The sequence below is a fragment of the bacterium genome (genome assembly GCA_035419245.1).
Classification (GTDB): Bacteria; Zhuqueibacterota; Zhuqueibacteria; order Residuimicrobiales; family Residuimicrobiaceae; genus JAKPUX01.
Genome location: DAOLSP010000017.1, coordinates 1 through 57,671, shown reverse-complemented (window position 1 = coordinate 57,671; position 57,671 = coordinate 1). Strand labels below are relative to the sequence as shown.

The 57,671-nt window shown below is 54.0% G+C and carries 38 protein-coding genes and 1 pseudogene (1 of these 39 running past the window's edge); 12 read left to right on the top strand and 27 right to left on the bottom strand.

What is annotated here, in order from left to right:
• The 8 genes from PLH32_15150 to PLH32_15115 all read right to left on the bottom strand — a co-directional run.
• Positions 1 to 154: the 5' end (the start) of a lactate racemase domain-containing protein gene (locus PLH32_15150; protein HQJ65948.1), read on the bottom strand. It extends 1,121 nt beyond the left edge of the window; 154 of the gene's 1,275 nt are visible here — the first part of the coding sequence; its start codon is at positions 152 to 154; its stop codon lies off the left edge, out of view.
• A gap of 112 nt (positions 155 to 266) precedes the next feature.
• Complete coding sequence (gene kduD / locus PLH32_15145) at positions 267 to 1,022, bottom strand: 2-dehydro-3-deoxy-D-gluconate 5-dehydrogenase KduD (GenBank protein HQJ65947.1); 756 nt, start codon at positions 1,020 to 1,022, stop codon at positions 267 to 269.
• Positions 1,023 to 1,040: 18 nt separating this feature from the next.
• On the bottom strand, positions 1,041 to 1,871 hold the full coding sequence (gene kduI, locus PLH32_15140; GenBank protein ID HQJ65946.1) for a 5-dehydro-4-deoxy-D-glucuronate isomerase: 831 nt from the start codon (positions 1,869 to 1,871) through the stop codon (positions 1,041 to 1,043).
• A 15-nt stretch (positions 1,872 to 1,886) separates the two neighbouring features.
• Positions 1,887 to 3,143 carry a DUF4861 domain-containing protein gene (locus tag PLH32_15135; GenBank protein HQJ65945.1) on the bottom strand — a complete coding sequence of 419 codons (1,257 nt, stop codon included), beginning with the start codon at positions 3,141 to 3,143 and terminating at the stop codon, positions 1,887 to 1,889.
• Between the two features lie 17 nt (positions 3,144 to 3,160).
• Positions 3,161 to 5,662, bottom strand: a complete 2,502-nt coding sequence (locus PLH32_15130) for a glycoside hydrolase family 88 protein (GenBank protein ID HQJ65944.1) — start codon at positions 5,660 to 5,662, stop codon at positions 3,161 to 3,163.
• Positions 5,663 to 5,789: 127 nt separating this feature from the next.
• Complete coding sequence (locus PLH32_15125) at positions 5,790 to 8,072, bottom strand: T9SS type A sorting domain-containing protein (protein HQJ65943.1); 2,283 nt, start codon at positions 8,070 to 8,072, stop codon at positions 5,790 to 5,792.
• A gap of 79 nt (positions 8,073 to 8,151) precedes the next feature.
• The gene (locus PLH32_15120) at positions 8,152 to 11,136 is read right to left on the bottom strand and encodes a carboxypeptidase-like regulatory domain-containing protein (GenBank protein HQJ65942.1); all 2,985 of its coding nucleotides are present in this window, start codon (positions 11,134 to 11,136) and stop codon (positions 8,152 to 8,154) included.
• Positions 11,133 to 11,504 carry a response regulator gene (locus tag PLH32_15115; protein ID HQJ65941.1) on the bottom strand — a complete coding sequence of 124 codons (372 nt, stop codon included), beginning with the start codon at positions 11,502 to 11,504 and terminating at the stop codon, positions 11,133 to 11,135. The genes PLH32_15120 and PLH32_15115 overlap by 4 nt, the downstream gene beginning before the upstream one ends.
• A gap of 261 nt (positions 11,505 to 11,765) precedes the next feature.
• Between PLH32_15115 and PLH32_15110 the strand changes: the two genes are divergently transcribed.
• On the top strand, positions 11,766 to 14,927 hold the full coding sequence (locus PLH32_15110) for a two-component regulator propeller domain-containing protein (protein HQJ65940.1): 3,162 nt from the start codon (positions 11,766 to 11,768) through the stop codon (positions 14,925 to 14,927).
• Positions 14,928 to 14,944: 17 nt separating this feature from the next.
• Here the strand turns inward: PLH32_15110 and PLH32_15105 are convergent, their stop codons facing one another.
• Both PLH32_15105 and PLH32_15100 read right to left on the bottom strand, forming a co-directional pair.
• Entirely contained in the window at positions 14,945 to 15,679 is a 735-nt protein-coding gene (locus PLH32_15105) for a LytTR family DNA-binding domain-containing protein (protein HQJ65939.1), read from the bottom strand.
• Entirely contained in the window at positions 15,676 to 16,365 is a 690-nt protein-coding gene (locus PLH32_15100) for a bifunctional 4-hydroxy-2-oxoglutarate aldolase/2-dehydro-3-deoxy-phosphogluconate aldolase (GenBank protein HQJ65938.1), read from the bottom strand. Before PLH32_15100 ends, PLH32_15105 begins: the two co-directional genes overlap by 4 nt.
• Positions 16,366 to 16,640: 275 nt before the next feature.
• On the opposite strand from PLH32_15100, the gene malQ reads away from it, so the two are divergent.
• Positions 16,641 to 18,221, top strand: a complete 1,581-nt coding sequence (gene malQ, locus PLH32_15095) for a 4-alpha-glucanotransferase (protein HQJ65937.1) — start codon at positions 16,641 to 16,643, stop codon at positions 18,219 to 18,221.
• Between the two features lie 57 nt (positions 18,222 to 18,278).
• Here malQ and PLH32_15090 read toward each other — a convergent pair whose 3' ends face one another.
• A complete protein-coding gene (locus PLH32_15090; protein ID HQJ65936.1) occupies positions 18,279 to 20,696 on the bottom strand; it encodes a M28 family peptidase in 2,418 nt (805 codons plus the stop codon).
• A gap of 251 nt (positions 20,697 to 20,947) precedes the next feature.
• Between PLH32_15090 and PLH32_15085 the strand changes: the two genes are divergently transcribed.
• Positions 20,948 to 22,156, top strand: a complete 1,209-nt coding sequence (locus PLH32_15085) for an alkaline phosphatase (protein HQJ65935.1) — start codon at positions 20,948 to 20,950, stop codon at positions 22,154 to 22,156.
• 113 nt (positions 22,157 to 22,269) lie between these two features.
• Here PLH32_15085 and PLH32_15080 read toward each other — a convergent pair whose 3' ends face one another.
• From PLH32_15080 to PLH32_15045, 8 genes are all read right to left on the bottom strand, one after another.
• Complete coding sequence (locus PLH32_15080) at positions 22,270 to 22,743, bottom strand: acyltransferase (GenBank protein ID HQJ65934.1); 474 nt, start codon at positions 22,741 to 22,743, stop codon at positions 22,270 to 22,272.
• Positions 22,744 to 22,837: 94 nt separating this feature from the next.
• Positions 22,838 to 23,848: a Gfo/Idh/MocA family oxidoreductase gene (locus PLH32_15075; protein ID HQJ65933.1), complete on the bottom strand. Its 1,011-nt coding sequence runs from the start codon at positions 23,846 to 23,848 to the stop codon at positions 22,838 to 22,840.
• 20 nt (positions 23,849 to 23,868) lie between these two features.
• Positions 23,869 to 25,449 (bottom strand): capsule assembly Wzi family protein, encoded by a 1,581-nt coding sequence (locus PLH32_15070; GenBank protein ID HQJ65932.1) that lies wholly within the window; start codon positions 25,447 to 25,449, stop codon positions 23,869 to 23,871.
• Between the two features lie 299 nt (positions 25,450 to 25,748).
• Positions 25,749 to 26,027: a hypothetical protein gene (locus tag PLH32_15065; GenBank protein ID HQJ65931.1), complete on the bottom strand. Its 279-nt coding sequence runs from the start codon at positions 26,025 to 26,027 to the stop codon at positions 25,749 to 25,751.
• A gap of 112 nt (positions 26,028 to 26,139) precedes the next feature.
• Positions 26,140 to 26,682, bottom strand: a complete 543-nt coding sequence (locus PLH32_15060) for a class IV adenylate cyclase (protein ID HQJ65930.1) — start codon at positions 26,680 to 26,682, stop codon at positions 26,140 to 26,142.
• A 17-nt stretch (positions 26,683 to 26,699) separates the two neighbouring features.
• The gene (locus PLH32_15055) at positions 26,700 to 28,076 is read right to left on the bottom strand and encodes a sugar transferase (GenBank protein ID HQJ65929.1); all 1,377 of its coding nucleotides are present in this window, start codon (positions 28,074 to 28,076) and stop codon (positions 26,700 to 26,702) included.
• A 1-nt stretch (position 28,077) separates the two neighbouring features.
• Positions 28,078 to 28,899 (bottom strand): WecB/TagA/CpsF family glycosyltransferase, encoded by an 822-nt coding sequence (locus tag PLH32_15050; protein HQJ65928.1) that lies wholly within the window; start codon positions 28,897 to 28,899, stop codon positions 28,078 to 28,080.
• Between the two features lie 61 nt (positions 28,900 to 28,960).
• Positions 28,961 to 29,578 (bottom strand): pentapeptide repeat-containing protein, encoded by a 618-nt coding sequence (locus tag PLH32_15045; GenBank protein HQJ65927.1) that lies wholly within the window; start codon positions 29,576 to 29,578, stop codon positions 28,961 to 28,963.
• 673 nt (positions 29,579 to 30,251) lie between these two features.
• Here PLH32_15045 and PLH32_15040 point away from each other — a divergent pair.
• From PLH32_15040 to PLH32_15000, 9 genes are all read left to right on the top strand, one after another.
• The gene (locus tag PLH32_15040) at positions 30,252 to 31,334 is read left to right on the top strand and encodes an Sb-PDE family phosphodiesterase (GenBank protein HQJ65926.1); all 1,083 of its coding nucleotides are present in this window, start codon (positions 30,252 to 30,254) and stop codon (positions 31,332 to 31,334) included.
• A 64-nt stretch (positions 31,335 to 31,398) separates the two neighbouring features.
• Complete coding sequence (locus PLH32_15035) at positions 31,399 to 33,567, top strand: hypothetical protein (protein ID HQJ65925.1); 2,169 nt, start codon at positions 31,399 to 31,401, stop codon at positions 33,565 to 33,567.
• 388 nt (positions 33,568 to 33,955) lie between these two features.
• Positions 33,956 to 34,189: a hypothetical protein gene (locus PLH32_15030; protein ID HQJ65924.1), complete on the top strand. Its 234-nt coding sequence runs from the start codon at positions 33,956 to 33,958 to the stop codon at positions 34,187 to 34,189.
• A 35-nt stretch (positions 34,190 to 34,224) separates the two neighbouring features.
• The gene (locus tag PLH32_15025) at positions 34,225 to 34,419 is read left to right on the top strand and encodes a hypothetical protein (GenBank protein HQJ65923.1); all 195 of its coding nucleotides are present in this window, start codon (positions 34,225 to 34,227) and stop codon (positions 34,417 to 34,419) included.
• 793 nt (positions 34,420 to 35,212) lie between these two features.
• The gene (locus PLH32_15020) at positions 35,213 to 36,316 is read left to right on the top strand and encodes a hypothetical protein (GenBank protein HQJ65922.1); all 1,104 of its coding nucleotides are present in this window, start codon (positions 35,213 to 35,215) and stop codon (positions 36,314 to 36,316) included.
• Positions 36,317 to 37,040: 724 nt separating this feature from the next.
• Positions 37,041 to 40,193, top strand: a complete 3,153-nt coding sequence (locus PLH32_15015; protein ID HQJ65921.1) for a T9SS type A sorting domain-containing protein — start codon at positions 37,041 to 37,043, stop codon at positions 40,191 to 40,193.
• Between the two features lie 671 nt (positions 40,194 to 40,864).
• Positions 40,865 to 43,849, top strand: coding sequence for a T9SS type A sorting domain-containing protein (locus tag PLH32_15010; GenBank protein HQJ65920.1), 2,985 nt, complete (start codon positions 40,865 to 40,867; stop codon positions 43,847 to 43,849).
• A gap of 789 nt (positions 43,850 to 44,638) precedes the next feature.
• On the top strand, positions 44,639 to 47,401 hold the full coding sequence (locus tag PLH32_15005) for a DUF3160 domain-containing protein (protein ID HQJ65919.1): 2,763 nt from the start codon (positions 44,639 to 44,641) through the stop codon (positions 47,399 to 47,401).
• A gap of 17 nt (positions 47,402 to 47,418) precedes the next feature.
• Positions 47,419 to 47,553 carry a hypothetical protein gene (locus PLH32_15000; GenBank protein ID HQJ65918.1) on the top strand — a complete coding sequence of 45 codons (135 nt, stop codon included), beginning with the start codon at positions 47,419 to 47,421 and terminating at the stop codon, positions 47,551 to 47,553.
• 62 nt (positions 47,554 to 47,615) lie between these two features.
• Here the strand turns inward: PLH32_15000 and PLH32_14995 are convergent, their stop codons facing one another.
• The 8 genes and pseudogenes from PLH32_14995 to PLH32_14960 form a co-directional block, all read right to left on the bottom strand.
• Positions 47,616 to 48,878 carry a hypothetical protein gene (locus tag PLH32_14995; GenBank protein ID HQJ65917.1) on the bottom strand — a complete coding sequence of 421 codons (1,263 nt, stop codon included), beginning with the start codon at positions 48,876 to 48,878 and terminating at the stop codon, positions 47,616 to 47,618.
• Between the two features lie 130 nt (positions 48,879 to 49,008).
• Positions 49,009 to 50,190 carry a glycosyltransferase family 4 protein gene (locus tag PLH32_14990; protein ID HQJ65916.1) on the bottom strand — a complete coding sequence of 394 codons (1,182 nt, stop codon included), beginning with the start codon at positions 50,188 to 50,190 and terminating at the stop codon, positions 49,009 to 49,011.
• Positions 50,168 to 51,040, bottom strand: coding sequence for an FkbM family methyltransferase (locus PLH32_14985; protein ID HQJ65915.1), 873 nt, complete (start codon positions 51,038 to 51,040; stop codon positions 50,168 to 50,170). Before PLH32_14985 ends, PLH32_14990 begins: the two co-directional genes overlap by 23 nt.
• A 188-nt stretch (positions 51,041 to 51,228) precedes the next feature.
• A pseudogene (locus tag PLH32_14980) lies at positions 51,229 to 52,258 on the bottom strand (IS3 family transposase).
• A gap of 119 nt (positions 52,259 to 52,377) precedes the next feature.
• Positions 52,378 to 53,529 carry a glycosyltransferase family 4 protein gene (locus tag PLH32_14975; GenBank protein HQJ65914.1) on the bottom strand — a complete coding sequence of 384 codons (1,152 nt, stop codon included), beginning with the start codon at positions 53,527 to 53,529 and terminating at the stop codon, positions 52,378 to 52,380.
• 13 nt (positions 53,530 to 53,542) lie between these two features.
• Positions 53,543 to 54,934: an O-antigen ligase family protein gene (locus PLH32_14970; protein ID HQJ65913.1), complete on the bottom strand. Its 1,392-nt coding sequence runs from the start codon at positions 54,932 to 54,934 to the stop codon at positions 53,543 to 53,545.
• A 2-nt stretch (positions 54,935 to 54,936) separates the two neighbouring features.
• A complete protein-coding gene (locus tag PLH32_14965; GenBank protein ID HQJ65912.1) occupies positions 54,937 to 56,496 on the bottom strand; it encodes a hypothetical protein in 1,560 nt (519 codons plus the stop codon).
• Positions 56,474 to 57,671 (bottom strand): oligosaccharide flippase family protein (locus PLH32_14960; GenBank protein ID HQJ65911.1); only part of this gene is annotated, 1,198 nt, incomplete at its 5' end. The genes PLH32_14965 and PLH32_14960, both read right to left, overlap by 23 nt.

The window sequence follows — 57,671 nt, the reverse complement described above, 5'->3', positions numbered from 1 at the left end:
GTTCACCGGCGCGCGAATGAAACCGCGTGAAATCGGGCGGCAGGGCGATCACCCGCCGGCGTGGACCAAGTTTGTCGAGGGCGGTGAAGAGCCCCTCGCGCAGAGCTTCGCCATCGAGCACGTCGGTAACGGATCCCCTGGCAAATAAAAGCATCAGTCGGTTTTCTCCCAAGAAAAAATAATTTCTCACGGAGACACGGAGTGAGACCACTCCTTTGCGCTTTTTTCTCGCCCTTTGTGCCTCCGCGCCTCTGTGAGATAGTCTCTCATCTCGCCAGCCAGCCGCCATCGACAGCGATGGTATAGCCGGTGACATAGGCCGCCGCGGCGGAGGCGAGAAAGACGACCACCCCCTGCACATCCTCCGGCGTGCCCCAGCGGCCGGCCGGGATACGCTCAAGAATCGCCTTGTTGCGCACCGGATCGGCCTGTAGTGCGGCGGTGTTGTCGGTTGCCATATAGCCCGGCGCGATGGCGTTGGCGGTGATGCCGTACGGCGAGAGCTCATTGGCCAGGGCGCGCGTCAGTCCCATCACCCCGCTCTTGGCCGCCGTGTAGGAAGGCACCAGGATCCCTCCCTGGAAGGAGAGCATCGAAGCCACACTGATGATCCGACCACCGCGCCCTTGCTGGACCATGATCCGCGCCGCCGCCTGGCTCAGGAAAAAGAGGCTGCGCAAATTGATATCGAGGACGTCATCCCAGTTTTTTTCGCTGAATTCAAGCAGCGGCTGGCGGCGGATAATGCCGGCGTTGTTGACCAGGATATCGATCGATCCCATCGCGGCTTGTGCCGCCGATATGATCTCCGCTGTGCTCTCCTTGCGGGAAAGGTCGGCGGTGACCGGACAGCAGCGCCGCCCCAAAGCCTCGATTTTGTCGCGGCTTTCCGCCAAGTCCAGAATATCTACGGCGACGATATCCGCCCCCGCTTCGGCCAGCCCAAGAGCCATCCCCTGCCCGAGCCCGCGCGCAGCCCCGGTGACGATGGCCACCCGGCCATCCAATCGGAACTTGTCCAGAATCATGTTTACTCCAGATTAACGTAAATCGCCGATCTCGATGCCGTCCATATCTTCAAAAGTCTGGTTCTCACCGCCCATACTCCAGCAGAAGGTATAACGGCTGGTACCTACGCCGGAATGGATCGACCAACTCGGCGAGATCACCACCTGACGATCGGCCACAACCAGGTGCCGGGTCTCCTGCGCCGTACCCATCAGATGAAAAACGCGCGCCTCGGCGTCCATGTCGAAATAAAGATAGGCCTCCATGCGGCGCTCGTGCGTGTGCGGTGGCATGGTATTCCAGACGTTGCCCGGCTCAAGCACGGTGAAACCCATCACCAGTTGACAGCTTTGGATGCCGCGCGGGTGGATATAGCGATAGATGGTCCGGGCATTGGCACTTTCCGTCGAGCCCAGCCTCTGGGCTTCAGCGTCCGCCCAGCGGGCGTGGCGCACAGGATAGGCGGCATGTGCCGGAAAACTGACGAGATAAAAAAGGGCGGGCTCGTCGGCATGGTCGCTGGTGAAGAGGACCTCGCGGTTGCCTCGGCCGACGTAGAGGCCGTCCCTGGGGTCCATCGCAAAGCGCTGGCCATCGACCGTCACCGCACCCCGGGCGCCGATATTGAGCACGCCGAGTTCACGGCGCTGGCAGAAAAAGTCGGAGGCCAGCTCCCGGGCCGACTGCAGAGCGAGGGGTTCAGCTCCCGGCACCGCCGAGCCCAGGATACAACGGTCCACCTCGATATAGAACAACTGCAGCTGTTGCGGTCGAAACAGCGCCTCCACCAGAAAGGCCTGACGCAGCTCGGCGGTGGTCATCCGCTGAAAACGTACCGCGTCGGCGACATAGCGTACCTGCATTCTCCTTCTTCCTTCCTATTCGATGATGACCGGGTTATTCAGCCGGGCGGCCGTTTCAGCCAGCATGGTGGCAAAGGCCTCCCGGGTCGTGATGCCGCCGGGTTCAAGCGCCCAGGCGCCGAGAAAATAGTATTCGAGGCGGCCACCTTCCGGCTTGAGAACCGCAACGTGATTGAGGCCGTCCTCCGTTTCTTCCATCAGGTCAGAGCGGCGGAACAGCACCGCCATGCCTAGATGGTCGTTGTTGAGGCTCTGAACCCCCCAGGTGGCCAGCCAGGTATACTCTCCTGCCGCCGGTGGCGGGATCCGTTCGGTATCGGGCAGCTTGACCAGACCGGTGCACAGATTGTCGATCCCGCCATGGATCATCACGAGATGGCGGGTCATTCGACTGCCGGCACAGATGGAGAGGTCGCTATGCAGGTTGAGAGTGTTCGGACCGGCCTTCCAGCCAAAATAATCGGTGCGGATGCGCGACAGCAGCGGCCCCACCGTGGCGATGCGGCAGCGGACGCTGTCGGTCACTGCAATCCGGTTGGCTTTCTGACCGTCCCACCACGCGATGGTGCCGATCCCCAGGGCGTCGCCTACCTTGAGGATATCCATACCCCAATCGGCCATATGATGGTAAGATTCAAAACCGTCGAGGCCGACATTCTGCAGGACCAGCGCGGTGGTCTTTTTGCCGTAGAGGTCGGTGGCATTGCGCCAGTCGAGGTAAAAGCGGTAGCCCACCTTGTCCGATTCCCAGCCCGGACCCTCATACCGGAAATAGCCCGAGTGGTCGGTATGTTCCTTGGGGACCGTGATGGCATCGATATTGTGAAAAGTCCCGCCGAGGTATTTGTGATCCTTCCAGTCACCGCCGAATTTGGCGGAGAGCTCCGCCTGGGTGCGCTGGGTATAGATGCGCTCCTTGACCCCGGAGCGGGCATAGCGGATGGTCAATTTGACCTTTTGGCGGCCGCGCAGATCGAGGTTGGCGAGAATCCGGTCCGGCGTGCCGTCGCCGTCAGCATCATCGTGCTGCGCAGGTACCTCCCGGCCCATGGCTATCAGGAGGATGGCGCGGGGATTAAAATCGGCAGCCCTGACCTTAACCTGCTCGAGCGGAATGGCCACGATCTCGTCCATCCTAGCGGTAGGGAGCGGATTGCGCAGGTGGAGTGTCAGGGCAGCCGGGTACTCCTTTTTTATCTTGTCGCTGACCTGGGCCGTGCAGGCCGACAGCAACGCCGCAGACAGCAGGAGAAGCGTAGCGAATTTTTTCATGGTGTACTCCTTGCAGCTCATTTCTTGCGGAGCAGTTCCATCTCGACACTGGCGAGGATGAAGGGTCCCACACCCTTGCCATCGTCATCGCCGTATTCGGTCTGGTGGACATAATAGTCGTAAGAGCCGTCGCGGCCATAGCCGAGTCCGGCGGTCTTGCAGGTGTGTGTCAGCGAGTATGTGCCATCGGGGTTGGCCCGGATAAAAGCTGTGAGAATACCCCGAAAACCCTTTTCGGCGGTTTTCATCCACTCCGCATCGAGGTAGCCGAGGCGTACCCCCTTGGCCAGCGTATAGACGAACATCGCCGAGGCCGAGGATTCCAGATAGTTGCCCTCACGGCCGCCCTGGTCGAGGACCTGCCACCAGAGGCCGGTCCCGGGATCCTGAACGCGGGCCAGCGCCGGTGCGAGGCGGCGGAGTATCTGTAGCAGCGAATCACGGCCGGCATGACCGGAGGGCAGATCGTCGAGGACGTCGACCAGGGCCATGGCGTACCAGCCGACGCCGCGGCCCCATAAACTTGGGCTGCAACCGCTGCGCGGATCGGCCCAGCTCTGCTGTCCGCTCTCGTCCCAACCATGAAAGTAGAGGCCGGTCCGGGGGTCGCGCAGGTGCTGGTCAATCAGGGTAAACTGACGGACGACATCATCCAGATCCGCAGGCTCATGGTAGCGGACGCCATAGCCGGCATAAAAGGGGCTGCCCATATAGAGACCGTCGAGCCACATTTGCCAGGGATAGCGCTGTTTGTGCCAGAAGCCGCCCGAGCGGGTGCGCGGCTGCTCGCGCAGCTGCTGGCGGAGGAGGTCGGCAGCGACTTTGTATCGCAGCTCACCGGTCTCCTTGGCAAGGAAAAGCAGGAGTGTCCCCTCGCGCACCTCATCGATGTTGTACTCGTCGGCTTTATACCCGGCGATGGCACCGAGCGGGCTGACTACGGAATCCACCGTGCTACGGATATAGTCAAAATAGCGCGGATCGCCGGTCGCGCGCCAGAGCGCCTCGATACCGGTGAGTACAGTGCCGGTCACATAATCCCAGTCATCGTAGGCACCGGGACGGCGATGCATCACCGAGCCAGCCATTTTCTCCGCCCAAGAGGCCGGGGTATCGGCGGATTGGCCGTTGATGAGAACGCGTTCCATCTTGAGCCCGGTGACCTGCTCGAGGACGTTGCCTCGCTCCACCCCGTCAAAACGGCAGTCGGTGATGAGAATATTGCGGACGGGGGAGCGTTCGTAGCCAACAAGATGGAGGGCATGCCGGCTTTTCTGGCTGGTAACCCGTTCCAACTGGAGGTCGCGGACTATTGGTGTGAACCGGCCGCCGTCGCCCTCCTGATAGTTAAAATCGACGAGGAGCACCGCCTCCTTGACCTCGCCGATGCGGATGTTGCGCATATAAATGTTTTCTACCACGCCGCCGCGGTATGAATTGGTCTTGATGCGCAGAGCCCGCTCGAGATTGGGGCTGTCCATGGTGCAATCCTCGGCGAAGACGTTGCGGCAGCTCCCCGAGATCTCGCTGCCGATGACCACGCCCCCGTGGCCCTCCTTCATCTGACAACCGCGAATGATGATGTTCTCGCTGGGCACATTAATGCGGCGACCGTCCTCATTGCGCCCTGATTTGATGGCGATGCAGTCATCGCCGGTATCGAAATAACACGCTTCGATCAGCACATCCCGGCAGCTCTCCGGATCGCACCCGTCATTATTGGGACCGTGGCTGTCGATGTGCACCCCGCGGATGATGACGTTGGTGCAGAGCACTGGATGAATCTCCCACATCGGGGAATTCACAATACGGACACCTTCAATCAGGACATTCCGGCAGTTGTAGGGTTGGATGAAATTGGGGCGGAGATGAAAGCCCGGTCCGAAAACGCGTTCGGCCACGGGAGTGCCTTCGCGATTCATCCGCACCAGGCGCTCGCGGTCCGATTCTCCGCCGTACGGGCGATTCGCAACTGTGCTCTCCTCAATGCGCTTCCAGGTCCACCAGCCGCCTGCTTCGCCCTGGCCATCGAGGGTGCCACTGCCGGTGATGGCGATATCCTCCTGACCATAGGCATAGATAAAGGGGGAGTAATTCATCAACTCGGCCCCTTCATAGCGCGTTAAGACCACTGGGAGATAGGCGGCCGGGTCGGTGCTGAAAAGCAACGTCGCCCCGTTGGCGAGATGGAGGTTGACATGGCTACGGAGATGAATGGTGCCGGTGAGAAAGGTGCCTGCGGGGACGACCACCCGTCCTCCTCCTGAGTCGGCGCATGCCGCAATCGCCCGGCGGATGGCCTCGGTGCAGTCGCTGTGGCCGTCGCCTAACGCCCCGAACCGGGTGATGTCCCAATCCCGGTCCGGGAAGGCGGGCGGTGCGATGCGCTCGAGAATCAGCGGCACCTGCTCCCAGCCCGCAACGGGGGCCGGCGCGCCGGCATGCGCCATCAGAGTCAGCGCGGCCAGGAGGCATACCGCAGCCGGGGCATAATTAGAGGGCTTGCGAAGGAGATTCATCAGACACCTGTCCAGCATGTGAGGCTGTAATAAAAACGGGGAGCGGGCGCTCCCCGCCATGGATAAAAAGAAAGGTGCGAGACGGCGGGTGCACTCCCACCTCCTCGCACCTTGAGGGCAATGGAACCTACTTGACGAGCGTCATCTTTTTCACGTCGGAGAAATTCTTGCTCTCGACGCGATAGAAATAGATGCCGCTCGGGACACTGACGCCGTTGAAATTGAACTTGTGGTAACCGGCGGCAAGCTTGCCGTCGTGCAGGGTCGCAACTACCTTGCCCAGCAGGTCATAAACCACGATGCGGACATCGCCATTTTCCGGCATGTCGAAAGCAAAGGTGGTCACCGGGTTGAAGGGGTTGGGGTAGTTCTGAGACAGGGCATAATGGGTCGGCAGACTGCCATCATTCTCGGCGACGCCGGTGATGAGGATAAAGTCCGCCACTCCGCGGGGGCGAATCTCGTAGCCGGTGTTGGCCGGAGTCGCGGTGGTGAACTGCTCGATGTTGCCCACGAGATTGACCCAGCCGGCCGGCGGCGTTGTGCCGGCGATATCGACATCCTTGTCAATGTAGACATCGACGACATCCGTGCCGTTGGTGAACTGGACGGTAGCATTCTTGCCGGCAGCCGGCCACTTGGTGGCATCGACGAGCCGATAGCGGAACAGCATCGCCAGCACCCCTTCTGTGGCCTCGTTCATGTCGGCCTTGGTCATCGGCAGCGGGGAAACCGCAGCGCCGCGGCTCAGGGTGACGATATCGGTGGCCGCCGCAGGGACGATCTCGACCAGGCCATTGTATTGATCGATCTTGCCGGTGATCTTGATGACATCGCCAACCTTGAGATCATAGACCACGGAGCTGGCGAAGATATTGATACCGCCGGTGGCATCCTGCATATAATACTGCAGGCCGCCGGGACGGTAGTTGGGGGAAGTGACCGTGCCGACAAGGGTAACGATCTGGCCTTTGAGGTCAGCGATAAAATCGTTGTTGGCATCGATGCGCGCCTCGGCTATCGGTGTGGCCGCAGCCAGTTCCTGCCACTGGGCCTTCTTGTCAGGGAACCAGTTGAGATCGCCGGCGGGCATGCCATTTTCGCCGCCCATATAGGCCACCGAGGAGGTCGGATAGGAGACATCCATGGTGTCGCGGAAGAATTCGATGAAACGGCGGTCGAAATCGTCGCGCGCGCGGACATAATTGGCCTTGTCCTTGGTCTTGTTGCCGCCGGTGGGCGATTCATACCAGCGCATCAGGTTGGTCATCAGCTTCGGGATTTTGGCGGGTTTGAGATCCAGATAGGTGAACGCGGTAGCCGCACCGGCGCCCAGTTTATTCTGGATATGAGCGGAAAGCGGATTGGCCGGACCGAATTTGAAGGCATTCAAAAAGGCCCAGCCGGAATCGCTGATGGTCCAATAGTTGTTGCTCACCTTCCATTTGGTGGTGTCATTGGGCGACGTAAAGATCCAGGTGATCTTGTTGTTGCCGTTGGCATAGACTTCGCCGGTGTTGGCCCATTCCGCAGCGCGGGTGACATCGGTTGAATCTTCGCCGAGGGCGAAGGCATCGATAAAGAGGTTGTTGGTGATGGTCATATCCTTGCCGACACCGCCGAGCGACAGCAAGCCGTGGAAGCCCATACCGTTGACAAAGGTATTGTGGTCGATCAGGCCGTGGATGATGGGCTTGGTCGAGGTGGCATTCCAGTGACGGATGGGGCGGTCCTGATAATTAACGAACGTACAGTTGCGGACCACGAACGAATCGCAGGCGACGTCGCGAAGGTCGAAGGCCTTGCCGGCGCCAAAATTGGAGGTCACCAGGTTGCCCATATTGGCGAAGATACAATTGGTGGCGATTACCTTTTTGGTGCTGGTATTGGTCCTAATGTGGTTGCCGTTTGTGTTGGAGAAGATGCAGTCATCGACCACGATGCTGCCGCCTTCGGCCGTCTGAGTCTGGATCAGCCCACCCTGCATATTATCGGCCGCCGTGGGCTCGTATTCGTAAATACCTGTCATGCAGATGCCTTTGACCTCTGCATGGGCGCCGTTTAGGCTGATGCTCCATCCTGGTGGACGGGTGGGATTGGAGCCCGTACCAGTCGGCCAAAGATAGATAACAGGTTTCGGGCCCTCGCCTGCACTGGCGCGGAAACGGATGGTCTGCCCGGCTGGAACCGTCAGCGTGGCATTCTGGAGATAGATCTCGCCGCGCTTGAATTCATAGATCCGGTCTGCTCTGAATCCGCGGCCAGCCGTGTCGGCAGCTACCTGCGCGTTGACCATAAGGGCCGCACTGCCGTCCGATGGCATGATCGGCACGATCACGTCCTGGCTAAACAGTGCAAACGCCCCGCAGAACAGCGCGAAAGCCAGCAATGTCATGACTCTAAAGCGCATGTGTTCCTCCTTTTGATGGATGATGGTGCGTGGATTGAGACTGCTCGCAATGGCTTGCCTTCATCACCTCCTGACTGGATTAAAAGTTCATCGTGACGCCAAAGTCAGCGGTAGTGCCGTACTTTTCGCTCTGGTTGAACAGCGTCCAATTGCGGACGCGGTTGCGCACCGAGTTGCCCTCTTCGACATCCGTCAGGTTGTTGACGTTGAGAACAAGGGCAATATTCCTGGTGATCCCCTGTTTGAGGGCGAGATCGATGCGGGTGTAGGCGTTAGTGACCACATCGCTCAGGCCGCTGGCCGAGTAGGAGACGTTATGCTCCCCCTGATGGTAGAGCGAGATCCGGCCCGAGAAGCGGCCGATATCATAACCCAGGGCGATGTTGCCGAAGAATTCGGGCATGTTTTCCAGTTTCCGCTTGTCCTCGTCCAGTGCATTGAACTTTTTCCAGCTGCCCTTGATCGGACCGGGTGGATCATAGAACACCGAATCGAGACGGGCGGTATATATATAGGCTTCGGAACGGACAACCGAGGCATTATAGGAGAGGACGATATTCTTCAGCAAGCCCGGCAGAAAATTAAAGTTGACCTGGTGTTCAAACTCGAAGCCCCACACCTTGGTCGGTTTGGGAGAGTTATAGGGTAGTGTCAGACTGTACGAGGTGCCAAGCATCTGGCTTGCCCAGTTGATGCCGAAGCGCTGGATCAGGGTATCGCCGGTGGTGCCAAAATCGTTGAGCATGTGATACATGTTATTGATTTCTTTATAGTAGGCCGAGAGCGAGATCAGGCCGATGGTTTTGCTGAAAAAGGTCGGATTGACCTCATAGTTCCAGGCGTCGGCGGTTTTCAGGTCGGGGTTGCCGACCATCACCTCAAAATTGCTGCCGACCTCGGCGCCTCGGCCGGCGATATAGCGGTCCAGGCGCATGTTGAAATCGGGGCGGGCGAGGGCCTTGAAGGCGGCCATGCGCAGCTTCATAAAACTGAAGGGCGCAAATGCGACATTGACATTGGGCAGGACAACCTGTTGCGAGGCGTCCGAGGTCGTATCCCGGACTGCATTCGGCGAGATCGGGAATCCGGAAGAGGCTTTTGGCATATAGCCGGCGAGATAATCATTATCTTCCTGTTCAATCCGGACGCCGCCGATTACCGTAGCGATTTGCCCTAAATTCAGGGTGCCCATGATGTAGCCCGCCCCTACGCGCTCGGTGATATTATAGTCGTCATATTCATAGAGGGGATTATTCCAGACCTCATGGACATTTTTCGTTTTGTCGATGCCGTACCGATTGAGTTCGTACCACTGCCGCATCCGATCCTTGTCGATGATCGGCATCAGGTCGTAGCTGCCGTAGATTTTTCGCGAAACCGGATCCTGGAAGAACTGGTCGATGGCAATGCCGCTGCCGCTGATCGCCTTGGAGGCCCAATTCTCAAACGGGGTGCCGGCAAAATTCTTGTTGCGGAAGGTTCCATCCGGTAGCATCTCGTAGGGCTGCCATTTGCCGAGATAGTAGGGCGTGAAATCCTCGAACCGGGAGTTGCTGCGGTCCTTGATCTTGTACTTGCCGCCCACCTTGAGTTCACCGGAGAGGAAGGGTGTCAGCGTGAAGGGTCTTGCGATATCCAGTGAGGCCGTGCGCTCCTTGTCGAGGTTACGCTGACCCCGGTTGTAGGCCCAATTCAAGCCAAAATCGGAATAGTTAGTGTTCGCATAGTCGATAAGCCGCTCGGGATGGTCATGAAACATGGGCGAATACTTCATCGCATCGACACCGACAAAGATGGTCTGATAGTCATAGGGGAAATTGCCCTTGGACTGGCCGAAGGAAACGCCCCACTTGACATTCAAACCGATGAGATGGTTGTCGCCGGTCAGCGCGCTGGTGAAGGTGTTGATCTCCTGCTCCCGGTCGCGATAGTCGAAGGTGGGATTGCCCTGCTGACTCCCGCCGCCGTTGGAGGGATAATCCCGCGTGGCAAAAAAGTAATCGCGGTTGGTCTGGCCGAAGACATTATTCAGCTTGATGGTGCCGTTGTCCGGCGTGTTCCAGTCGAGCAGCACGCTGAACCCGCCCCGCTTGCGCACTTCGTCGGTATACTCGACCGAAAAATCGTTGATGAAATAATCCCGGCCAAAGTCGAGGCTCTGATTATAATTTACATCGATCTGTTCATTGCTGCGGACGCGTCTTTCGAGATTCCCCGCAAGCTGGACGCCGATCAGGCTGTTGAAAAAGCGTTCGCCGTAATGGAAGGAGGCATCATACTGTTCGGCTGATTTCTCCAGCCGATTGTAACCACCCTTCATCGTCAACCGGAGTTCCCGGTTCTCCGGAGCCTTTTTAGTGACCAGATTGATGCTGCCTGCCAGGGCGTCGCCGTCCTTGTCAGGGGTCTGGGCTTTATACAGCTCGATGCCCGCAAGCGAACTCTGCGACAACGTGCTGAGGTCGACGCCGCGGCTGGTGGCATCGGTGGGGGGAATCTTGACACCGTCGACGGTGATGACCGTGAACTTGTCCTCAAGGCCGCGCAGGATCACCTTGTTGGCCTCGCCGCCGGAGCGCAGGATCGAAACGCCTGGCAGACGGCCGATCGATTCGGCGGCATTGGCGTCCGGCAGCTCCTGGATCTTCTCCTCCGAGATCACATTGACGATGGTCTTGGCGCTGATCTGCTGGTTGATCGCCGCCACCTGGCCGATCGCCTGGGCGGTGACGTCCACGCTGATGCCCTTGGCGACATCCGAAACCAGCCGGATGTTACGCTGCAGGGTCTGGCCGGCGGCTACCTGAACCCGGAGATTCCGGGTCCGGTAGCCAATATAGGAGATGCGCAAGGTATAGCTGCCTTCCGGCACGTTGACAATACGATACTTACCCTCGATATCGGTGACGCTGCCAAGAGCCGTCCCGACCAGATAGACATTGGCGCCGATGAGGGGATCCGCTTTGGCACTATCCAGCACCACGCCAGTCAGGGTACCCTGGGCGTAAAGCGCCGATAGTGAAACGAACAGAGAGAGAGCGGTCAAGCGTAACCATTTGTTCATACCTGTACTCCTTCACCTTTTTGCAGAGCATGTAGTACAGCGAACAGTTTTTCCTTATTGATGGGTTTGGCCAGGCAGGCCAGCGGTGGACGCGGGAGAAGCTTGGGAAGCGTGTACTCGAAGGCGGTGATAAAGATCAGCGAAAAGGAAGCCTGCGACTGGTTGAGAAAATCGAGTCCTGAACCATCCCCCAGCTGCAGGTCGAGAAAAACGAGATCGGGATGCTGTGTCTCCGCAAGCTGGACAGCCTCCGCGACGGTGGCCGCCTCGCCGACGATACGGATGTTCAGTAGCGGCTGAAGCATCCGCCTGAGTTCAAGGCGGATGAGCCATTCGTCGTCGATGATCAGCGTCCTGAGTTCTTTCATGGCCCTGCACAGGATGGAAATGAGGATGTTCTGCCGGTGAACCCGGGGGAGCAGCGCGGCAGACCGACATTCAGGCTGACGTTGTAGTATACATCAATTTCGTCGCCGGCGCAACCCCAATTGGACAAACGGCCAAAGGAGCATGTAAACGGTCAAGGGGATGCAGTTTTTTCTTGATAAAAAGGCGGCAAAACTGTAAAATGGAGGGTTCTAATCCTTTCTTCGCCCGGCACCAACGCTGCCTGAAAGGGACCGATCCAGGTGAAATCAAGCCGATTCTCCCTGTTCCGGCTGTTCGCGGGACTTCTTTGCGCGATTCTCCCGGCTGTGCTCCGGGCCGGCCCCGGCAACAGCCAGGAACGCGAGCTGCAGTTCCGCAACTATACCATCGATCAGGGGCTCTCCCACAGCAAGGTCAACTGCTTCTTTCAGGACCGTCAGGGCTTCCTCTGGTGCGGCACCAATGAAGGTCTGAACCGCTACGACGGCTATACCTTCACCGTGTACCTGGCGGACCCATCCAAGCCTCACAGCCTTTCGGCCAATCTCATCCGTTGCATCGTCGAAGATCGCGAGGGGTACCTCTGGGTGGGCACCGAGGACGGCGGCCTGAATCGTTTCGACCGCGCCAGCCAGAGCTTTCTCCGCTTCGGTGCCGACTCGAGCGCGGGACCGGCCCTCAGCGGCGATAACATCAATGCCCTCGCCCTCGACAGTACCGGCGTACTCTGGGTCGGCACCGAGCACGGACTCGACTGCATCGATGCCGACCGCCGCAAGGTCGACCATTTCATCCCCTGGCCTGAGCCAGGGGCCGCCGCTGCCGCCAACGAAATCCTGGCCCTCTGCCTCGACCGACAGGGCCTCCTTTGGGCCGGCACCCACGACGGCGGCCTCCTCTCCTTCGACCGGCAGACGCGACGTTTCTCTCCTTACCGCCACCATCCCGGCGATCCCCGCTCCATCCGGGACAACGAGATCCACTCTCTTTGCGAGGACCACGAGGGCACCCTCTGGATCGGCACCGCCTTCGGCGGCCTCAACCGCATGGACCGGCCCGGCGCCAACTTCACCGCCCTGTTCCCCGGAGCGGGCAATCCCGAAAGCACCACCATCCGCGCTCTCCTCGACGACGGCCGCGGCTCGCTCTGGATCGGCAACCGCAGCGGCCTCTACCGTCTTGAACGCAAGGGCGGCCAGATCACCCGACACGTCCACGATCCCAACAATCCCCATAGCTTGGTCCAGAACTCGGTCCAGGCGATCTTTCAGGACCGGAAGGGCGATCTCTGGATCGGAACCCGCGGCGGCATCAGCTTCCTCAACACCACCAACCTCCCCTTCGTCCATTATCGCGCCGATGCCTCGAGCCGCCGCTGCCTGAATTCCCAGGAGGTCTATGCCATCCTTGAAGACCGTGCCGGCGACCTCTGGTTCGGCACCGAGAGCGGCGGACTGAACCGCCTCGACCGCCGCAGCGGTCTTTTTTCATACTATACCTACGAGCCCGGCAATCCCGCCTGCCTGAGTGTCAACAACGTCAAATGCCTGTTGCAGGACCACCAGGGCGATCTCTGGATCGGCACCTTCAACGGCGGCCTTAACCGCCTGCCCCGCAGCAGGGGGCGCCGATTCCAACATTATCTCCACCGCCCCGGCGATCCATCCAGCATCGCCAACGATAATATCCTTGCCCTGCTCGAGGATGCGGCAGGTGATATCTGGATCGGCACCTATGGCGGCGGCCTTGACCGCTACGACCGCGGCAGCGGCCGTTTCATCCATCTGATGACGGCGTATCACAACGAGGGCTTTGCCAATGTCCATTGCCTGCTGCGCGACCGCCAGGGACGCATCTGGATGGGCGGCAGCCAGGCCCGGGTCGGCTGCCTCACGCCGCCCGGCAATACGCTGCGCCTCTTTCAGCTCGACCGCACCGGCCGCGACATCGAAGTCCGCGCCCTCTTCGAAGCCCGCGATGGCCGCATCTGGATCGGCACGGTCGGGGCCGGCCTTTTTTCCATTAGTCCGGAATCCGATTCTCTTCAGGTTGTCACCACCCGGGAGGGCCTTCCCAGCAACATCGTCTATGGCTTCCAGCAGGATGAAACAGGTCGGCTTTGGCTGAGCACCAGTAACGGACTCTGCCGTTTTGATCCCGTGACCCGCCAATGTAAAAACTATTACAAAGAAAACGGCCTGCAGAGCAACCAGTTCAATTACGGCGCCTCCCTGAAAAGCCGCGACGGCGAGCTCTTTTTCGGCGGCATCAACGGCGCCACCGCCTTTTACCCCACAGCCATCCAAGAAAATACCTTCGTCCCTCCGGTGGTGGTCACCAGCTTCTCCCTCTTCAACCGCCCCGTCGGGATCGGCGGCCAGCCGCCCATCCTCACCCGAGATATCACCCAGACCTCCAGCATCGCCCTCTCCTGGCGCGATGCGGTCTTTTCCTTCGAATTCGCCGCCCTCAACTATGCGCTGAGCGAGCAAAACCAGTACGCTTACATCCTCGAGGGCTTTGAGCAGGAGTGGAACCACGTCACCGGCCGCCGTTTCGCCACCTACACCAACCTCGATCCCGGCATCTATACCTTCCGCGTCAAGGCGGCCAACAACGACGGCATCTGGAACGAAAAGGGCACTGCCATCCGCATCACCATCTCCCGCCCCTTCTGGAAGATGGCCTGGTTCAGGCTCCTCCTCCTCGCCCTGTTGCTGCTGCTGGTAAAGCTCTTCATCGACTATATGACCCAGCGCCGCGACCTCCTGCAGGCGCGCTCACTAGCCAGCCTGTCGCAACTCAAGCTGCTGCGCTACCAGATGAATCCCCACTTTCTCTTTAACGCCCTCGGCTCGATCCGCTCGATGATCCTCATCAGCCAGGAGCAGGCCTGGGACATGGTTTCAGCCCTATCCGAATTTCTGCGCTATTCCCTACTCAACTTTAACAAGGCCGAGGCGTTGCTCGATGACGAGATCACGGCGGTCACCAACTATCTCAATATCGAAAAGGTGCGCTATCGGGACTCGCTGCAGGTGACGGTCGCCATCGACGAACAGGCGCGCCAACTCGTCGTCCCCGCCTTTATCTGCCAGCCGCTGGTCGAGAATGCCATCAAATACGGGATGCAGACCAGTAGCTTGCCCCTACAAGTCAAACTCAACATCCGATTTCACAACGAGGTGCTCTCTATCGATGTTTCCAACAGCGGCCGGCTCAAGCCCCTGAACGCGCCGAGCGCCCCCGGCGACGGTCATGGCAATTCAGTGGACAATATCCGCCAGCGGCTCGAGATCATGTTCCATGAAGAGCAGAGTTTCGAGCTGAACGAAGAGGCAGGCTGGGTGCATGCGCGCATCCGCATCACCGGCAAGGGTCTCAAACGTGAATCCCTCGAAGCGATGGCGGACAAATCGTGACCGGGGGGCGAGACCCTTCAGCGGGCTAGGAGGTGCTGCAGCCGGGCGGCATACCGCCGGCTCATGACCACAGGTTGTTCAATGCCGCGGATGTAGACCAGGTGGGAATAGTTTGGGCGCTTTTCGATACGCTCGACGAATTCAAAGTTGACAAGGGAGGAGCGGTGGATGCGGAGGAAATAGTCGGGCGGCAGGATCTCCTCCCACTCCCGCAGGCTCTTGGTAACCAGCTCGCGCCGGTGCTCCTGATAATAGAGGTAGGAATAATTGCCGCCGGCGGTGATGTAGCGGATCTGTGCGACTTGCAGGAATTTGAGCGAACCCGCGATCACCACGTAGACGATATCGTCATGGCCCAGGCGGGGTCGGGGCTGCGGTGTTGCCGGCGCGCTGCCAGCGAGGCGGGCAATGGCCTTGCCCAGACGCTCCCTCTGGATGGGCTTGAGCAGGTAATCGAGGGCATTGACCTCAAAGGCCTTGATGGCGTACTGATCATAGGCGGTTATGAAGATCAGCTTCGCCGTAACTTCTGCCTGATCGAGCAGCTCAAAGCCGAGCGCCCCCGGCATCTGTATATCCAGGAAGATCACATCGAACGCGCGCTGCCCGAGCAACTCGGCGGCCTGGCGGACGCTGCCCGCCTCCCCGGACACCTCGATCTCCGGATAGTCCGCCAACAGCTGTTTGAGTTCCTCACGCACCAACCATTCATCGTCGACGATCAGGGCCGACCAGCGAGGTTTTCCACTCATAGCTGCGCAGCCCCCTGCACCAGAGCCAGCCACTGCTCACCCTCTGCGCGCATGGCGTTCTGATCCGGGGCCGCTTTGGTCAGCGCGGAGCCGCAAAAGATGCCGCTGCGGTCAAAACCCGCCACCTCGGAGAGATTGGCGCGGGTAATCCCGCCGGTATAGACCATCTGCAGCCCCTTGTAGGGGCCTTTCCAGGCCGGGGCGAGTCCGAGAAACGAGACCGTACCGGTTATGGCCGGGAAGAGTTTATGGATATACTGATGCGGATGAAGCTCCTGTAACTCCTCGATGGTGCAGCCGTAGAGCGCGGCTTTCTGCGCCAGCTGGGCTCCTACGCCGCTGATGCCGCCCGGGATGCACATCAGATCGGCGGCGCCGCAGCGCTCGACGACCTCGGGGAAATAATCAGGACAGACCACACCGGCTACACCCATCGCGATCACCTGTTCGCTTTGCGCGGCAGTCATCACCGTACCTGCCAAGACCAGGGCATCGGGCTGCATCCGCAGCAGCAGTGAGATGCCGGGAGCAGACGCCGGTGAACGCAGGGCTATCTCGAGGGTGATGCCGAGGGGATCGAGTGCCTCCCAGGCAGCCAGGCAATCTTCCGGCCGGACCGGCGAAAGTAGGGCGATCAGACGTTTTTCCCGCAGTTTGCTATAAAGGATCTGACTCTTGTTTTGCATAGGGTCCGAGCTCCATATTCCTTTGTTCGTCGCACCCGGTTAACATACCAAAATGGCGCGAGAATCAAAACACTTTTTTTACCCCGCCTCCACCGGAAGCACCAGGATGTTGCCTGATATCCGCCGAAATCTGGCGCCTGCCCACGAGGGGCCGGGTGCGAGCGAGAGTTCGGGGCGCCAGCAGCACGCGGAGTCAGGTGTGAACCGGATTTCGGGAGGTTCCCTGCCAGGATTTTGGACTTGATTTAGAGGGAGGATATTGGTAATTTAACGAATTGAATTCTGATGATCCAGCATCCGGAGCGGCACTCTGTCCCCGGATCGATCCGATCATATCCCCATCTCCAACCAGAGGAGCCCAGATGGAACTGACCCGCGGCAGTGGCGTTTTGATGCACATCACCTCCCTGTGCTCTCCCCATGGCATCGGCGACCTCGGACCCGAGGCTTTCGCCTTTATCGACCAGCTCGCCACCGCCAGACAGCGGTACTGGCAGCTGCTGCCGCTCAATCCGACCGACCCGGCCTACGGCAACTCCCCCTATCTGAGCAGCAGCGCCTTTGCCCTCAACTCCCTGCTGATCAGCCCGGATGTGCTGCTGCAGGATGGGCTGCTCGAACCGGCCGATTTCGCGGACCTGAATCCGCCGCCCGCAGGACCCATTGACTACCCCGCGGTAACCGAATACAAGCGGGCCCTCTTCGCCCGGGCCTTCGAACGCTGGCTCAAGACACCGGATCCCGATTTCGACCGCTTCTGCCTCGAGCAGAGCGCCTGGCTCGAGGATTTCGCTCTCTTCATCGCTCTCAAGGGCCACTTCCCGGGAAAGATGTGGAGCGAATGGCCGGTTGAGCTGCGCGATCGCTATCCAGAAGCCCTGGCTGAGAGCCGTAAAACCCTCGCCGAGGCTATCCACTTCGAGAAATTTCTCCAGTATGTGGTGCAGAAGCAATGGTTCGCCCTCAAGCGCCACTGTGCCGATCGTGGCATCACCATCATCGGCGATCTCCCCATCTATGTCGATTTCGGCAGCAGCGACGTCTGGTCGCATCCCGACCGCTTCAAACTGGACGAAAACCGCGAGCCCTATGTTGTCTCCGGCGTGCCGCCGGACTACTTCAGCGCCACCGGCCAGCTCTGGGGCAATCCAATCTACGACTGGGAAGCGCTGGCCAAGGACGGCTTTGCCTGGTGGCTCAACCGCATGCGCCAGAACCTCCGCCTCTTCGATATCGTCCGCATCGACCACTTCCGCGGATTGATCGCCTACTGGGAGGTTCCGGCCGAGGAGGAGACCGCCATCAACGGGCGCTGGGTCACCGTCCCCACCTACCCCTTCTTCGAGCGCCTGGTCGCCGAAATTCCCAACCTCAACGTCATCGCCGAGGACCTCGGGGTGATCACCGACGATGTCAAGGAGGCTCTGCGGCGGTTCCGGCTGCCGGGGATGAAAGTGCTCCTTTTCGCCTTCAGCGGCAATCCCTCGGAAAATCCCTATATGCCCTGGCGCTATGAGCCCAACTGCATCGTCTATACCGGCACGCATGACAACAACACCACCCGCGGCTGGTTCCTCAATGACGCTACGGACGAAGAGAAGCAGCATCTCGAGCAATTCCTCGGCCGCCCGGTCAACAGCGAATCGGTGCATTGGGATTTGATCGGTGTGGCGATGAGTTCACCCGCCAACGTCGCCATTCTGCCGCTTCAGGACCTGCTGGGCATCGATGGCCGCGGCCGCATGAATGTGCCGGGGACCAACCAAGGGAACTGGACCTGGCGCCTTGCGGAAGGTGAAGCCGATCCCGCCGCCTTCAACCGCCTCGCGGAGTTGACGCTTCGCTACAACCGCTGATAAAAAGGGCCCCTTCGCAGCGGCCCTTTTTGTCTCCTCAAGGGGTGTGCAGTGCACTCAGCGCAGCAGCATCATGCTGATGCGATGAACCTCGGCGCCCGCCCGCAGCTCGACCCAGTAAATCCCGCTCGCCAGCCCTTCGGCACGAAAACTGCGCTCATAGATGCCGGCCCGCTGTTCGCCCTCGGCTAAACGCGATACCTCCTGCCCTTGCAAATTGAAAATCCGCAGTAGAACCCGGCTGCCATGCGGCAGCACATACCGCAGGAGCGTGGTCGAATTGAAGGGATTGGGATAATTCTGATAGAGGGTCAGCCGCTTCGGGATCGCCTCGACTGCTCCGGCGCGACCGCGCCAAAATCCGTCGGCTTCATAGCTTAACGGCAGGACAGCGGCGTTGTTGCTCCAGACCTCGCGAACTTGCTCCAGATTGAGGACCCGCTCAAGCGCCATCGCTTCATTCCAAAGGGTCAGGTTGAGGATGCTCCCGCTGCGCGCGCCGTCGATCGTACCCCCGGTTGCGATGTCGTCTCCCCACAGAGTGAGGAGGGTTTTCGGCCCCTCAACCCGGCCGCCGCCGATGAGGAGCGTTCCATCGGCCCAGACGCCGACCTCATCGCCCCTCTCGAGATCCGCGGTGTCGAGCAAAAGATGGGCCGTCACTCCCGTCCCGGACCGCGGCCGGTAATGCAGGGTTGCCGGCCGCAGGGAGGACGGATCTGCCGGGGAGATGGCGATGGCCTGATCGTTCACCGGCAGCGCCAGAGTATCGGCCGCATCGAGATGGAGTTGATAGGCCTGATCCGGCTCCAGATCTGCAATTTCCAGGATCCCTTCGGCGGGCCACCAGACGCGGCCCACGGCGTCCTTGATCACCGCACCCCGGCCTGCAAGGCGGCTGAAGACCGCAGCGACGGGGAGGGAAGTCGTGTGCCAGTAGGGGAGGATCTGCCAGCCGGCGCGGAGGGGCAACGGCGTCGGTGCGGTATTGATTTCCCAGCCGGAGAACTGCAGCTCCGCAGAATCGTCTGCATGGATCCAGAAACCTTCGAGCACCGACCAATTCTTGCGTTCATCCCAGCCGTAATCGGGAGCGAAACGCCGCCCCTGGCCGTCGCGCAGGAGCAGGCCCGACTTCGGCAGCAAGTGGTCGAGCGACGAATCGTCCGGGGCGATGCTGGACGTGACGAGATTCCAGCCGGGATGCAGGGCCAGAGTGCGCTGCTGCGGACCGCTAGTGGTGAAATTTGCGGCGGCGCTCCAGTCGCCGCTGCCGCCGCGATTGTAGCCGCGCACCCGCCAGAAATAATCGGTATCGTAGCGCAGCCGCGCCGGAACCCAGCTGGTGTCCGTAACGGCCGGGTAGTCCAGGTCGATGGTCTGGAATTTTGGATCCCGGGCCAGCTGCAACCGATAGGCGCGTGCCCGCCCGGATGGTGCCCAGGTCACCGCGGTCCGCACCGGCCGCACCAAGGCTGCCGGTTGCGGCACCGGCGCCGCCGGCGCCACATCAAAGAGATAACTCGCCAGTGCGCCAAGGCTCATCTGGGCACAGCGGAGAAAATACCCCAAATCGAAGAGATACTGGCCATTGAGCATGATACGATCGTCCAGGCTGTGATACCAAGGATTGAAATCGTCCACGGCGGTTCCGCGCCGGTAATCCTCGATGACCAGAACGGCACTGTAGTTTTTCTCCCAGAAAGAAGCGTGGTCACTTTTGGGCGTGCCGGGATTGACGGCCCAGGGGTCGAGGCCGATGGCATAGTTGGTATTGATGTCGATGAGGCGCTGGCACAGATCCAGGGAACGGGCAACCGGCCGGACGTGGAGAGTAACGATACCGTCGGCATTGCCATCGTAAGCGATCATGTCCATATTGATCACCCCGAGGATCTGCTGCCCGATTCGTGCCACCTTTTCGGCATAGGCGCGCGAGCCGAGCAAACCCGCCTCCTCCTCATCCCAGAGGGCATAGGCCACTGTAAAAGGCATCGGCCGCCGGCCGAGCAGGCGCGCGGCTTCAAGCACAGCCGCAGTGCCGCTAGCGTTGTCATCGGCGCCATAACTCCGGTTGCCGGCGGGCATGCAGTCATAATGTGCACAGATCATGAACTGCTGCTCGGGATGAAGGTAGCCCTCCTGAAAGGCGACGACATTAGCGCCTTGGGCGCCGAAATAGTCGTAAAAGGGATGCAAACCGTAGCGAGTCAACTCTTCGTAGAGGTACTGCGCGGCGAGGGTGTTGCCGGGTTGCGAACGGTAGCGGGAGAGGATGGTATAGTTCGCCCCACCGATGCGGACCTCCTGCTCTCCGGAGAGGATGCGAACCCGCATCAGCAGGGAGTCGATCTGGATTCCCGCGATGACCTCCTGGATCAGGGTTTCCTGACGCAGTATGAGGCTGTCCGTGGCGTTGCCGGCCTGCAAGGTTGTGACGGCGCAAAGCAGTAGGAACAAAATGCGGTGGCGCATGGCTTTTCCCTCGCATCGATGGACCTTCCAAAGTACAAATTCACGGAGTGATTTTCAATCAAAAAATAATCCGCACCTTCTTTGCCCGGTTCCCGCGAAATCTTGCGCCCACCCGGTTGCCGGTCCCTCCAGCCTGACTCCCATCCGGGTGCCGGCGAAAATGCCCTAAACCGCGGAAACCCCTGCAAATCGGTTGCATTTAACCGAAAATTTATGCAAATTTTATTTTATTATAATAACAGGAGTCCATCATGTCTTCGTTCCGCTGCACCCTTCTCTCCTTGCTCGCCGTTACGTTTCCCTTGTTCTGCCAGCCGGCCGCACCCCAGGGCTTTCCCTATCAGCCGCCTGCTAACCTGACACAGCTGCCGGTTGTCACCCATGAAAAAGTCCGGAATATCATCCTGCTGATCGGCGACGGGATGAGTATATCGACGGTGTCCAATGCCCGCATTCATGGCGCAGGTGTCTCCGGAGCCATGCACATGGACCGTATGCCGATCGCCGGATTTGTGCGAACCTGCTCGGCTGACAACCTGATTACCGATTCCGCCGCCGCCAGCAGCGCCATGGCATGCGGTCTCAAGACTAATAACGGCCGCATTTCCCGCACGCCTGACGGAAATCCCGGACTTTCCATCCTCTCGGCCTGCCAGCAAAAAGGGATGGCCGCCGGGCTCATCGTCACCAGTTCAGTCACCCATGCCACCCCGGCCGGATTCGGCGCCCATGCCATGAGCCGCAAGGAGGAGCCCCTCATTGCAGAAAACCTCCTTCTCAATCACATCGACGTCCTCCTCGGCGGCGGCCGTGCTTTCTTCATCCCCCAAACACTACCGGAGAGCCGCCGTCACGACGACCGCAATCTGCTTGAAGAAGCCCGGGCCAGCCAGTACACCCTCCTTTCAACCCGGGATGAGCTGCTTGCGGCCAAAGGACCCCGGGTGCTCGGTCTCTTTGCGGAGGAGGGGATGCAAACCCTCCCGCCGGGACCCTCTCTTGCGGAGATGACTGCAAAGGGCCTTGCGTTACTGAGTCAAAACAAAAAGGGGTTCTTCTTGATGATTGAGGGCAGCCAGATCGACTGGGCCAACCACGAGCACAATGCCGAAAATTCGGTGCGCCAGACCCTCGATTTCGACATGGCCGTCGCCGCTGCGCTCCGATTCGCCGAGGTCGACCGCCATACCCTGGTGGTGGTGACCGCGGACCATGAGACCGGCGGGCTTTCCATCATCGGCGGCCGGGTCGACGGCAGCGAGGTCGAGCTCTCCTGGAGTACCGATGACCACACCGGCGCCACAGTGCCGCTCTATGCCTATGGCCCCGGCGCCCTGCGTCTCTCCGGTTTCCATGAGAATACCGATATCCCCAAAGCCTTCGCCGCCTTACTGCACATCACCCCCTTCCCGGTCATCCTGGAAGAGCCGCTTGGTAGCGGACACAGCGGGGAGAAATAACGCCCGGTCCCCTAAAAAAAGGGAGGCGGATCTTTTCCGCCTCCCATGAACCTGCCGCCTCTCTCCACAAGCCTGTTGCTCAGCCCCCTCCTCGCACCGGCCCGTTGTCTCACCTACTCCATCTTGCGCAGTACCCGCGCCGGGCAACCGGCGACCACCGTATCGGCCGGCACATCTTTGGTCACCACCGCGCCCGCACCAATGATGGCATTTTCGCCGATGGTGATGCCGCAGAGAATAGTCGAGCTGGAGCCGATCGAGGCTCCCTTGCGCACGTAAGTGGGCACACAGGCCCAGTCCGTCTCGGTCTGCATGCTGCCGTCGGCGTTGGTTGCGCGTGGATACTTGTCGTTGATGAAGGTGACATTGTGGCCGATGAAGCAATTGTCTTCGATATGGACCCCCTCGCAGATGAAGGTGTGGCTGGAGATCTTGCAATGTTTGCCCACCGTCGCCCCTTTCTGGATCTCTACGAAAGTGCCGATTTTGGTATAATCACCGATCTCGCAGCCATAGAGATTGACAAAATTAAAGATCTTGACGCCTTCCCCCAGTCTAACATCATCGGCGATGCTGAGAAATTTCATAAGCTTCTCCGTACGTTCAGGTTTACTCCTTGGATGCCCTCCCCCCTGCCTGACTCCTTATTCCGGCCGGATCTTCTTCCCCGGCCGGTTCCGCCTACGCCAGCCGTATTTCCTTTCCACGCGCCTTGATCGACTGCTCCGAGGCCTCGAGGATGCGCACCACATTCAAGCCGGCCACCCCGTCGGTAAGCGGAGTTTTTCCGGTCTGTATGCACTCCGCAAAATGGTTTACCTCGAGACTGAGGGCCTCCGTCAGCGGCACCTTGGGCGCCCACATGTCGCCGGTCCGGTACTGGATCAGGGTATCGTAGATCTCGTCCTTGGTGCGGTTGACGGTGATGCCCGAATCGTAAATCTTTATTTTGTCATTCGGGAGGTTATCATCCCAAACGATCATCTTTTTGGTCCCGGCGATCAGCGTCTGGCGGATTTTAACCGGGGAGAGCCAGTTGGCATGGATATGGGCGATGACATTGTTGGGGAAATAGACCGTGAGGTAGGCCACATCCTCGTGCCCCTTGCCGACGTGATCGGCCCCGGTGGCGACGACGCTCTCCGGATTGAGTTGGAGGAGATGATCCATGATCGAGATATCATGGGGCGCCAGATCCCAGATGACGTTGACGTCATGCTGGAAGAGGCCGAGGTTGATGCGCACTGAATCGAAATAATAGAGGTCGCCGATCTCGCCGGCGTCGATCAGCTTTTTCATCAGCTGCACTGCACCGGTATAGATGAAGGTGTGGTCGAGCATCAGAGTGAGCTTTTTCTGCGCAGCGAGGTTGACCAGCTCCTCGGCCTGCTGCGAAGTGGAGGTCATCGGTTTTTCAAGAAAGACATGTTTGCCGGCGAGCAGGGCCTCTTTCGCCAGTTGGTAATGGGTAAAAACCGGCGTGGAGATGGCTACGGCGTCGATGGCTGGATCGTTGATGATATCGAGATAGTCGGAGGTGGTTCTCAGGGCCGGATACTTCTTCTGGATGAAGGCGAGTCGCTCCGGCTTGAGGTCTGAGGCGATGACCATTTGGGTCTGGCCGCAGCCGTCAAAATTACGAATGAGATTGGGGCCCCAATATCCGACGCCGATCACACCGATGTTGAGCATATTACCTCCGTTGGTTGAGCTTACTCTATCTTGATTGTATGGTAAAGATCCAATTCGACGCCCAGAGCGCCTTGCCATTCGTGGCGGTGTACGCCGCGCTGGTTCTCCGCATCGGTGACGGCCCCATATCCGATCCGGCTATACGTCAGCACCATCGCACACGGCTGCCAGCTCAGCTCCAGACTGCAGCAGCTGCTTTTCTCGACGAGGCCGGTCGGAAAAGGCTCGCTGTACTCCTGGCCGAGCGGGATCTCCATCCAGGGGGTATCGAAGGCCCTTTCGATGCGCCCCTCGCCGCGGCGGCGCAGATCAACCAGCAGTACCGCGCGCCATGCCGGTCGGGGCCACCAGGAAAAGCCGCCCAGCCAGCGGTCGAAATCGTTACCGAGGAAGTGTGCGACAGGCTCATTGCGATGCAACCACTTCTCCCAGGGCCCCCCCTGGCCGTTGTAGGTGCGATTGGTGATGCGGGTATATTCGCTGAAGAGATCACAGCCCGCGAAGTGGAAAGGATCAGCCCAGCGGAAGCCCGCCATCAAGCCGTATTCCGCGGGTTCGAGGTCGCCCGGACCGCTCTTTTCGAGCTGGATGTCATCGATGAGCAGATCGGCATAGAGCGTCAGGTTGCGAACAGGCAAGGCCGCGACGTGTAGGCTGCCGAGGCAGTTGCCACCGATCGGGCCGTTGGTCACCTCGCCATAGTAGGCCAGAATCGGATTGAGGTAATTGAACTCCGGAGCGCTGCTGCTGTAAAGCATGGCCTCGCTGATCCCGATATAGAGCCGCTCGAGCGGCCGCACCTGAAGATGATGCAGGGCGAGGTAGCGGTTCTGCCGCGGCGGGGCGCCCTCCTGCACCCAGGCGGTGGCATCGAGTGTGGCGGCGATGACGTCATAGCGCAACCAGCGGTTCTCGTAACCGAGGGCGATCTGATCCAGGGGCCGGCTGTGTTCCGAGATCAGCAGGCTGGCATCAAGCCCGGGACCGATCCGCAGATAGTCGCGGCCGAAGGTGGCGGAGAATCCATGATGCTGCAGGTGTAGGGCAGCGCGTTCGGTGTAAGCGGCCAGGCCGCCCTGGCGGATACCGAGATACCGGGGATTCTCATCCAGCCGGTTATCGAGGAGCACGCTGTTGTAAACCGTCAGGCAGCGCCGTGGCCGGATAGCCATCTCGAGGCGCTGGCGGCCGTGGTAAAGCCAAGGCGGTGCTGCACCGGCGAAATCCTTCACGGCGGTGCTGCGGAAGGGCAGGCCGACGCCGCTGTTGGCGAGGGTATTTTCAGAGACCAGTCCAATCGAAGCTTCGCCCGGCTCCAGCCGCCGGCTTATCAGGGCGCTGGCAAGGAACCGGGCGTGCGGCTCAACCCCGGTCAATCCTTCAGCCACGGCACCAACCGTATGCGGCCGCAAAAAAGGGGAGAAATTCCAGAGTGTGCCGCGCGCCTGGAGATAGCGGATATAGTCCTCGGACCAGTGGGTAGAGCGCAGGGTTTGGGCGGGGGCGATCGTGATCAGCAAGAGCAACAGGAGGATGAGGCAGCCGGAAGCCGGAAGAATGCAGGAGCAGGATCGCTGTTTGGGGATGAACGTGATGGCCATTGACAGTCCGGCTGGGATTAGACAGGCTTAAGTACAAAAATATGCAAATAAAATAGACCAAAGTCAAGGGGTTTGGCGAGGAAGGACACCTGCCGAACTCCGGCGCCTCCCGGCACGAGCTCGAGGGTTACGAGACAACCCTGCATAGAACTAGGGAATTTACATCGTTCTCACTTGATTTTTTGCGCAAAAGAAGGGGAAGGATTCGGTTCGTGCTGCGGTTTGCGGCGAGGGAAAATGTGCTGCAGAAAAAAAAGCGGAGGTCTGGCAATGCAGGCCCCCGCCCGAGTGATTCCGGGTTATTTTTTGGCAAACAGAGACTTGATCAATCCGATGATGGCCATGACCACTCCGCCGCCGACGCCGCCGCCAAGGATATTGTAGATGATGCCGGCGAGATCGAGCGAGCTGGCTGTGCCGCCGCTGGCCCCAAGTGAATTAAGGATCTGTCCCCCGAGACCGCCACCCAGAATGCCGACGATGGAATTGATGACAGTACCCAGGCTCAATTTCTTGAAAACAGATCCCGCGAGATTACCACCCAGTGCGCCGCTCAGCAATTGGATGATCAGTTCCATGCTTCCTCCTGGCTCATTGGTTGAATGTTTTCACCGGCCTCTCCTGCCTCCACACACGTCTTCAACTCGTCCGGCGTGGGCTGTTACTAATAAAACAGTCTGAAATACAACTTTATTCACCGCCCGGCGTGCTTTTTGCCTCCAGCAGATCGAGGTAGGCGACTTCGATCAACTGCTCAGGGGCAATGCCAAGCCGCTCCATCAGCTCGCGGGCGACCTCCTCCCCAACCTCAGCCGGCTCGCCTTCTTCCAGCATGACCTCCAGCTCGAGAAACGTGCCCAATCCTTCGACGTGATCGAGGTGGATGCGCGTCCGGCCGCGCCAGAAGAGGGTGCGGTGCTTGCGCACCCGGCCGATCTGGCCGTACGCATGGGTCAGCACCTCGCGCAGGGCATCGGGTTCGTGGGTATCAGCCAGCACGTAAAAGGATTCCTTTGGCCCGGAACAGTCCGGCCTTTGGTAGTATATCAGCACGCCATCGCCGGCCGGCCACGCCCGTAGTTTGAGACGGCCGGCAGGGCAGCGGAAAAAGGTGTCATCCTGATCCAGTTCAACGGGTTCCTTGTCCGCCAGCACCGCCACCCGCGGCGCCATCAGCTCGATGCTCTCGATGCGAGCCTTGATCTCGATGTTACGCAAAGGGACCTCCTCCATGAAACCCGCTGTCGGCTCTATTTGCCCAGCCCCGCAACAGCCACCCAGAAGGTTTTGGCGATGATGATCAAATCCAGCAGCAACGACTGGTTCTGGATGTAGAAAAGGTCATGATCGATGTTCTCGTGGATCGGCACTGCGCGGTCGGCGGAGATCTGCCAGAGCCCGGTGATCCCCGGGCGCACATTGAGGCGCTCGCGCTGCAGTTCGGTATAGTTCGCGACGATGAAGGGCATCTCTGGGCGCGGGCCGACGATGCTCATATCGCCGCGCAGGACGTTCCAGAACTGCGGCAGCTCGTCAAGGCTGGTCCGCCGCAGCACCCTGCCGACACGCGTGATGCGCGGATCGCGGCGATCCTGCGGATGGACGGCATAGGGATCGGTGCCAAGATGCATCGTCCGGAACTTCCAGATCAGAAACGACTTGCCCCCTTTCCCGGTGCGCAGGTGCTTGAAGATCACCGGTCCCGGGGTCTCGAGGCGGATTGCCATGCCGATCAGCAGAACCAGCGGCGCGCAGACCAGGATGACCAGCACCGAGATCACCAGGTCAAAAAGCCGTTTGACCAGGGCACTCACCGGAGAATAGTGCAACCGCGCGAGCCCGAAAACCGGCACGCCGTCGATCACCTCGGTGCGGATCCGCTGGATGGCGGTGTCATAGAGATTGGGGACATAGCGGTACGGTAGGCCGGCGGTGTCGCAGCCGCGCATCACCTCCTGCATCCGGCTCGGCGGTGCCGAGGGAATGGCGATGATCATCTCCTCGGCTCGGGTCTCTTTGATGATATAGCGCAGCTCTGCAAGGCTGCCCAGGATCGGCAGGGGGTTGTCCGCTTCTCTCTTCGACTTTTTATAATCATCGATGAAGCCGACCGGAAGGTATCCCATCTTGGGATACTGCTGCAAGGCGCGGGCGATGCGCTCGCCGGTATCGCCGGCCCCGAAGATCAGCACGCGCCGGGCGCCGATGCCGCGGCGCAGCAGCATGGTATGCATCCGGTCGAAAAAATGGCGCTGCAGGGTGATGAGCAGCAGCATCAGGATGAAAAGGTAAAATACCTGCAGGCGGCCGAGAGCGATCCGGCGGGTAAAAAAGGAATAGACGATCACCAGGGCGCAGCCGAGGAGCATGGCGCTGATCAGGTTCTTGCGGGCGCGGACGTTGAGAATACTGGTCTTGCGCTCATAGCCGCCGTGAAGATAGAAAAGCAGGATGAAGAGCAAGCTGACGAGGACAGCTTGTAGCCAAGTCGGCCAGATGATATCGAGGTTGAGACGAAAGGGAGAGAGTTCCCACAGCCAGTAGCTGAGGTAGAGGGCGATGAGGAGCGTGCCAAAATCGGCGGCGACCTGTACCAGGGTGCTGAACTTGACAGGGCTCTGCTTCATATTAATTCATCTCTTCGGAGCGTCCGCCTGGGAGTGTGCCGGTCAGCCATTCGTGCAAGGTGTAGAAAATGAAGAGCGTGTTGTTTTTCACATAACGCCGCCAGAGGCGGTTGGGTTCCTGGAGGAGGCGGTAGAACCACTCCAGGGCCATGTACTTCATCCAGGCCGGGGCATGCTTGATGGTGCCGGCGAGGTAGGAAAATCCAGCGCCGATGCCGATGAAAAGCCCACGGTCGAGGCTGTGGAGGTTCCGGAAGATCCACTCCTCCTGCCTGGGCGCGCCGAGCGAGACCCAAATGAGATCCGCGTCGGCCTGACGCATCTCCTCCAGCCATCTCCGGTTCTCGGCCTCTGTGAATGCCCGGAAGGGCGGTGAAATCATGCCGGCGATGAGAGCCCCGGGATAACGCTGCCGGATGACCTTTTCCATCCGGGCCAGAGTCTCCGGTGTATTGCCGAAGAAAAAGTGGCGGATCCTCTCCGGCCGGCCCCAATCCAGGGTCTGTTCGAGCAAGGTCGGTCCGAAGATGCGGTGCATCTCCCGGGCGCCCTTGAGCCAGCCGATGAGCGAAAGCGGCCGCCCGTCGGCCAGCGAGAGCAGCGAAGCGTTGATAATGCGGCGGAACTCCGGCCGCCGTGCCCCTTCGACCATGGTGTGGGCGTTATTGACAGTGATCTGCGCCGGTCCGGTCTCCTGCCGGCAACTTCGGAGCAGGATCTCAAATGCCGCCCGATAGGACGGGATCGTATCGATCCGCGATCCAAGGATATGGATGAATGCGGGATTGGAAGCCGGGGCCATGCGCTCATCGCCCGAATACATGACAGACTGATTGCCCTTAACTTTTTAACATCTTGAAAGATACGGCAAATAAGAGGAAATGTCAAGGCCTTTGTGGCGGGTCATCGGAGGAGACCGTCTGGTTGAGGCCAGCGAGGAAAGAGCGCGTCGGCTGATCCAGGACGGCGCCCGTGAAATCGGCAGACTCCAGTCCCTTCGCCTCAGAGAGATTTTTCACGCGCAGGAGGTTGGCCTCCTGGAGGTTGGCGTTGGTAAGATCCGCGCCATCGAAATCGGCCTCATGGAGCGCGGCCTTAGAGAGATCCGCCCCTTGCAGGTTGGCCTGGCGGAAAATCGCGCCGGCCGGATTGGAACGGTGGAGGTTGGCGCCACGAAGATCGGCGCCGCTGAGGTCGGCTTTCCAGAGGTGGGCATCATGGAGATCAGCGCCGGCGAGTTTGGCGTTGGCCAGCTGGGCAAAGCCGAGGAATGCCCCGGCCAGCGCGGCGTCCTGCAGCTCTGCGCCGCTGAGATCGGCCATGCCGAGGGCGGCGCCGGAAAGTTCGGTTTTTTTCAGATCCACCCCGGCCAGGACGGCGTTGTTGAGCATGGCCGCGTCGCCGGCCGTGTGGTTCAGATGTTCACGCAGCCAGCCGGCATGGGAGGCGAGGATCCGGTCGAGGGGCAGGCCCATAATGATGATTTCGTCGGGCGATCTCATGGTCACTCCTTCATTGTATCATAGTGCTGCGTATGCTGCCAGGTCCGAAACCATCTGTCGGCCACATCCGCGCATGCATCGAATGAGTCCCAGTACGCATAGCCGTCAAATGTCAGGGCGAATTCCTCGATATGCGACAGGCTCTCACGGAAAGGGCCCTTTCGTTATCTCCATTCCAGCCTCCCCGCTAATGCAGCGCAGGCAAGTCGATTTAAGGATGCAGGAAAATGCCTGATCTTGAATAGTGCATGAGCCTGGTTATGCTTTCTTTAGTTCTTTCCCGCTCATTTTGGTCCCTTCTTGGTGAGTTTACACAAAATTAACGTGATTAACAAGCTATTTTGGCGCTCGAGCAATTCGTCCTCCATCCTGAGGCTCTGGGTACTGTCAGTCCCCGGGCAGCTGCATTCCTGGAAATTCCATGCCCAATCATGCTTTCAGGTTCCCTGTTTCTCCGCCTGTTATACCTGTGATGACTTCCTCGAACAGCCCGCCTCAAATCCTTGCTTTTCGCGAATTGAATGATTACTTTTTAGGGCATCTTGGGGCCTCATGCCTCCTCGAGTCGGCCCCTCAGCAGCGGGAGAGCTGCTTCCGAGATCATTGCGGCTAGGCGCTCACAGACGCCGCTGTTCCCGGATACCAGCATGAAAACTTGTATAGGAACTTATCCATGAAACAGATGAGAGCTTTTTATCTCCAGATTCTGCTGATCACCATCCTTTACGCGCTGCCCCTGCCGGCTCAGCGGCGGATCTATCACCTGCCCGACCTTGACGGACGGGTGACACTGAAATGCGATTTTCATCTGCACACCGTTTTCTCCGACGGAGATGTTTGGCCCCGCGTACGCGTGGACGAGGCCTGGCGCGATGGCCTGGATGCCATCTCCATCACCGACCATCTGGAATATCAGCCGCACAAGGATTATATCCCGAAGGACCACAACGCCGCCTGGAGGCTCGCCGAGGAAAGCGCCCGCGAGAAAAACATCCTGTTCATCCGCGGCGCCGAGATCACCCGCCAAATGCCGCCAGGCCACCTGAACGCTCTCTTCATCACAAACGCTTCTGTGCTGGACCAGCCCGATTTTCTCGCCGTCATCGAGGCGGCGGTGAAACAGGGCGCCTTCATCCTCTACAACCATCCCGGCTGGAAATCCCAGGAGCCTGACGGATTGCCCAAGCTTTATGAAATTCATAAGCAGCTTTTTGATAAAGGATGGCTGCACGGCATCGAATTTTATAATTACGACGAGTTCTATCCCATGGTGCTGGAATTCTGCAAACAGTACAAGCTGGCCGTGATAGGCAACAGCGATATGCACGGGTACATCAGTGAGGAATATTTTAAAGCCCCGGGGGATCACCGTCCCATGACTCTGGTCTTCGCCAGGGAGCGAACGCTTGGAGCCCTGCGCGAGGCCCTTTTCGAGGGCGAAACCCTGGTCTGGTACGGGGAGAACCTGGCCGGCCGCGACAATCTGGCGTTGGCCTTTTTTATGAAAAGCGTCACTCTTGCCAGGCCGCATCATCAGGACAGCAAGAATCTCTACCTGGAGATGACCAACCACTCGGACATCTCCTGGAAACTCGTCAACGGCCTCCCGGGCACGCCGGCCGTTCTGACCCTGCCGGCGCACACCATCGCTCAGGTGACCATCGCAAAAAGCTTCACCGGCCCACTGGAGTATGACGTCGAAAATGTCCTGACGGGCGAAAAGACGGTATTGCACATTGCGATACCGCATCCATGAGTTAAAGGATAGCCTAGAAAAGGATGAGATTTTTATTATTTCATTCCGATGGAGGGTGGCCACCATGAAAAACCGGAGAATCCTGGCGGTATTGCTATGGAGCACCGCCCTGATCGTCGCATGCGGCGATAAGAATCCGGCCAAGCCGAAGCCCAAGGATGAAGATTTGATCCAGTCGACTGTCGGCCCGGCAGGCGGCAAGTTGGAGACCGATCAATTAAAAATCACCATCCCAGCCGGGGCTTTCTCCAGCCCGATTGAGCTGTCACTCCAGGTACAAACCAGCCCCCCCGCTTTCGGATCCTTCGTTCGAACCCGCGTTTTTCAACTCACCGGACTGCCGCAGACCTTCGCCAAAGGGCTGACCCTTTCAATGCGATACCAGGGTAATCTCAAGGATTCCAGTTTCGTGGTCCTGGCGACACCCATGGATTCTCCCGAAGGCGATTCCACTCTGCTCTCCTATTCCTTCTTTCCTGCGCGTGATTCATCTGGAATGATGGTCTGCACCATCCCGCCGCGCAGTCGCGGACTCGCCCGTAGCCGCTCACCGATGCCGGGGAGCGCTTCTCAGCAGGACGACCTTTTCGACCTCCTCTTTGGCATTTCCGAATATGATATCCGCTATTATGGCCATGTCGCCGTCATGAAATGTCCCAAAATCATGCTGGAAAGTCTGACCTCGTCCATCCTCATGGTCCCCTATTTAAGTGCCGAAAAGGTGCGCAGCATGGGATTGCCCTATCTTGAGCCCGAGGGATTATATGAGATGGAAGTCGTCGAGTTCAAGGCACTTTCCCCTTCTGCGCCCCTCTACGCGCTTATGAATTTTGCCGTTGATGTCAACACTTTACGGCGGTACCAACTCCTGCAACTCAATTACGACAAGATGGCCTGGCAGGACCGTGCCGCCATCTGCCGGCAGACCGCCCGGGAGTTTTTTTACCGGGTGCCGGCCTTTTATCACAAGGGAACCATGAATCCGGAAAAATACATGAGCAAAGAGCATGTCTGGCTGCACGCGGCCATTGGCTCATGGTTCGAGGAATGGCTGCCGCCGGAAGAAGCGAATTTTATCCCGACCGGTCTCCGCGGCAGCGAATTGCAGATCTTCGACGGTTTGATGGCGGGCGGCCTGCAGCCGGGAAGGAACATGCGAATCCATGGCTACACCCTGGCCCCGCTGATTAAATATCTGGTCACTCATTACCGCGAAAGCGCGATCAACCGAATCTATGACGGCATTGCCGCAGGGATGCATCCCGCAGAAGCCCTCGCCGGCAGCATGGCCGATCCGCCGCGGGTATGGTGGCCCGATTTTATCCGGCGTTATCTTGCCGGGGAGTTCTATGCCGTGCCAAACCAGACCTTTCTAACCGGCGTCGCCCAGACCTTTCAATTCCGCTCCGCCAGCGATACCAAGGTCTCTTACACCGATAACTATTACGATCTCTCCGCCCGGCTCTACCGGATCGATCTGGAGTATGCCGAGGTTCCGGCCGGTACAGAGATGGAGTTTGCCCTCTCCACCAGCGCCTCGCGCAAGGGAAACGCCAACCTGATGCTGTTCGGGATCAACGGCGGGAAGCTGGAGTATTGGACCCAGGGCGATACAGTGAATGTGGCCAGGATCCGGGAGTTGACCCAGGCGGGGTATGATATACTCGCGGTGGTGATCAGCAGCAACTTCGAAGAGCCCTATACCCGCTCCAACAGCATCACACTCGATGTCCGGTTGACCAGGCCGGTCTTTACCACAGCCCGCATCAAGACGAGAACCCAGGGTACCACTGCCTGGTATGATGGCACTACAACTTCAGGTTTGGGGATCCTCTATGCGGATGACCGGTGGCATGATGGGACTTTTACAGACGATACCTTCCAGGCCAGCTGGAATATCACAACAACAGATCCTGCGCGGGAAGGACACCTGACTATCCGCCTGGATCATGACAGCTCACCCCGAAAGCTGGTTTATTTCGAGCTGCGAGAGATCAGCCGTGGGAGCAGCGAGATCCAGAATTGGGCGATCATCAGCAAACCTGACCTGGCCATCGCCGGGGAGGTGCCCTACTACAGCTCCACAGCGCTGGTCTTTGACCTCAAAGGCCAGCAAGCTTGTGCAGCCCTGGCTGCGGTCGAAAATCGCCTGGAGGGACAATGGGGATATTGGTGGGAACTGACCAGCTTCTCCTGTGATGAACAAAGTTACGTGCAAATCATCCTGGAATGAGCGACAGCAAGTTTCTGAGCTGTTCTGAAGAGCGGCGGCGCCTTGCCTTTGATCATGTCAGCGAGCACTCAAAACCGGCCAGAAATAGGCACTTTACAACCGTCCACTCTAAGCATGTTTAAGTCAGGCAGGTCGATTTTGGCGTCATCCCCTGGGTATATCCGGATTGTTCGACTGTCGATTTTCGATTGAAGTGCCAGGTCGATTTGGTAATGTCCAGAATATTATATAAATCTGTTTTGCCGCTTTACCCACTGGAAGCCATAGGCTTTCCGTGGGTAAGCGGTTTAATTTTTGGGCGCTGGCATAAGAGACTGTAAATTCACTTGTGTTTTTCACTCCAATAGATGAAACTCAACACAGGAGGAATTTACAGACGAAAAGCAAGGTGGCCGATGAGAGCCGTGATGATGGCAAACTCCCGATCGAAAGCAGTGACGATACCTTGTCACTGGAAGATATCGTCCTGGGGTACAAACAAATCAACAATGTGGAGCAGGCATTTCGGGCTCTGAAGACGACTCTGGAATTACGGCCCAGCTTCCACAGCAAACACGAGTACATCCGCTGCCATATCTTCATCTGCTTCCTGGCGCTGGTCCTGGCCCGAATAGCGAGCTGAAAATCGGAGTCGCCTGGACCTCAATCCGGCAGGAGATGAGTCGATTGCAGATGGGGGAATTCGCTGTCGATCAGAAGACCGTATTGCAATTGACCGAACTGACCCTTCAGCAGAAACTCATCCTCAAACAGCTTGCCATCAAGGAGCCGGCCTCGATGGAGACATACAATAGATCCAGATCAGTAGTGACACGACTTCATCTGGAAAAGTACGTCTCTACCATCTTTTAATAGGGCCTAAACCCTATCTCTTTTACCCTACAACTGTCGAACTAAGGAGAAAATTTGTTTGATTTTAAGAAACGGATTAGTTAATTTACCGGCAATTAAGAAGCGGTGAGGGGGCCGGATATGGCTCGGCGCTCTGAAAACGGGGAAAGGGCTGGGTTTTACCCTCGATTTTATTGATCCCAGCAAAATCAAATTTCCTATCATTTATCAGTTCCTATCAGTTATCAGTTTTCCTATCAGTTAATCTCCTATCAGTAAATCAAATTTCCTATCAGTTCCTATCAGTCTATCAGTATCAGTATCGGTCCTTGAATTATTTCGATGGCGTGTGGCACAACCTGCGAATACCCCTGCGCAGCTTCAGGGCTGAAGCGGCTTATGATTCTTCACCGATCGAGCTTTTTTCATTTGCTGCCCGGACCTCATAACGTGGTCTTAAAATTTTTCTTTCAGATATCTAGATTGGGCAGTCCACTGCCGAAGTCATTTCTGCTATCGCAGCAGCCAATGGGCCAATACACACCTTTCAACTGGCACAGAATTATCCCAATCCTTTCAATCCGGTAACGACCATCGCTTATCAGCTGCCCAACAGGGTCATGTGCGGCTTACGATTCATGATGTATTGGGACAATGCATTATTGCCAAAGTGGATGTTCCCCCGGCTGAAGGGAATCATCAAGTACATTGGGACGCTATGGATGCGCCTCATGCCACTAATACTGCCGTTTTCAGGCGAATAATCTTGTGCAAATACGCAGGATGGTACTCATACGTTAGATAGGAGGATTGAATGAACGGCGAAAAGCCTTTTTTTCTGATGGCTGTGTTATTGCTGCCCTTTGTGTTCGCCCTGGTCATTCCGGCGGTTTACGGCGCGGCGCCTTCTGTTTTGCGACGCAAGGGTATCACCGATGCCAATTTTAATGAAACGGCCTATTTTGTCCTGGTCCCAGAGGGCTGGAAAATAAAAGGCTCCGTAACCTATTCTCCACCTCCGCATTTGAGCAAGACAGAAGTGATACAAGTCGATAACGCCACGGAAACGCAAGGTTGCGCCGTGATCAGGGGAGAAGCCAGCTTTGCCTATGGTACCGGCCCCGTCTGGCAAATGATGATGAACAACCCCGCTTTTGATGGCACCTACAATGGTATGCGCGTAATGCCACCCATGCCTGCCGCGGATTTTCTTCAGCAGATGTTTCTACCCCAATTGCAGCAGCAGTTGCCTGACCTGGAATTGACCGAAATCAAGCCGGATGTTGAAGCCATGAACATGGCGAGGAGAAATGGTGAGAGTTCGCCACATGGACAGGCCGTCATTCAAAGCGGCGGGCGCTGGGAGTATGATGCGGTGCAATTCAAAGGCAGATACAGCGAAAAAGGCAAACCAATCGATATGTCCGGCGGTTTGCTCCTGACTCGGGTCATCTCCAGCACCGATGGCATGAGTATGAACATCAATTGGGGATTGACGACCTTTTTCTCCATATATGCTGAGCGCGGCCAATTTGAAAAGGCGGCGCCGCTCCTGGTGACTATCCTTAAAAGCATCCGTTTGAACCCGGCCTGGTATGTCAAATCGCAGAATTACCGCTATCGGATCTGGCAGCAGGCGCGCGATGCCCAGGCTGAAATCAGCAGCATCCTGGCAAAAAACAACGAAGCGCTTCGCAGCCACAGCGTTGAGCGTGACGGATTTTCAGAATATATCCGCGGTACTGAGGTGTACCAAAATCCCAATACCGGTGATTACTATGAAGTGGGCAACAGCCACGATCACGTCTGGTTCAACAAGAGCGGTGATGTTATCTTCAGCGATAGTCCCAACTATACCCCCAATACCGATCCACGTTTCAACAACCAGGATTGGTCCGAAGGAGAAAAGTGCCGTTGAAGCTGTGGCGGTTCATCGAAGGAGTCACCAGGTTGTTCGGCCGGTTACTGCATTTGCGCGCCATAACGATAGGCCGTTTTCGTCAATCAGGCCGTCGCCAGTGAAATCAGCAGAAAGATAGCCGGTAGCACCACTGCTGAGCGTATTATGCCATTGGACATGATCGCGTGTGGTGATATAACCATCGCGGGTGACATCTCCACCGGCCGCAGCCCGTAGCATTAGAGTTGCAGAGGGTGAGCCGAGTAATGATTACGGCTATTTTGAGCGCGTCTGCATATAAAAAGTCCTTCCTAAATCTCTGCGCAAGTTGATTCCGCAGTGATATCGTCAATTTACATACTTTTTAGAAAATTTGTTTGATTTTCAGAAACTGATTAGTTAATTTACCGGCAATTAAGAAGCGGTGAGGGGGCCGAATATGGCTCGGCGCTCTGAAAACGGGGAAATGGCTGGGTTTTACCCTCGATTTTATTGATCCCAGCAAGATCCAATTTCCTATCAGTCAGTTCCTATTAGTCTATCAGTAATCCAAATTTCCTTTCAGTAAATTTCCTATCAGTTTCCTGTCAATTCAGTTATCAGTAAATGGCTGGGTATTTCCCTCGATTTTTTGCCCCCAGCAAAATCAAATTTCCTATCAGTCTATCGGTTAATCAGTTTCCGGACACTACCTCGCCAGGCGATCAATGGAAACCGAATTCAGCAATCCCTCGGAGGCTGTATGCTTAAGCGATATTTTCTCGCTATTATCCTCATTTACCTGCAGTCTATCCAAGCACAAAATTTGTTTGTAACTGGTCAAGAGGCGGATATTATCCTGCCCTACAGTCCGGTCAGCAATGCCTCGGCTTTGCATATGCCAGGCAGAATAGCGTGCGACAGCACCCACCTGTATGTAGCGGACATTCGCAACAACCGCGTGCTGATTTGGAACTCTATCCCTACTACAAACAATCAGCCAGCAGACGTCGTCCTGGGTCAACCCGACTTTGGCAGCCACGATGCCGGCCTGGGACCTTCCAGTCTGAATTGGCCCTACAGTGTTTACTCAGACGGCCAACATCTTTTTGTAGCAGATACCTACAACCATCGCGTGCTCATCTGGAACAGCATCCCCACCCTGAATGGCCAGCCCGCCGACATTGTTCTGGGACAGGATGATTTCTATACAGTCAACCCAATCCTGGGCCCAACCTTTATCTTCGAGCCTTGGGATGTTTGCTTCGATGGTAATAGGCTATATGTCGCTTGCGCAAGACGGGGCGTTCTGGTATGGGAGGGCTTGCCGCATACCAATAACCAGCCAGCCGATATGATTCTCGGTCAAAAAGATTTTTTCAGCTATGCACCACGGCAGCCACTATCCTGGAACTTTGAGTCCCCGCGCGCCGTCGCCTCCGATGGTATGCGGGTGGTGGTGATGGATTATCTGCTGCATCGTCTTCTAGTCTGGAATACTCCACCGGTCGAGAATGGTCAAGACGCCGACCTGGTTTTGGGTCAGAAAGATTTTTACTCCGAAGATCCAGGTTGGTCAACGATTCAACCCGCGCACGGCGGTATGTGGTTGTATGGGGACATGCTCTTCAGTGCCGGCGGCGAAACCTATCTTTGGAAGTCATTCCCGACCGTGAACAATCAACCTCCCGATGCAAAATTGCCGTGGACCTTGAGCCAGGGGATTTGCTATAATGGAAAGTATCTGTTCGTCGCCAATGAACCGAACAACCGTATTCTGGTTTATGACCAACTGCCCACCAGCATATCACCCGATGATCCCGCACCGCAACCCATTGCGGTGGTCGGTCAAAAAGATCTCAATTCGAACAATCTTTATGGCCGGCAGGGTGTGGGCACCGCCCCTTCTACCATGTTCAGCACCGGCAGCAAACTGTTGCTCGGCGGCGATCTTTTTTCCAGGGTCCTCATCTATCAGGATATGCCCGAACAGGACGGCGTACCTGCAGATAACATCATCTCCATGTATGAATGGAATGATATCCCGGAGCGTATACCACCGGGCGAAGACGCACCGATGACGCAACTGGGACAATCCTGGAGTGATGGCATTCGTTTTTTTCTACCAGATGTTGTAAAAGGCATCTTGCTCTGGAATCAAATTCCTACCAGCGATCACGTATGGTATGATCAAATCCTCTGCCCAGGCGGCCGCTGCGGGTCCTTTGTTCATGACGGTGGAGAGTGGGGCGTTGCCGTGCATCATGACAAGTTATTCGTTAACGAAGTCAACAGCCAAAGGATCGCCATCTGGAATAAACTGCCGGTGGATGGACAGTCCCAAGATCCAGATGTGGTCCTTAATTTAAATTTCCACCCCTTTGCCATATCAACGGATGGAAAGCGTTTGGTGGCCGGAAGCGACCGTGGGGTGGCCATTTGGAATTCACTGCCCACGTCCAATGACCAGCCTTATGATTTTCTGCTGTCCGGCACTCCCACCAATCCCATCAATATGGCATTGGGCATCTATCTTTATGACGACCGGCTTTTTGTTTGTGATACGGATGGACATCGTATCTGCATTTTCAATGAATTCCCCACGGCAACTGATCAGCCCTATGATGTTGTGTTGGGACAGAAGGACTTTGAGGGCCGGTTGCCTGCCACGACGCGGTCGAGATTATCCTCGCCGAAATACCTCTGTTTTGATGGTGAATATCTGTGGGTTGCAGAATACAAATTCAGCGACCGGCTGCTTGGTTTTAAAGCCAATATCGAGCCGGTTGCACCTGCAACGCCCTCTAATTTGCAAGCTGAGGTGGTGGCGGACCAGCGCATCAATCTCAGTTGGACCGATCATGCCTCAAATGAAAGGGGCTTTGTTCTTGAAGTCAAGGCAGAGGATGCAACGGGTTACCAAGTATATGGGAAATTGGCTGGAAATATCGACTTTTTCCCGCTTTCCGGGCTCAAACAGAATACAACCTATTCCTTCAGGATAAAAGCGTTCAACAGCTATGGCGAATCGGCCTATTCGAATGAGTGCATGGTTCAAACTCTGCTGGCAGAGAACCATCCGCCCAGCAATCCTGAAAATCCCTATCCGCTGGATAGAAGTTTTCAAAACAACGAATGGTTTCTGTTCAATTGGGATTGCATTGATCCTGATCCGGGAGATGTCATAGTTTATGATTTGTATCTTGGTAACATCGACCCACCGCCGCTCTATGCCAGCAATTTAAATACAAGCCTGTACCATAGAGAATATCTATCTCTCGCAGGTGGCGCAAAATACTTCTGGCAAATCAAGGCCAGGGATCTAGCCGGAGCAATCTCTGCAAGTCCGATCTGGACATTCGAAACCAGCCATGCGGTCAATCAGGTCTATTTGAATGTCCTGGAGATGAAGGGCGGTACAACCAATCCTCCGCCTGGCAAATGGCAGTTTGACAAGGATCACTGCACCTATACGATTGCCCTCCCTGATTCCGTTCATTTTTTCAGTCACTGGACAGGGAATCTTCCAGACAGTCTGATTTCGCAAAATCCTTTGTATCTGAAATTGTCTCAGGACGGTGAAATAGTCCCGCATTTTATTTCCAAATATACTGGCGTCGCCAAAGATCATGGGAAGCCGGAGACTTTCCGGCTGGAGCAAAATTATCCCAATCCATTCAATGCACAAAGTATAGTCACTTATTCATTGCCCGAAAAAGGCAAGGTTAATCTTTCGATTTATAACACACGGGGTGAGCTGGTCGAAGAAATAATTAATACGGTACAGAATGCCGGCAGCTATCACAGAACGATCGATTCTCGATCGCACGCTTCAGGCATCTATTTTATGGTATTAAAAGTTGAAAATTTAAATATCTGCTTTCGGGAATGCAAAAAAATGGTTTTGATCAAATAAATCAAGTCCAAAATCCTGTGTGACAGTAAATGCTTAAAGTTTTCTTTTGAGTCATGTGAACGTCCTTTCCTTTCAATCAAGGGTTGATGACAAAGGGATGTCTGCATGACTCTTTACAAGCTTTTCATTCACAAGATTATGGATTTAATCTACTGAGGCTATGCGTAATCGAAAAGATTCGGGCGATGGCGCGTTCATTAAGAAGCGGTGTACGAGTTGGGCGGCAATGATCAGGAAGGTGTACGAGGTAGACGTGATGAGATGGTATCGCCTAATGCAGCCTTTTTTGTGATGTTGTTTGGTTTCCAGATTCTGATCGGCTAATTTTCGGGCAGGCAATTAGCATTGAGGGGGCAGGATAGGCTCGGTGCTCTGAAAACGGGGAAATGGTTGGGGACCCGCGCTTGACAAAGAATGATTTCCTCGCCCCTTGCTCTCTTTGCCCCCCAACAAAATCAGAGTACCAATTGACAATCCGATGGATAATCATTCAACTTAAAGTTAAAAAAGCCACATGCAACACGAGAGCCTGAGACATTCGCAGTGCATACGTTGATGCTGCTCTTTTGCCGGAGGAGCATCCCGAAAACGGAAGAGGGGCAATTATGAATGCAAAAGGGTTTCTGTGTTTACTCTGTTTATCGGCTGTTGTATTCTGTGCCGCATTACCCGTGCAGGCGGTTGACCTGGAACGCACAGGCCAGTGGCCCAGTGGACCTGCCACAGCCATCAGCGTCAAGGACAGCGCGGTCTTTATCGGTCACGGCGGTTTCCTCTCAGTCTATCACACTCGGACCTTTACCAAACTCGCCCAATTCACGTCCTCGGGGTACATCCGCGCCATCGCCATCGCCGGGCAGTACGCCTATGTGGCGGCCACTGAGGCGGGCCTGTTGATCCTGGATATCTCCAATCCCAACAAACCGAAACACATCGCATCGGTTCAGGATGTGTATGCGGTCAAGGCTGTTGTGCAGGACCACTATGCTTACATCGCAACCGGCGGCGCCGGTTTGCGCATTGTGGATGTCAGCCAGCCTCAGACGCCTAAAACGGTTTTAGATTACAAACCCGAGAGCTGGGTCGACGACGTGGCTCTGGACGGCCGCTACGCTTTTCTCGCCTGCAACACAGCCGGCCTCTGTGTGGTGGATGTTCAAAATCCGGCGTCACCCGCAAAAGTACAAAGTTATGCCGGCGGCTATACCGTCTATCATGTGGCTGCATCCGGCCGCACGGTATTTGTCTGCGGACCCAATGACGTGAGGGTGACGAATTTCAGCGACATCCAAAATCCCAAAGAGATGGTCACTCTGAACGGCAGCGTGGTTGATGCCGTTTTCCAGAACAACATCGCTTATCTGGTCAACACCAGCTCTTCCGGCGTCGATCTGCATGATCTCAAGAGCGCGACCCTGAGAAAAATCTCCAGCTGCTACCAACCGGGTACGGTTGGCGCCGCAGTTCAATCCGGCGTGCTCTACGCTGCCGTCAGCGACTATGGCTTCAGAACCTTCAACGTCAGCGATCCCGGCAAACCGATGGAATACGGCAAATGGATTGCGGACAAAGTCCTGAAAACACCCTTTATGGTCGACGGATACATGGCCTTCCCTCAGTTTGGCAACGGGAAACTGCGCTTTTACGATGTCCAGGACGTGCTCCATCCTCAATTGATCGATTCAGTCGAGGTCTACCTGGACGAGTACACTTTTTCCGACCCCTATGTCTATCATACCAGTCAGGACTCTTGGAACCATCCCTTCCTGCTCACTACGTATCTCGGCGACATCCACCATCCGGTTGAGGAGAGCAAGATCGCTCTTTCAGGCGGAAAGAATTATCTTATCAAGCAAGGCGACTCGCTGATCACCTATCCCAGCGACGGCAAGACCAAGGGATTCGATCTCTTCAGCCTGGCTGATCCGCGGAAACCGAAAAGGCTGGCCTTTATCAAAACAGAGACGCCGGTCCGGGTCTATGGCGCAAAAGGCAATGCGATGTATTGCATCTCTCAGCCCAACATCTCAAGGATGGAGGGCGAACTCTATTGTCTGGATATTGCCGACAGCACGGCGCCAAAGAAGAGCAGCGTGCTGATCCCCGGACAGACCGCCCTCCATTTCAGCGTTCATGACCGTTACGGCATCGCCAACACTTCGCAGGACAGCGTGATCCTCTTTGATCTGCAACAACCTTTGCAGCCCAAACGCGTCTCTGCCTTTCATCAACCCTTCTTTGCCACGCCCGTTTTTTCCGGAAACAGAGCCTATTGTCCAGGCGGTTATTTTATCACCTATGATGTCACGGATATGCACCATTGGCGGAAAATCAGCGAACTGCAGCGGGTGGACAATTACCTTGGCTCGCTCTACTACCCGCCTTACTTTATCAGACCGACATTGAACAAAGAGGTCTATATCACGGATGTCAGCAACAGCGCCGTGCCGGCACCGTTGGGCGACGTGTGCTGCACAGCGGCCAATGACGATATCGAGGCCGACGGCCAATACCTCTACCTGATTGACAGCCAAGCGACGCTGCACCGGTTTGGATGGACAAGCGGCGCCCTGATCGCCCAGGGCGCCAGGATCTTTAAAGAGTTCAACACCAATACGCTGACCGGTCTGCAGATCGTGGGAACCGATGGGTACGTAGCGGAAACCTCCTATGGCCACCTGCACAAAATCGATCTGCACTCTGACAACCTGAACATCCTCAGCACCTGGTCCCTCGGGGATTTTCAGATCCACGGTTTCACCATCTCCGGATCCTGCGCTTACATCCGTTCATCCAATTATAACGGGACGAACAAGGAATTCAGGATCTATGATATCAGCAGGCCTCAGGCGGCGCTGCTGGGTTCTCTGGCGGTCGGCTCAGCCGCCAATATCTCCAGAATCCTGCTCAAAGACAACCACGCCTTTGTCAATGACGGCAAATATCTGCGCGTGCTGGATATCACCAATCCGGCGACCCCGCGGGAGGTCGGCACGTTCAGCGACGACGTAAACATCGACGACATGTCGCTGTCGCAAAATTATATTTATCTCGGCAGCCGTTATGGCAGCAAAAAGATCCGGGCGGTGAACATCAGCAATCCGGCCGCTCCTGCGGCCGTCGGCGTGTACAACAACATGATCTATGGCACGGCCTTGTGTGCGGACGACCGCTATCTCTATGTAGCCGGCGGCTGGTATGGACTGAACCTGCTCGATTTCAGCGTCCCAGCCTCACCCGTTTTAGCCGCCCGCTATTACCTCAGCGACATCGACCTGATCGACGTGACCACCTACAAGGGCCAGGTATTTGTTCTTGACAAATATCGCGGCGTCATGCAATTCAAGAATAATCTGCTCACCTCGGTCAGTCATCAGGAAGCCCGACAGCCCGATATATGCGCCCTGCTGCCCAATTATCCCAATCCGTTCAACGCCCGAACAACCATCACGTTCACCTTGCCGCATGAAGAACGAGTGACGCTTTCTATCTATAATCTTTTGGGGCAGCGGGTGGCGGATCTGCTGGACGGTAGAATGGGAGCCGGCGCGCACAAAATCGTTTGGCAAGCAGACCGAGCGCCGTCGGGCTTGTATTTCTGTATTTTCAAAGCCGGGGCCTTCAGTCAAACACAGCGCATGCTGCTGCTCAAATAGGTGGAAGAATGGTCCCAAACAGAGGAGTTGCGCGAGTGTAAAAGAAAACCAGAGTGGTGAGGAGTCCCGACGCATTGCCGCAAATGGGATGGCAAAGAACAGTCGTTCTTTCCCATCCCTTTTTGCTTTCGAGCCGGATTCATCAAGTGCGGCGTGTGAAGAATCTCATGGGGCCAGAGGCACGTCATTCCGTGCTGTAAGTTTTTGACGATCCTGGCAAAACAGGGTTTTCCATTGGTGTCGACACGGAGGAAATAGATCCCAGCCGCAAATCGGCTGAGATTCCCGCAGCAGCTGCTCTTGAATTCTACTCAGATTGATCCCGCAGCGATATCGCCTGATTGCAGACTTTTTTATGATTTTGTTTGATTTTCAGATTCTGATTGGCTAATTTCCTGATAGGTAAACTGCAATGAGGGGACAGAATATGGCTCGGCACTCTGACAATGGGGGAAAAGGCTGGGTATCCGACGCTTGACAAAGGATGATTTCCTCACTTTCTTAGCCACCCAGTAAAACCAAAGTACCTATCAGCCAATCAAGCCAACACGCGGGATGATGAGTTAGTTTACCGATGTACCGCACCGTAGCGGGTTCCGGACCTACGCAATTTTTGCTGCGCCTCGATCGGCCCTATGGGCTGATGATCTGCGATCATGCGACGGATTTCATAATGTTCGTCGGCAAAATCATGGAACCGAAAGTTCGAACCGAATCATTCTTCTTGACGGCGGTTCGCTCGTTATCGCAGAGCTTTTGATTCTTAAGACTGTTTCACGGAGGCGAACGATGAAAAGTCGGTTGGTGATTTTTTCCTTCTTCGTCCTGCTGTCGACCGTAACCTTTGGTCAGCGCCGTTTGGCGGAGATCGAGGCACCGGTGGTCACGGAATTCGGTGTGTATCAGCCGCAGCTGGTGACCGTTCAACCCGATGCTCCAGCGTGCGATCCGGGTGCGAATCTGGAAAAGCTGAGCAATCTGCAACGGTTTGACCTGTCGGAAGAGGCGCTCGCCTTGCTGAAAAAAAACCATTTTTTCGTCACGCCGGTGACCCGTCCGCGCCAGCTAAGCAGCACCACCGGCTGTAATGAGATGTTTGATCTCTATTGTGAAAATCGCGAACAGGGCGTCCCCAATTTCATCACCAGCGACGCCATGCTGCATGCCTTTCACCTCTGCTTTGATACTATATTGAAAACCTGTGAGGAAAAGCGTTTCATCGGCCGGCTTAATCGACTGCTGGACGGCCTGTTGCAGGAGACCATCAACCAGCATCAGGAATCCGAGGAGAGCACGATCCGTGCGGCGCTGAACGTCAATCTGAATTATCTCATCGTGGCCAAACGGCTGCTGGACAGCAGCTATGTGGAACCGATCAACGGCGGCGTCTATCTCGAAGAGCTGGCTCTGATCGAGGACGCCTCTCTCTACGTCCAATCGCCGTTGTTTCACTATGAAGAGGATTACACCCAGTATATCGTCCGCGGCCATTACACACGCTCATCCGCTCTGAGCCGGTATTTCCGTTCCATGATTTGGCTGGGCCGCATGACCTTTTCCTGCGAAGGTGTGCAGGATCCCTTCAGCCGCGAAGCCACCCGCAGCGCTCTGCTGCTGCTGCAGGCGTTTCAACGGCTGCAGATCGACGGGCAACCGGCCCTGACAGCCTGGGATGAGATCTATCAGCCCACGGTGTTCTTTGTCGGCAAAAGCGACGATATCAATCTTCTCACCTATTTGCCTTTGATCGAGCAAGTCTACGGTGAGGATTTTGCGGCCAAAAGCGCAGCCCTTTTTCTCGATGAAGCGCTGTTGACCGGGTTTCTCCAAAAGACAGAGGCCTTACCCGCGGCCGCCATCCAGTATCCCGGTCAGCCGGCAAAGGGATTCCGGTTTATGGGCCAACGCTTCATTCCGGATTCCTATGTGCTGGACCATGTGGTGTATCCATACGTAGCGACGCGCACCATGCCCACCGGTCTGGATGTGATGCAGGTGCTGGGCAGCGAGCGGGCTTTTGAGCTGCTTCCGGATAAAGACCGCCGGGATGCCCATTATCTTAAAGCCATCGATTCGCTGAAAACCGAGTTCGCCGCCTACCCGGCCGGCGCATGGGCGCAGAACCTCTACTGGAACTGGTTGTACACTCTAATGCCGCTGCTGTGGGTGAAAGGTGAGGGCTATCCCCATTTCATGCAGACAGCGGCCTGGGTGGATAAAGATTTATACGCTGCGTTGGCTTCATGGGCAGAGCTGCGCCATGACACCATACTTTACGCCAAGCAGAGCGGCAGCAAAACCGGAATGGACCCGACCGCATTGCTGGTGCAGGGGTATGTGGAACCCAATCCCCATTTCTTCGGCCGTATCGCCAGCCTGGCTGATTTTTTGACCAAGGGGCTGATGTCGCGTAATCTCCTATTCGAAGAATTCAGCGAGACTTTGAACCTGTTCACTGAAACCGCGCTAAAGTTTAAGACCGTTGCGGAGAAGGAATTGAGTTCCCAACCGCTGAGCGGCCAGGAGTATAGTTTAATTTTCGAGTTCGGCAAAGTGCTGTACCGTATTGTCACTTTTAACCGGGGCGGCACGGCCGGCCCGTACTATGATGCGAAGCAGTCGGGGCTGGAGCCCATGCCGGTGGTCGCCGACGTGCACACCGACGTCGAGTCCGGCACTGTATTAGAGGAGGGTGTGGGTTATCCTTTTGCCGTCTATGTGATCTGCAACATCGAGGGCGTGCCGGTTCTGACCAGGGGCGCCGGTTATTCCTATTACGAATTCACCCAGCCCATGACGGATCGCCTGAGCGATGAGAGATGGAGAGAACAGCTGACATCAACCGCGCCGCCCCAGCCCGTGGCCTGGAGTTCGAGCTTTAGCGCAGACCTGCCGGCGCACAATCCCATGCCGACTTTTTATCTCTGGAACAGGCCGGCGACAGAGTGGGTTCAAGCTGTTTTCGACACCAGCAGCCAGACGGTCAACCAGGGCGATTCCCTGCGGATTAGTATTCAAGCCCATGTGGAATGGCCCACCGACCTCCCGAGCGTTCGCATAGAGAACGACCACATGCAATGGACGGTTGACAACGTGACGCTGGTTCCTTGGAGCTCGAGCCAAATATTCCGTGCCGTTTATCCGACCGATCACCTGCCGGTGGGCATGTACCATCTGGTGATCAGTCTGCCGGTTTCAGGCGGCCCATTGGTTTATCGAACCCAGTTTACCGTAACCAACACGGTCGGCGTGCGGGATAAGCTAATCTCGGCTGATCGATTCGAGCTCAGCTGCAATTGGCCGAATCCGTTTAACGCCTCTACCGTTATCGCCTACGAATTGCCGAGCGATCAGGATGTAACGCTGGAGATTTACAACGTGAGGGGTGAGAAAGTAATCACCCTGTTCAGCGGCCGGCAGACGGCCGGCCGGCATCAGATTCGTTGGCATACCGCCGACGCCGCCTCTCTGCCGCTGAGCAGCGGTGTGTATTTTCTCCGGTTGAGCGGCAGTCAATTTGAAACAATCAGACCTTTGTCGTTGATCAAATAAACCGAAAGGAGAAGACTATGTTTTCCCCCAAAGCTGTGGTGCTGTCATGTGTGCTGTTGTTGGTCCTGCTGGTGACTGCCGGCGCGTTTGCCGCGGATTCCAAGCCGTTGAATCCCTCCCTGGCGGCCAGAATCGAAACCCTACTTAGCTGACAACTGATAGGAAATGATTTCATCGTCAAAGTAGTACATAACCTTGACGGCGATTCGTCCGGTTAGTATTGTTCCAGCCGCATGGGATTAAATCTGTTTTTCGCAAAAATGTACCAAGCACATGCGGAAATGAATCCCCGGGTTGTATCCACCCAGGTATAATTGGAGTCCGTATTATCCAGGACGTAGGGGAGGGCCTTGGTTTTGACACCGTTAATTTCTACATCGATTAGCAGGCGATCATATTGATTTGCATAAAAGTTGCCTCTCTCCATATCTCCGGCAGTATAATAAGCCACCGCCATTTGGCCGATGCCATCCATCCAAAAATTGTCTTTGTCTTCGGCGCCATGATAAAATCCCATCACCTGATTACCCTTCACCGTCAGAATTTTTCGATAGCGCAGATCATACTCAGGAATATCCAACAACTGCCGGCTTGCCTTTGCCGATTCTCTTCCGAATGCCTGCACCCTCCAACTGTATAGATCAAGAGGCAGATTCTCCTGACCTGCAAGCCTTGCATTCAGCCAATTAAGGATTTTATTGGCAAGATCTGTTTCGCCAAAAAGCATAAAGAGCGCATAGCAATCGATATTGCCCTCCGGATGGCCTTTTTCCGTCGCTTCGTGAATATAGCTGTCGTTCTTTCTCCAACCGCTCTGAATATATCCGCTCTCTGCCGAAACCGGTTCATAATAGCTCTTGATCAGGTCAAGCAGCAGTTTTGATATTTTCTGATATTTATTCGATTGGTAACGTTGTTCGTAGTATTTATAGCCATAGAGCAGCCAAACCATATCACCCATCCAGCGATCCGGCCTGCTCTTCTCCATTCTATGATACGCTTTGCCCTCTCTGGAACCGCTGACATGAATATACTGGTAAAATCCGCGCGCTTGCCCTTTGTAATAATAATTCTGTAGCGTGATGTCGATGTTGGCCGTATCAGCAGCATGAGCATAAAAATCGAGGATGCGTTCCGCCCGTTCTTTTTCGCCCTTTAAGATGAACGCCATGGCCACCAGGGCATTGTTAAAAGTGCTGCCTTGCAGCTCCGCGGGATTATCGCCTGGCCGATACTCCTGGGACGACAACAACCAGTGATCATGGGAGGCAGCATCCTGATTCTGTCTGAGGTATTCCAGAACAAGCGGATTCTCCGGGTTCAGGGCAACGCTGCGACGTTGTGCAAATCCCCAGCCCGGCAGCTCTCTGTTGGGATCTAGGTCCGGCCCTTGATCTGTAGGCGCGCTATTTGGTATTTTCGCAACGGATAGTGTGACTAAAAGAAAGAGGATTGCATAACAAAATGTTTTTTTCATACTCAATCCCGGATTGGTACAAGTCAATCTTGCAGAGTAAATTCTGTTATCTCTGCCTTGCTTTGAACACTTTCACCCCAATCGCCAGGGTGGTTGATCACCGTGAAAGCGAAGCAGGGAGATTCAATTCTCATCGCCGCCGCCGATGAGTATCGATTGCTTGTTGATATATTTCCATCAGCATTTGATAGTTGCGCTCCGCGGTATATTTTTCTTCATATTCGCGCCGTGCAGCCTTTCCCATTTCAGCCATTTCCGCCGGATGGTTCCAGGCCCATTCGACCTTCGCAGCCAGATCTTCGGCATCGCCGGGGGTGAACAGCAAGCCGGTTTTTCCATCTTCGACGATTTCGGCCATGGCCCCTAATCTGGAGGCGATGACTGGGACGCCACAGGCGAAAGCTTCGGCAATCACTAATGGAAAATTCTCGAGTGTACGCGAAGGAACGACAAGTAATCTGGCCGTTTGAAGTAGCGATAAAACCTCTTCGTGCGCTATAGACCCCGTTAACTCAATTTGAGAATATCTGCCCTGTTCAATTTTTTTTTGAGCATCCAGAAATAGAGGACCAGTTCCGACTGCCTTCAAGGGAATAGCCGGGAATCCTCGCCAAGCCTGCAACAATGTATCAATGCCCTTTTCGGCATCAAACCGTCCGACAAAAAGAACACAGTCGCGTAACTCTGCACTTAAACCTGGATCAGCTGAAACAAAATTGGGTTTGATAACAATATTTGCCTGAGGTAACCCTCCTTGAATGAACTTTTTTTGGGAGCTTGAACTCAGTGCTATATATAAGTCGATTAGATTAATGTAGGTTTTGCTCAAACGATGAAATAAAAGCATAGATGCTGTTACGGCACTTGCACGCCGAGAACTTTTATAACATGAATACAGAATTCCGGGCCAGGGAAGCAGCCTGCCTAGGCACTCTTCGCAGATCTTACCGTCCCGTAATAAGAGGGCATTTAGGCAAAACAAACGAAAATTATGTAAAGACTGTATAATAGGCACACCGGCATCGCGGCAAGCATAGTATGCGGAAGGTGAGATGAGCGGAAATATGTTGTGAAAATGTACAATCTCTGGCCGATCCGATTTTATTCTGTTCTTGAGTCGTTTGTATGCATCATGGTTCCAAATTGTTTTTATTGCCAGGACAATCGGGTTCATTTTTCCTATTATTTCGCTGTTCATCGTAAAGTGAGATATACGGTGGCCATGTGCTTGCAGCAGGCAAGCCTCGGCAGCATAAACCTGATCCTCCCCACCAGGGAGTTGGTAAAAATTATGTACCAGAAGGATACGCAAAAGCCATTTTTCCTTCGTATTCAAAGTAATATTTGGAAGTCTGTCGAATAAAAAGTGGATTTAGATAGATAGGATCTTCTATCCTCTTTTGAGATTTTTTAAGAAAAGCCATGTGATTAAAGTGGAAATAGAGTGGACCTACAAAACCTATTGCATGCAGAAGAGTGCGTATTTCTTTCTTAGTACCATTTTCTATCAAAATGATTCCGGCCATCGAAAGATTTTGCACCAAGCCGTGTAGTACCGTTAACTCGAAGTCCTCTACATCTATCTTGATGATGTTGGGTTTGACAGATAATTCGCGGCATAAACTGTCAGCCGACCGGCAAGGAACAGCGAATGAGCCATCATCAGGATTGCTTACAATCCGGTTGAGGGCAGCCTCCGCTTCATTGGTCATGAAAAGAGAGCCATCATAGTCCGAAAGGGCAATATTAAGTGCTATAATATTGGACCGCTTGTTCAAAAGTATATTTTTCTTCAGAATGGCAAAAGTCTGAGGATGAGGCTCAATGCTGATCACTTTCGCCTGGGGCGCCTCCGAGGCAACAAGCGTATAGGAGCCTATGTTTGCGCCTATATCCAAAAAGACGCCTCCTCTCTCCAGCAGTACACTTCTAACCAGATTCATATTATTATAATCATACATTCCCAGGCAATTGATCAAGGCTGCGACACCGGTATTACTATCAGCAATGAGGTGGGATTCCGAAATGCGCAATGCACAGGGGAAGAGATCAAGCGCTCGTATTATTTGCCATTTTAAATGCCTGATCATACCAAAGACCGGGTGGACGGAATCGTTGTTCAGAATTTGCTGAAGGGTATTGAGGATCTGAACGAATATCAAGATTAATGCTCCTTTGGAGGTGCATCCCATTGTTAGGGCAGAAAATGGGGTGAATTAAGGTGATGAATAATTCATCAGGATAACGGAAGGAGCCCGTAGGGCGACTAGAGTCATCCTAAATTTGGTAAATTTTCCAATCCCGGTCATGGTTTGTTTACAGCCACGTATAACATAGCTGGTGTCTTCTAGCCAAGTGCCTGATGAGGCCTTTGGTAATTGTGCAAATGGAAATAGCTATCTAGTCCCTGCCACAACTCAGAGCCTGTTGCAGGAGCATTCAAGTAGACGTATTCGTATTTGACCGTTCGCCAAAGTCGTTCAACAAAAACGTTGTCCATGGCCCTGCCTCGTCCATCCATGCTGATAGCAACTTTGGCTTTTTCGAGCACTGTGATAAATGACTCACTGGTGAACTGGCCGCCTTGATCGGAATTGAAGATCTCCGGCAACGCCATTGCCAAGGCCGCGACGAGCGCTTCTACACAAAACGAGGCATCCAGGCTGTTGGAGATGGTCCAACTCAGCATAAATCGGCTGAACCAATCCATAATCGCGGTCAGATACATGAACCCTTGCCGCATCGGAATGATGGTGATATCGGTGCTCCAAACCTGATTGACGCGCTCAATAGGCAGCCCCTTGAGCAGATAGGGGTATATTTTATGCCCTTTCATGGGTCTGGATATATTGGGCTTAGGATATATCGCTTCCAATCCCATGAGCCGGGTCAATCTGCGGATGCGTTTGATATTGACATCGTATCCCAAAGGACAAAGGTGCTGATGAAGCCGTCGTACCCCGTAATAAAGGGGTGCGCGTGTATTGCTCATCCAGAAGCCGCATCAGCGCTAAATTCATTTCGCTCTCAGGACGCGGTCTGAAATAATATCCAGACCGGTGGAGGCCAAGCAGATCGCACTGTCGCTGAATACTAAGTTCTGTGTAACCGGCCTCGATCATCCAACGGCGCTGGGTCAAACTATAGTTGATGCCTTTTTTTAACCAGTCCAACTCGGTCTTCAAGCGGCCGATTTCTTGGTACAATTGGTCTTCCAATTTATCGCGTTCTTTGGCTTCCTTGACCGAGTGGGCCGAAAAAACATCAATTGAATGCTCAAGCAGCTGCTTTTTCCACTCAACGATTTGATTGGGATGAATCTCAAACTCAACCGCTAGTTCTGATAATGTCTTATGTTCACGAAGCGCTTCAAGCGCCACCTTGTCTTTAACTCAGCACTGTAGCGAGTCCTCTTTCCCAACATTTTTTCGCTCCTCTCTTAGAACAGAATAAGGCAAACAGTTATCACCTTATTTACCTGTCTGAATTTTGGGGAGCATTACATTTGCCCGGTCTTATGTTTTCTGGCGATACACCAATCAATCACTGCGAGCATTTTATCCGCTGCGCTATCAGGGCTGAAAGCCATAGCAGTTGTTCTGGCTTGCCGACTCATCTCTAACAATTCTTCGTCGAGTGCGTTGTTAGCGCGCTCGAGGGCGCTGAATATCTCATCTGGATAATCAGGCCGGAACGTCCAGCCATTGACACCATCCTTCACCATCTCATTTACGGCTTGGCAATAGAGGCTACCAAGCACAGGTAAACCTGCAGCCATCGCCTCATTAATGACAACACCCCATTCATCCGCTAACGAGGGAAAGGCAAATATCCCGCCGCGTGCATAAAGATTTGGTAACTGGTCGTAAGGTAGGTTGCCCCAGAATTTAAATTTTAAATTGCCAGGAAGGCTCATTTTTTCGAGGATTGGCCGCAGCGGGCCATCTCCTGCCAGCTCAAATCGAATTTGCTTTTCCGGATTTGACTCAGCCCAACGGCATAATGTATTGATAAAAGGCTGCAGGCCTTTACGTTCGATTAGCTGGCCGACATACAAAATTCGGTCTTTAATAAATCTGTTTAAAACAGGCAACTGTTCTATTTCAATATTCAAACCATGTGTATATGGTACTCTAAATATCATATCCTTAGAAATGCCCATTTGTCTAATATATCTCTCTCCACTGCTCCCATTGACTACAATTGCATCTGCCTGTGGCAATATCCACCGTCTAAAAAGATTACGCAGGAACCCGCGGCTCTTTTCTGTATGCTGGGATAGTGTAGCCCAATATATTAATACAACATCTTTTCTTATTTTTTTGTAAATCAATGCATTAAGAGTTCGAAAACCTAATTCACCGGAAATGATTACTTCTGGTTTGATTTCGATAAGCTGTGAGAGTGTATCGTAGGGCAGGTGAATAGCAATCAGCTCACTAAAACCATGGGCATGTTTAATATTTCGCTTAATCACTACAGAACGCTGATTAACTATTTTTAAATTTTTAAACACGACCGACTTGCAATGCTTTATCTCCTTTGTAGAAATTAGCAGAAACAGATTGTAAAAGCGTTTTTCAAGCTCTTTAAAAAACGGTATTCGGTAAGGTGGGACATAATTGGTTAAAATCACTACATTTAATTGCATAGATTTCGGTTACTTATTCGTATTTTATTGAGTAATCCTGTCTCAACAACAGGCATTCATTTTGTAAATCTTTATAGTATTTTAAGAAAACTGCAAAAGAAAGAAAAGGAAGTACTATTACAAAATAGTTATTTAGAGTATTGTCGGTTAAAAAAGTCAAAACGAGCATACAGAGACATGCAACAACATATTTATATACAATTAAAATATCAGGGTACGTCTTCAAATCCTTTGTCGTAGCACGGAAAAACGATAGGAAAGAATAGAAAAAAAACAAAAACAAGAACAGTCCAATGAGACCTGTTTCCGAAAAAATCCTAACATACTCATTATGGGTGAGCGTGAATTCATTTAAAGTAGTTAAGTAATATTTCTCTGTACCTCCAAGTCCTAATCCAAAGAATGGATTTTTTGTCAAAACAGTATTTATGGTAAATAGCCACATTGCGGTTCTGCCTGAGGCAGTCCCATACCCCTCACCAATCGCCTCAACTTCGCCGTGCTGAATGAGTTGTATCAGGTCAATGCCAATTCTCGATGCTAATATTTCACTATGATTAAATAACTTGAATGTTAAAGCAATAATAAATACAGATGCAATTACAGTTAATAGAAACAAAACTTTCTTTTTGCTATAAATTAAGAATATGAAGAGAAGCAGCACCCATGTTATTCTTGAGAGGCTGAGAATCACCCCAATAGTCAAAAGAGCTACCCCTATATACACCTTCATGATTGATACGCCATGAGTATATTTCTCAATAAATAGCTTATAAGAAATACAATTGCATAACATAAAACCATAAGGGAATGGATGAAGATTAAATCCTCTCGCACCAAGATGTGTACCTGCGATATTGTAAAGATCCCCACGATAAACAATTAATATGATTGAAAATAGAACATTAATAAAACAGACAACAGACAAACTTTTTAACAAAACATGCAGCTTTTCAAAATCACAATGATTAAGAAAGATAATAAAAAATAAAATAGGGTAGACAAGCTTTAATAAGAATCTCGATCCAAAATTAAAATCAGCAGTTGGAAACGTCAAGGTGATAGCCGCCCAGGTTAAAAAAATCAAGTAGATCATCAAATTTTTGGCAAATATTTTTTCCTTCGAAGACGAATAATGGTTCACGAGTAAGTAAATTATTAACCAGAAGACCCAAATAATTAATCTCGCCCCGTTTAGGTCTAATCCAAATCCGCCTAAAAGATTACCTAAAATCGCTTTATGATAAATATACTCATCTATATCTGAAAATACATTTCCTGTCAATAAATTCATATCGAACATTGGGAAAAAGACCATATAGTTGATAAAGGCCGAATTATCTTTCTTCAGCAATAAAAATGCAGGAAGAAGTATAAAACCAAATATAATAATTATTAAATTCATCGTCACTTGATGAACCTATAAATACAAAGTCTTGGTCCAAAACAATTACTTTCGACTTCTCTGTATTTTTTATTCAAGAATTGAAGAGCATAAGAATCAAGATCACAATTAATTCTTTGATTATCATAATATATAAAATAAATACTTCCCTTTTTCTGCTTGAATTGCTCTTCAATGGACGCTAGACTATCGGGTCTGCAGGTAGCGCCGTTACAGAGCGAAAGATGATGCAAAGACCTAGAAGAATAATAGTTGTATAAATGAGTTTTCGGCTCGGTAGAATATGAATACCAAAGAATGATATCATCCTCAGCGTTTGCCTGCTTTTCTATATATTTTGTTGCTTCTCTCCAGTGTTCCCATCGGCCAACTTCATAGGATTTAAAATAAAAATTATAACCTGAATATAAATTTAGGCTAATTAACAATGCAGTCAATAAATATGCAGACCTTCTCGTAAAATACCCATTTAAAAAAATAAATAAAAACAGGAATGGTACAACTGTACCAATCAGATATTTCTCCCTAACAAATGGTATTATTCCTGCAAGATTCCCTAATAAAGCGAGAATAAACGGTATGAAGGAAAATAAAAGCAGGATTGTGGTAATATCATTTCTCTTCTGTCGTCTAGTTCCCAAGATGACTACAGTTATTATTGATAGCAGAAGGATAATTACTGGAATTATCAGTAGTAAGTTGCTCACAATATCTGATAATTGTATAATGCGTGATGGCATTTTTCCGACAAAATTGAAGTAGTAATGACCAACCAAGTTAAACGCTAGCCATTTAGGCAAGGTGAATACCGTTACTGGAATTCTTTGTTGGGCAATACGCTCCGTTAAGCCGCCTGGGAATTTGTACGCTAGTATATAAAATCCCGCTATGAGAATAATCGTTGTAATTACAATGAGTGCAGGGCTTAGAATGACAGACAATCCAAAGGATTTCTTTGAACTAGCCCGCTGATGATTGATAATTATATCGATTATTGCCCAGCTAAGAACATATAGGAATCCAAAATAATGAGTAAACACAGCGGCGATCGAGATCAGCAATGCCACCCGATAATAATTTCTGTTATAATAGTATTTCATTACTGATAAAAGCAGAAGTAATATCGATAACAGATACAGTTGAGAATAGGGTCTTGCTTCTTGAGCAAAAGCTATAAGTGGTTGAGAAAAGATAATAATTGAGAAGCCCACCAGCCAATGCAGACATTTTTCACAATTCTTATATATCAATATTAGTATTCTTAAACCGACAATAATCGTACAAACGCCGCAAATGCACGGCAGAAGCCTTAAATAAAATTCTTTCTCAGGGAGAATTTTCATTATAGCATATTCGCTGATAAAAAATAATGGAGGATGGACATCGGATAAAACGACTCCAAAGGCCTGGTTCATATTAAAACTTCTAATAATATCAATCAAAAAGAACTCATCACCCGACAAACTCTTGTTCAGCATGAAAAATCGCAAGCCGATTCCCAATAATAGCAACAGAGCAAATACTATTTTTTCAACAAATTTATTGCTGACTATTCTTTGCATCCTGAATTCCAAAAATGAGTATGTTGAATAAAATAAATTGTATTGCCTCAATCATGATCGTTGCATAAATAATGCCGATTATTGAGTACCTCGCCACAAAATAATAAGCGCAAAAAAAATAAAAAACAAATATCAGTGTTTTTATCTGAACAACTTTTATATCATATCCGAAAATAATAAAAAAGTTGGTAGCAAAGTAGTTAGGAAAACTTAATACTGCTGCAAATGACAATATTTTCAGGTATTTTATCGAATCGATGAATTTACTGCCAAATAATTGTTGAATTAACGTATTTGCGATTGGACTTATAGTGACAACGACAGCAAATCCCAATAGGATAAAAAGAGGAAGTATTCTCTTATATTTGTTTTGTAAAACTCTTAGCTCTGCATGATAGCCTGACAATCTATTCAAATAGGAAACAGATAGCGAGGCAGGGATGATTAGAAGTGAAGAATAAATAGCATAAGAAGCGCTGAATAAACCGATCTCTTCATTGGACGATGAGAGCGAGAGCAGTATTATTGGCATTTTGCTTATGCCAATATTTACAAGATTGACTGTCATGATATTAAAACAGTGACGTAAAGGAAACTTAAAAGGGAAAAAATGCCTAATTGCGTTATTAAATGTCTTCGTATCCAAATGGTATTTTAGTAACATAAAAAGTACTAATATTGTAACAAGAAAAAGGACTTGAGTGAATAAAAGAAAAGAATATTGGGAAAAGAAAACAAAAATAGTCATAATGAGCAGGTAGGTCAAGCTACACATCATAATTCTGTTATAATGCCCACATGCTGCCAATATATTTGTCCAGAGATTATATAATAATTCAATGATAGTAGCTGCTGAAATAATAAAAAATAACTCTAGATAATATTCCCTTGAAACAATTCGGGAAATAATAAAAATAATCGGAAAAAGAAAAATGGTTAGAATAATTCTCTTTGGTAAAAGAATATCTCTGTAGTGGGCGATATTGCCAGGTGTAACTGATATGTCTTTAAAAGCATACTGACTTAAGCCAAAATCTAGAGCGGCACCTGCAACCCTTGTATTTGAATTAGCTGCATAATAATAACCAAGTAAATCAGGACCGAAGGTTCTACCGAGCTTAATATTAATAATCAACTGAGCCGACAGAAACAATAATGAACTTATTGCATATTTT

Excerpts from the sequence above, each read along its gene's own strand:
- kduI (HQJ65946.1), bottom strand. The coding sequence starts at position 1,871 with ATGCAGGTACGCTATGTCGCCGACGCGGTACGTTTTCAGCGGATGACC.
- PLH32_15135 (HQJ65945.1), bottom strand. The coding sequence starts at position 3,143 with ATGAAAAAATTCGCTACGCTTCTCCTGCTGTCTGCGGCGTTGCTGTCG.
- PLH32_15130 (HQJ65944.1), bottom strand. The coding sequence starts at position 5,662 with ATGAATCTCCTTCGCAAGCCCTCTAATTATGCCCCGGCTGCGGTATGC.
- PLH32_15125 (HQJ65943.1), bottom strand. The coding sequence starts at position 8,072 with ATGCGCTTTAGAGTCATGACATTGCTGGCTTTCGCGCTGTTCTGCGGG.
- PLH32_15120 (HQJ65942.1), bottom strand. The coding sequence starts at position 11,136 with ATGAACAAATGGTTACGCTTGACCGCTCTCTCTCTGTTCGTTTCACTA.
- PLH32_15115 (HQJ65941.1), bottom strand. The coding sequence starts at position 11,504 with ATGAAAGAACTCAGGACGCTGATCATCGACGACGAATGGCTCATCCGC.
- PLH32_15105 (HQJ65939.1), bottom strand. The coding sequence starts at position 15,679 with ATGAGTGGAAAACCTCGCTGGTCGGCCCTGATCGTCGACGATGAATGG.
- PLH32_15100 (HQJ65938.1), bottom strand. The coding sequence starts at position 16,365 with ATGCAAAACAAGAGTCAGATCCTTTATAGCAAACTGCGGGAAAAACGT.
- PLH32_15090 (HQJ65936.1), bottom strand. The coding sequence starts at position 20,696 with ATGCGCCACCGCATTTTGTTCCTACTGCTTTGCGCCGTCACAACCTTG.
- PLH32_15085 (HQJ65935.1), top strand. The coding sequence starts at position 20,948 with ATGTCTTCGTTCCGCTGCACCCTTCTCTCCTTGCTCGCCGTTACGTTT.
- PLH32_15080 (HQJ65934.1), bottom strand. The coding sequence starts at position 22,743 with ATGAAATTTCTCAGCATCGCCGATGATGTTAGACTGGGGGAAGGCGTC.
- PLH32_15075 (HQJ65933.1), bottom strand. The coding sequence starts at position 23,848 with ATGCTCAACATCGGTGTGATCGGCGTCGGATATTGGGGCCCCAATCTC.
- PLH32_15070 (HQJ65932.1), bottom strand. The coding sequence starts at position 25,449 with ATGGCCATCACGTTCATCCCCAAACAGCGATCCTGCTCCTGCATTCTT.
- PLH32_15065 (HQJ65931.1), bottom strand. The coding sequence starts at position 26,027 with ATGGAACTGATCATCCAATTGCTGAGCGGCGCACTGGGTGGTAATCTC.
- PLH32_15060 (HQJ65930.1), bottom strand. The coding sequence starts at position 26,682 with ATGGAGGAGGTCCCTTTGCGTAACATCGAGATCAAGGCTCGCATCGAG.
- PLH32_15055 (HQJ65929.1), bottom strand. The coding sequence starts at position 28,076 with ATGAAGCAGAGCCCTGTCAAGTTCAGCACCCTGGTACAGGTCGCCGCC.
- PLH32_15050 (HQJ65928.1), bottom strand. The coding sequence starts at position 28,899 with ATGTATTCGGGCGATGAGCGCATGGCCCCGGCTTCCAATCCCGCATTC.
- PLH32_15045 (HQJ65927.1), bottom strand. The coding sequence starts at position 29,578 with ATGAGATCGCCCGACGAAATCATCATTATGGGCCTGCCCCTCGACCGG.
- PLH32_15040 (HQJ65926.1), top strand. The coding sequence starts at position 30,252 with ATGAAACAGATGAGAGCTTTTTATCTCCAGATTCTGCTGATCACCATC.
- PLH32_15035 (HQJ65925.1), top strand. The coding sequence starts at position 31,399 with ATGAAAAACCGGAGAATCCTGGCGGTATTGCTATGGAGCACCGCCCTG.
- PLH32_15025 (HQJ65923.1), top strand. The coding sequence starts at position 34,225 with ATGAGTCGATTGCAGATGGGGGAATTCGCTGTCGATCAGAAGACCGTA.
- PLH32_15020 (HQJ65922.1), top strand. The coding sequence starts at position 35,213 with ATGAACGGCGAAAAGCCTTTTTTTCTGATGGCTGTGTTATTGCTGCCC.
- PLH32_15015 (HQJ65921.1), top strand. The coding sequence starts at position 37,041 with ATGCTTAAGCGATATTTTCTCGCTATTATCCTCATTTACCTGCAGTCT.
- PLH32_15005 (HQJ65919.1), top strand. The coding sequence starts at position 44,639 with ATGAAAAGTCGGTTGGTGATTTTTTCCTTCTTCGTCCTGCTGTCGACC.
- PLH32_15000 (HQJ65918.1), top strand. The coding sequence starts at position 47,419 with ATGTTTTCCCCCAAAGCTGTGGTGCTGTCATGTGTGCTGTTGTTGGTC.
- PLH32_14995 (HQJ65917.1), bottom strand. The coding sequence starts at position 48,878 with ATGAAAAAAACATTTTGTTATGCAATCCTCTTTCTTTTAGTCACACTA.
- PLH32_14975 (HQJ65914.1), bottom strand. The coding sequence starts at position 53,529 with ATGCAATTAAATGTAGTGATTTTAACCAATTATGTCCCACCTTACCGA.
- PLH32_14970 (HQJ65913.1), bottom strand. The coding sequence starts at position 54,934 with ATGAATTTAATAATTATTATATTTGGTTTTATACTTCTTCCTGCATTT.
- PLH32_14965 (HQJ65912.1), bottom strand. The coding sequence starts at position 56,496 with ATGCAAAGAATAGTCAGCAATAAATTTGTTGAAAAAATAGTATTTGCT.